This window comes from Pseudomonas sp. M5, assembly GCF_016907075.1.
In the GTDB taxonomy this organism is placed as follows: domain Bacteria; phylum Pseudomonadota; class Gammaproteobacteria; order Pseudomonadales; family Pseudomonadaceae; genus Aquipseudomonas; species Aquipseudomonas putida_E.
Window position 1 is genome coordinate 4,654,694 of the sequence record NZ_JAFBBH010000001.1, and the last position, 55,866, is coordinate 4,710,559.

Here is a 55,866-nt window from a genome sequence, read left to right on the forward strand (position 1 = left end):
GCTCGAAGGTGCGCTTGCGGACCGCTTCGGGCATGCCGACGCCGTTGTCCTCGACCTGGATCTCGGCCCACGGCGGGCTGAGCCGGGTACGCAAGGTGATCCTTCCTGGCTCGCTGGGCTGAGGCCGTTGGTGAATGGCCTGGGCGGCATTCTTCAGCAGGTTCAGCAGCACTTGCTCCAGCTCGTTGGCGGTGCACGGCACCGGCCCCAGGTTGGGGTCGAACTGGCGGACAATGGCCTGGCCCTTGAAATCGAAACCGATGGTCAGGTCGAAGTCGTTACCGGCGATTTCCACGGCCTGGTCGATCAATGCCGGCAGGTCGCAGGGCGCCAGTTGGCGGTTGCTACGGCGGCTGAAACTGAGCATATGAGTGACGATCTTGGCCGCCCGGGCACCGGCCTGCTGAATGCCATCGAGCAGTTGCGGTACCTCGCGGCTTTCCAGGTAGCGATTGACGCTGGGCAGGTCGATGCCCAGCTCGCTGGCTTGCTCCTGGTTGCGCGGCAGCTCCGGCGACAGTCGCCTGCGGATGTTCTGCACGTTGTGCAGGATCGCGCCCAGCGGGTTGTTGATTTCGTGTGCCATGCCGGCGGCCAGGCCACCGACCGAGAGCATCTTTTCCGATTGCACCATCATTTCCTCCAGCGACAGGCGCTGGGTGATGTCGTCGATGCGGATGACCACGCCGCGGCCGCCGCCACCCATCAGTGGATAGAAGGTCAGGGCGTAATGGCGCAGGTCGTCGCCTTTGGCCCAGGTGACCCGCTCGATCTTGGCGACACGGTGTTTTTCCACGGTTTCCTTGAGCTGCGGCAGGAACGGCTTGAGCGGCTCGAAAGCGATGAAGATCGGCTGGTTCAGCGCTTCGTCCAGCGGCGTGCCGGAGAGCACCGTGGCCTCGTGATTCCACTGGGTGACATAAAGCTGCTCGTCGAGGGCGATCAGCGCCGAGGGCATGGAGTCAATGATGCTGTTGAGATAGTTCTGAAAGCCCGTGAGCTTTTTCTCGATCTTGCTGCGCACCTGGACTTCCAGTTCCAGCTTGCGGTTGGTGTGGCGGGTTTCCTCGGCCAGGCCCTGGGCCTGATCGTAAGCGTCCTGGAATTCGTCGCGGGTGCGCTTGAGTTGCTGCTCGCGCGCCTCGATGCGCGAGAGCATGGTGTTGAAAGCGTCGGCGAGGCTGCCGATCTCATCGTCGTTGCCCCTTTTGGCACGCAGCGCGTAGCTTTCTTCACGGGTGACCTGGCGGCTGAGTTCTTCGAGCTGATTGATCGGCTGGGTGATCAGGCGTTTGATCTGCCGGGCGATGACCAGCCATAGCAGGATGCTGAACACCAGGATCGCCAGGCTGGCGCTCAGGGTGCCGGTGTAGAACGCGGTTGGCAGTTCGCTGCTGGCCACCAGCAGCAGGTGCGCGGGCGGGCTGGCATCACGGGGGATACGGATCAGTTGGGTGCTGCGAAATTCCATCAGGCGCCAGCCGTCGATGTTTCGATAGCGCTTGGGCAGGGCCAGCGGGTCGCCATGTTGCAATTGGGCCAACATGCGACCATCGCCACCATAGACCGCCGCAGCGCGCAGCGGCGTATAGCTGTCCAGCTCTTTGAGCAGCGCCGTGGCAGTGTCCTGGGATTCGCCGGCGCGTGCTGCCAGCTGAGGGTTGGCGACCAGGCGGCCGATGGTCTGCAACGCTTGCGGCGCCATGCTTTCCTGGGTGATCCAGTAGGCGGCGCTGATGAACGTCAGGTTGGCCACCAGCAGGATGGTCACCAGCAGTACCAGCAGGGCGGCCAGCAGCTTCTGCCCGACCGGGAGGTTTTCCAGGCGTTGGCGCAAGGTCATGGGCTAGGCAATGTCCGTATCCGGTTGAAAGGGCGCGTCAGGCGCTTGGCAAGCCACGTGCACGCAGGTTATCGACCAGCCGCTGGTGCAGGCGTTCCAGCCCAGGCAGCACCATGCCATGGCGCGCGGCTGAGCGGCAGGCATGGCCAAGCAGGTAATGCACCTCGGTACGCCGGCCTGCGCGCACATCCTGATACATCGAAGAGTAGTTGGCTGACGTGGCGAGGATCACCCGTTGTACTTCTTCGCCCAGATTATCGGCAGCTTCGGGTTGACGACACCGGCCCAGCAGCTCGCCGAGTTCGGCGATCAACCCATCGACTTCGCTCAGGTGCCCCAGCAGCCCGCCGTTCTGGCAGTCATGCAGCACGGTCAGCGGATTGATCGCGCAATTGAGCGCGAGCTTGCGCCACAGGCGGGTAAGTATGTCGACGGTCCATTCAGCCGGGATACCGGCGTCATGGAGCTCGTCGAACCACTCTGGCGCCGCGGGGTTGGCCGGGTCGCCCAGCCAGTTGAAGCCGTGGCCGGCAAAGCGTACCCGCCAGTCGTCCTCGCGGAATGCGCCCTCGGTGCTGGAGGCGAAGATGCAGCGGGCCAGCGGTACCTGATCGGCGACTTCGTCCTGGCTGCCCAGCCCGTTCTGCAGCAGCACGATTTGCGCGCCAGCGGCCAGGCGCGGGGCCAGCCGTGCGATCGCAGGTGCTGCGTCGTAGGCCTTGCAAGCCACCAGCAGGCGGTGCACCGGCCCGTTGGTATCGGCTGTTTCGGCAGGGATCGCGTAATGATTGGCGTGGTCCTGTTCGACCAGCGTCAGGCCGCCAGTCTGTTCATAGGCCAGCAACCGCTGCCGATCGCGCAGAATCAGGCGCACCGCCTTGCCGGCACGTGCCAGTCGGCAAGCCCAGAGGGTGCCGAGGCTACCGGCGCCGAGAATATGCCAGGTGCTGCTCATCTGCGTTTCGCAACCCGTTATAATAAGCCCGCATTTTAACCTTCAAACCCCGACGCGCTCCATCTTCAGACCGAGCGCGCTTTTATTTTATGGAGAACAACCATGCCTTCGTTCGACGTGGTATCGGAACTGGACAAGCACGAAGTGCAGAACGCCGTCGAAAACGCCATCAAGGAGCTCGACCGTCGTTACGACCTCAAGGGCAAGGGCAGCTTCGAGTTCAAGGAAAAGGAACAGACCGTGCTGCTGACTGCCGAGGCTGAGTTCCAGCTCGAAGCGATGATCGAGATCCTGCGCCTGGCGCTGGTCAAGCGCAAGATCGACGTGAAATGCCTGGAAACCCAAGACGCCTACGCCTCGGGCAAGGAAATGAAGCAGGAGGCCAAGTTCCGCGAAGGCATCGACAAAGAGCTGGCCAAGAAGATCGTCGCCCACATCAAGGATGCCAAGCTCAAGGTCCAGGCTGCCATTCAGGGTGAGCAGGTGCGCGTGACCGGCAAGAAGCGTGATGACCTGCAAGAGGCCATTGCTGCCTTGCGTGCCAAAGAGTTCGACATGCCGCTGCAGTTCAACAACTTCCGCGACTGATCCTTGTTGGCAGGAACCCCGATGGCGCAATGATGTCCATGGGGGCCATGGCCGCTGAATTTTTCGCGGCCGGTTTTACCGTGTACTTGCCGTTCGGCATCAGGAGATGAACATGGATTTGAACGCTGAAGTCGATCAGCTGGTCCGCCAATCGCAGACCTGGGTCCCCTTGATCATGGAGTACGGCAGCCGTGTGCTGCTGGCACTGCTGACCCTGGCGGTCGGCTGGTGGATCATCAACAAGGTCAGCGCCCGCCTGGGCAAACTGGTAGGTCTGCGTAACGCCGACCTGGCGCTGCAGGGCTTCATCAGCACCTTGGCCAACATCGTGCTGAAGGTGCTGCTGCTGGTCAGTGTGGCCTCGATGATCGGCATCGAAACCACCTCCTTCGTCGCTGCCATCGGTGCCGCCGGCCTGGCCATCGGCCTGGCCCTGCAGGGTAGCCTGGCGAACTTTGCCGGTGGCGTGCTGATCCTGATGTTCCGCCCGTTCCGCATCGGCGACTGGATCGAGGCGCAGGGTGTGGCGGGCACGGTGGACAGCATTCAGATCTTCCACACTGTGCTGCGCACCGGTGACAACAAGACAGTGATCATGCCTAACGGCAGCCTGTCCAACGGCATCATCACCAACACCAACCGCCAGCCGACGCGCAAGGTGGTGTTCGACGTAGGTGTGGATTACGAGGCCGACCTGCAGAAGGCCCGCAACGTACTGCTGGAGCTTGCGCAGGACCCTCGCGTGTTGCCCGACCCGGCGCCGCAGGCCGTGGTGGCGACCCTGGGTGACAGCTCTATCACCGTATCCTTGCGCCTGTGGACCAAGACCAGCGATTACTGGGATGTGCTGTTCATGCTCAATGAACATGCGCGTGATCGCTTGAAGGCCGAAGGAATCGACATTCCGTTCCCGCAGCGGGTGATTCGTGTGGTCCAGGAGCCTGCCGCGCAGTAACGCTGAGGTTGCAACATAGGGGCCGCTGTGCGGCCCAATCGCCGGCAAGCCGGCTCTAACAGGTATGCACTGCGCCTGATGCTTGCAGTGGGCCTGGAGGAGCCGGCTTGCCGGCGATTGGGGCGCGCAGCGGCCCCTTGTATTTACACTTGTTCACAGCCAAGCCGCGTCATTTCTGGCATATAGCCTGACCCCACCTGCCTCTGCACCGATACCCCACCATGAAACCATTGCTGTACATCACCCCTCTCAGAGCCCTGTTGTTCGGCCTGACCCTGGCCTTGTTCGAACTGCTGACCTACCTGGCCAGCGACGCCGTCATGCCAGCCATGCCGGTGGTGGTCGACCATCTGAACGCCAGCCCCGAATACATCCCGCACGCGTTGAACCTGTACCTGCTCGGTGGTGTGGTGCTGCAGTGGCTGATCGGCCCGCTGGCCGACCGTTATGGTCGTCGTCCACTGCTGCTGGCCGGTTGCGCGCTCTTTGGTGCGGCTTGCCTGGCCACCTTTTGGGTGCAGGACATTGGCCTTTTCAACCTGCTGCGGCTAGTGCAAGGCATCGGCCTGGGCTTTGTGGTGACGGTAAGCTACCCGGCCCTGAACGAAGCGTTCAGCGAGGCCGATGCGGTGCGGATGATGGCGTTGCTGGCCAATATTGCCTTGCTGTCGCCACTGCTCGGCCCGCTGGTGGGTACCCTGATGTTGCAATGGCTGGACTGGCGCTGGCTGTTCGTGGCGTTCGCCGTTGGCGCTGTGTTGGTGTGGGGGCTGCTGTACCGCTTGATGCCCGAGACCTTGGGCGTGGAGCGGCGCGACGGCTCACGCCTGGCGTTCACGCCGATCCACCTGCTGCCGCTACTGGCGGGCTATGGCCAGTTGCTGGCCAACCGGCGTTTCGTCGCCGGCAGCGCGGCATTGGGCCTGGTGGGCCTGCCGCTGATCGGCTGGATCGGCCTGTCACCCGTGTTGCTTATCCATGACGAGGGGCTCAGCACGATGGAATACGCCCTGTGGCAGTTGCCAGTATTCGGTGGGCTGATCCTGGGCAACCTGATCATCAACCGCATCGCTGACCGCTATCCGCTGCCGGCGCTGGTGCGCGGTGCGCTGTGGCCATACCTGGCAGGCTTGTGCCTGATGGTGCTTGCCACCTGGTACTGGCCCACCGTGACCAGCGTGGTGGCGGGCATGTCGCTGTATGCGCTGGGCCTGGGCGTGGCCAATGCGGTGCTGTACCGCATGACACTGTTCTCCAGCGATCAGAGCAAAGGCTTGGTGTCTGCGATGCTGGGGATGATCACCATCGCCTTGCTGGGCTTGGGCGGGGCGCTGATGGCGATGATCGGGGCGGGGGCGAGCTTGATGCACTTTGCCTTGGCGGCAGGTGTAGCGGGGGCGCTGGCGCTCTGGCCGTTGTGGTTTGTGGTCGGTGGCCGGCCTGATGAGGGTGCTGTCGCTCAGTAGCGATTGCCTGGCCCCATCGCCGGCATGCCTGCGATGGGGCGGGTACAGGCCGCGAGTCTCCCTCAGGGCTGCTCGGTTGCCGAGTTCTCCACCGGTGCCTGTTTCCCGCGGCCCGCTTCCTGTCGCCATTGCAAGGCGATCAGGATCAAGGTCGGTACACCCAGCAGGGCGGTGATCAGGAAGAAGTCGTGATAACCGAACTTCTCGACAATCACCCCCGAATAGCCGCCGATCAGGCGTGGCAACAGCAGCATGATCGAGCTGAGCAGGGCATATTGCGTGGCCGAGAACTTCAGGTTGGTCAGGCTCGACAGGTAGGCGACGAATGCCGATGTCGCCAGGCCCGAGCTGAAGTTGTCCAGCGAAATGGTGACCACCAGCATCTGAAGATTTGGCCCCATGTCGGCCAGCATCAGGAACAGGATGTTGGTACCCGCCGAGGCCGCACCGCCGATGAACAGGATCGGCAGTATGCCGAAGCGCACGATCAGCAGCCCACCTGCACCTGCGCCCACCAAGGTCATGATCAGGCCGAAGATCTTGCTGACGCTGGCAATCTGGTCCTTGGTGAAGCCCATGTCGATGTAGAACACGTTCGCCATGACGCCCATCACCGTGTCCGACATCCGATAGGTGGCGATCAGGCCCAGCAGCAGCAGGGCCTGCCAGCGATAGCGGGTGATGAAGTCGTTGACTGGCGTCAGCACTGGCGCCAGGCCGCGACGGCCCATGCTCGACAGGCACGCCCAACTCAGCAGCACATAAAGGATAAGACGCAGGAAGGCGCGGTCTTCGAGCAGCAGGTCCAGTGGTGTGGCATCGCCGAAGATGACGCTGGCCCAGTCGGTGTTGAACAGCTGGGTGAAGCTAGCCGGTACCGACACCAGCAGGATGATCAGCACAAACACCGAGGCCAACTGGTGAATAAGCCCATAGCGCGCTGCCGACAACTGGGTGCGCAATGGTACGGGAGGTTCGCGCATCACCAGCGTGGTGAACAGCGCAGGCAGCATCATCACGCCGAACAGTACGTAAGTGCCGGCCCAGGCCTTGTGCAGGTAGCTGAAACCGGTGGAGCCGAACCATTCGGCAAAGAACAGGGCGCCAGCAGTGGCGAGCAGCGCAGCGATCCGGTAACCGGCCATGTAGCTTGCGGCCAGGGCGGCCTGGCGTTGATCGTCGGCAATCTCCAGGCGATAGGCATCGACAGCGATGTCCTGGGTGGCAGACGCGAACGCGACCAGCACGGCCAAAGCGATGAGCCACGACAGATGTTGCTGAGGGTCACACAGGCTCATGCCCACCAGGCCGATCACCACCAGTGCCTGTGACAGCAACAGCCACGAGCGCCGGCGACCCAGCCCACCCAGCAGCGGCAACCGCCATTGATCGAGCAGCGGCGACCATACCCATTTGAAGGCATAGGCCAGGCCGATCAGGCTGGCATAGCCAATGGTTTCGCGCGCCACGCCAGCTTCGCGCAGCCACACCGACAGGGTCGAAAACACCAGCATGTAGGGCAGACCGGCAGCAAAGCCGAGCAGCAGAAGCACCAGGGTTGACGGGCTGGCATAGGCAGCGAGCGCAGCGCGCCAGGTTTTACGGGGCATGGGCCAACATCTGCCTCAAGTTTGCGAAAACAAAACGCGCACTCTAACCGCTGTGCTCCATTGGGCGCCAGCCATGGCGCATCATATCCACACGATTATTGGCTACATTCACGCCCTCCGCACGCAGCCGCGCCCTTTGTTCATCTCCCGAGGGAGTCCCCAGCGCCAGGCTCAGACGACCGCCGGCACCCAGTACACGGTGCCACGGCAGACGGGTGTCCGCAGGAAGCTGGCCGAGGGTCTTTCCAACCCAACGCGCCGCTCGGCCAAGGCCCGCCAATTCGGCGAGCTGGCCGTAGCTGACCACCTTGCCTGCTGGCACCTGGCCCAGCACTGAATAAAGCGCCGTTCGTCGGGCCTCGGGCGTCTGCAGCGCGTACTCATGTGCCTCAGACATCGCGGCAGCCCTGGCCTGAAGTGAAACCGGACCAGTGGTCACGGCAAATGCGTATTGAACTCAACGCCATAGTGGGGGGTCTTTCCTTGCTCTGGTCGTCCGCATCCGGATAATGCCCGGCTCATTCGTCTAATCGAACCTGTATTTCGCTTATGCATTCTAGATCCTTGCTGTGCCTGTTGACCGCTTCCCTGTGCGCTGCTCCTGCGTTCGCCGACACCGTGTGGATGAAGAACGGTGACCGCTTGAGCGGCAAGATTCGGGTCTTCGATGGTGGCAAGCTGCTGCTGGAAACCCCATACGGTGGTTCTATCTCGCTGGACTGGAAGCAGGTCCAGACCCTGGAGAGCGACCAGGAGCTGCTGGTCAAGCAGGACGCCTACAACGGCGAGCGGGCCAAGTCGTTGAAGGCCGCCGAGCCTGGCAAGGTGACCCTGGCCAACGGTGAGACGCCCAAGACTGTAGAGCTTGCCAGCATCGAGCAGATCATGAAGCCCAAGCCTGTGGTCGAGGACCTGGTCTGGAAAGGCAATATCGATGCCGCGCTGGACTACCAGCGTGCCGAGAACGATACCGACGACTATGACATCGGTTTCAAGACCACGGCCCGTCATGGCCGTTGGCGGCACAACGCCGAAGGCGAGTACAACCGCGAGACCAAGGACGACGTCACCACGACCAACAACTGGAGCGCAGAGTATGCGCTCGATCGCTTCATCACCGAGAAATGGTTCTGGCAGGGGCGTCTTGAGTACAAGCGGGATCACATCGAGGATCTGGCGCGTCAGCGCACCGTGGGTACCGGCCCCGGTTACCAGTTCTGGGATGACGAACTGGGTGCGTTCTCGCTCGGTTCACTGATCAACCGCACCGACTTCGAGTATCAGAATGGCGGCAAGGACAACTTCTATTCGGCGGCGGTGAAGTGGGACTACACCCGTTACCTGATCGGCAAGAATGTCCAGCTGTTCACCAACGGTGAGTTCGCCAAGCCGCTGGGGGGCGTTGCCGACTATTCGCTGGATGCCGAGGTGGGGCTGCGCTACAAAGTGACCGAATGGGCCTCGCTCAATCTCAAGGCAGAAAAAGACATCATCACCGGCACGCGTGAGAGTGATCTGGACAAGACGCGCTATACCGCAGGCTTTGGCGTGACCTGGTAGGGGTCAGCTTCAAGCTGCAAGCTAAAAGCGAGTGGCATGGCGCCTCGCTCCTGCTTTTTCTTGCAGCTTGAAGCTTGAAGCTTGAAGCTTACAGGTAGCTTGCAACCCAGTAGCCACCTGTCGAGGAGTCAGACGTGAGTCAGAAGGCCATCCGCCCCGCCCGGGAACTGCTGCTCAAGGAGTACCGCGGTGTACTCTCGACCCATTCCAAGTCCATGCCTGGCTTCCCTTTCGGTTCTGTGGTGCCTTATTGCCTGGATGCCGAGGGCAACCCGCTGATCCTCATCAGCCGCATCGCCCAGCACACCCACAACCTGCAGAAAGACCCCAAGTGCTCCTTGCTGGTGGGGGAGCGGGAAGCCGAGGACGTGCAGGCCGTTGGCCGCCTGACGATCATGGCCGAGGCGCACAAGCTGGTCGATGAGGCTGCCGTCGACGCCGCTGCCGAGCGCTATTACCGTTACTTCCCCGATGCCGCCAACTATCACAAGGCGCACGATTTCGACTTCTGGGTGCTGCAGCCGGTGCGCCATCGTTACATAGGTGGCTTCGGGGCGATCCACTGGCTCGATCAGGTGACGTTGGCCAACCCCTTCGCCGGCAAGGCGGAGGCCAGCATGATCGAGCACATGAACAGCGATCATGCCAACGCCATCGCCCACTACGTCGAATTGAGCGACCTGCCGCGTAGCGCGCCAGCGCAGATGGTCGGCATCGACAGCGAAGGCATGCACCTGCGCATAGGCCAAGGTATCCATTGGCTGGCTTTCCCAAGCAATTGCAATACGCCGACACAAGTTCGCGAGGCCTTGGTTTTACTGGCGCGCGCCGACCAATGGCCGGCCGCGACAGAAGTCGAAGCTTGAAAAACCGAGCGCACGCATCCATCTGATGGTCTTAAAGGAAGATAGTCTTCCGTCGAGGAATCCTTGATGCGTGTTTTTCTACTGCTGTTTCTGCTTTTCCCTGTGCTGGAGTTGTTCGTCTTCGTCAAGGTCAGCTCAGCCATCGGTTTCTTCCCGGCGCTGCTGTTGATCATCGCAGGTTCCGCCTTGGGTGTGCTGGTGATGCGTGTGGCCGGCCTGGCCACCGCCTTGCGTGCCCGTGAAAGCCTGCAGCGTGGCGAACTGCCCGCCGAGGACATGTTCCAGGGCCTGATGCTGGCGGTGGGCGGTGGCCTCCTGCTGCTCCCGGGCTTCATCAGTGACGTGCTGGGCCTGCTCTGCCTGTTGCCCTTCACCCGCCATCTGGCCGCACGCAAGATGCGACAGCGTGCCGAGGCCCAGGCCATGCGCCAGCGCGCGTTCCAGGACGACCCCTCTCAGGCACAGCCGCGCGACAGCGGCCATCGGCCCAATGTGATCGAAGGCGAATACGAACGTCGCGACAAGTAGACATCCCCGGGGCCGCTTTGCGGCCCCAAGCTTTTCTGCTCGTTGAAAAATTTTCTGCAGCAAGCCTTGTAATTGATCATGCCGGCCTCATGTATGTGGTCACCGCAAGGTTTCTGGTGGCAACGCCAGACAATACACAGGTGGTTCGCCCGTCGCGGGCCACCCCCGGCAACGCCGGACCGCATCAACCCGCCGGTGTCGACACCGGCCGATGAAAACCACAAATTGGGAGAGATCGACAATGAAGCTTCGTCCTCTGCATGACCGCGTAGTCATCCGTCGCAGCGAAGAAGAATCGAAAACCGCTGGCGGTATCGTCCTGCCGGGTTCGGCCGCTGAAAAACCAAACCGTGGCGAAGTTGTCGCCGTCGGCACCGGTCGCATCCTGGACAACGGCGAAGTACGTGCGCTGGCCGTCAAAGTGGGTGACAAAGTGGTTTTCGGCCCTTACTCGGGCAGCAACACCGTGAAAGTCGATGGCGAAGACCTGCTGGTAATGAGCGAGAACGAAATCCTCGCCGTTGTCGAAGGCTGATTTCCCCGACTTCCCGTTACTCCAAAGAATTTCAAGGATTAAACGATCATGGCTGCTAAAGACGTAAAATTCGGCGATTCCGCCCGTAAAAAAATGCTGGTTGGCGTCAACGTTCTGGCTGACGCGGTAAAAGCGACCCTGGGCCCGAAAGGCCGCAACGTGGTCCTGGCCAAGAGCTTCGGCGCGCCGACCATCACCAAGGACGGCGTTTCCGTCGCCAAAGAAATCGAACTCAAAGACGCCTTCGAAAACATGGGCGCCCAACTGGTCAAGGAAGTCGCTTCCAAGGCCAACGATGCTGCCGGTGACGGCACCACCACCGCGACCGTTCTGGCTCAGGCCATCGTCAACGAAGGCCTGAAGGCTGTCGCTGCCGGCATGAACCCGATGGACCTCAAGCGCGGCATCGACAAGGCCACCGCTGCCGTCGTCGCCGAGCTGAAAAACCTGTCCAAGCCATGCGCCGACTCCAAGGCCATCGCTCAGGTTGGCACCATCTCCGCCAACTCCGACAACTCCATCGGCGAAATCATCGCTGAAGCCATGGAAAAAGTCGGCAAAGAAGGCGTGATCACCGTTGAAGAAGGCTCGGGCCTGGAAAACGAACTGTCCGTCGTAGAAGGCATGCAGTTCGACCGCGGCTACCTGTCGCCGTACTTCGTCAACAAGCCGGACACCATGGTTGCCGAGCTGGAAGGCCCGCTGCTGCTGCTGGTCGACAAGAAAATCTCCAACATCCGTGAGCTGCTGCCAGTTCTGGAAGCCGTTGCCAAGGCCGGCCGCCCACTGCTGATCGTTGCTGAAGACGTCGAAGGCGAAGCCCTGGCTACCCTGGTCGTCAACAACATGCGCGGCATCGTCAAGGTTGCTGCAGTCAAGGCACCAGGTTTTGGCGACCGTCGCAAGGCCATGCTGCAGGACATCGCCGTCCTGACCGGCGGCCAGGTCATCTCCGAAGAAATCGGCCTGACCCTGGAAACCACCACCCTGGAGCACCTGGGTAACGCCAAGCGCGTCATCCTGTCCAAGGAAAACACCACCATCATCGACGGTGCTGGTGTGGACGCCGACATCGAAGCACGCGTCAAGCAGATCCGTGCCCAGATCGAAGAGACCTCTTCGGACTACGACCGTGAGAAGCTGCAAGAGCGCCTGGCCAAGCTGGCTGGCGGTGTTGCCGTGATCAAGGTCGGTGCTGGCACCGAAGTTGAAATGAAAGAGAAGAAAGCCCGCGTTGAAGACGCCCTGCACGCTACCCGTGCAGCCGTCGAAGAAGGCGTGGTGCCTGGCGGTGGTGTTGCTCTGGTTCGCGCCCTGGGCGCCATTGTCGACCTCAAAGGTGACAACGAAGACCAGAACGTCGGTATCGCCCTGCTGCGTCGCGCTGTTGAAGCGCCGCTGCGCCAGATCACTGCCAACGCCGGCGACGAGCCAAGCGTTGTGGCCGACAAGGTCAAGCAAGGTTCGGGCAACTACGGCTACAACGCCGCTACCGGCGAATACGGCGACATGATCGAGATGGGTATCCTTGACCCAGCCAAGGTCACCCGTTCGGCCCTGCAAGCAGCTGCTTCGATCGGCGGTCTGATGATCACCACCGAAGCCATGGTTGCCGACCTGCCGGAAGACAAGCCAGCTGGCGGCATGCCAGACATGGGCGGCATGGGCGGTATGGGCGGCATGATGTAAGCCAGCCTCACCCCCTGTAACAGGAAAAGCCCCGGTTCGTGAGAACCGGGGCTTTTTCGTTTGCGTCAACTTCGTTGAATTTCCACCAGCACTGGCACTGTCCGTGCGATGGCCTTAAGCTGCGCCTGCCGCGCACCATAGCGAAGCGCCGCACAGGAGAACCCGATGCGCATTCTTTTGGTTGAAGACAACCGCGATATCCTTGCCAACCTGGCTGATTATCTGGGCATGAAGGGCTATACCGTCGACTGCGCCCAGGACGGCCTGTCAGGTCTGCACCTGGCTGCCACCGAGCACTACGACCTGATCGTGCTCGATATCATGCTGCCTGGAATCGACGGTTACACCCTGTGCAAGCGCCTGCGCGAGGATGCCCGTCGCGATACGCCGGTGATCATGCTGACCGCCCGCGACCAACTTGACGACCGCCTGCAGGGCTTCCGCTCCGGCGCCGACGATTACCTGCTCAAACCGTTCGCCCTGTCCGAACTCGCTGCGCGCATCGAAGCCGTGCTGCGCCGCGCCCAGGGCGGCGGGCGACGTACCCTGCAGGTTGCCGACCTGAGTTACGACCTGGACACCCTCGAAGTCACTCGCCAGGGGCGCTTGCTCAAGCTCAACCCTGTCGGCCTCAAGCTGCTCGCGGTGCTGATGCAGAAAAGCCCCCACGTGTTGCGCCGCGAGGTACTGGAAGAGGCGCTGTGGGGTGATGATTGCCCCGACAGCGACAGCTTGCGCAGCCATGTACACCAGCTGCGCCAAGTAATCGACAAACCGTTCGAAAAGCCGTTGCTGCATACCGTCCATGGCGTCGGCTATCGCCTCGCCGAGGGTCGCGATGGAGTTTAAGCAAAGCCTGGCGCAGCGCATCATCATCGCGTTTGCGCTGATGAGCGCGCTGGTGGCTGGGGCGTTCGCCTTCGGTATCGTCGCCACTGTCCACCTGGTTGAAGAGCGCTTGATCTCCTCGGTGCTGGGCGGCGACCTGCAGCGCCTGTTGCGCATGGACAGCATCAGTGACTGGAGCCATCGGCCGCGCCCTGACCAGCTGTTCTACTTCAGCGGTGGGCGCGATGACTTCGAGCTACCAAGAGACTTGCGCCACCTCGATGCAGGCTTTCATGAGGTATTTCGCGACCAGCTTTCCTACCACGCAATGGTGGAAATCGTAGACGGCCGACGTTATGTATTGCTGCAGGACCAAAGCGATTTCGAAGAGCGCGAGCGGGTACTGTTCGCCGTCGTCATGGTGGGCTTCGTGCTCAGCCTGGTACTGGCGGTGTTCCTCGGCTGGCTGCTGGCACGGCGAGTGATGGCACCGGTGATCCGCCTGGCGCGGCAAGTACGCCATCGTGATCAGCTTCTTGGCCTGGCACCGCCCTTGGCACCCGATTACGCAGCCGATGAAGTTGGCCAGCTAGCGGTGGCATTCGACGATACCCTTGGCCGTTTGCGCGATGCACTGACCCGCGAGCGTCTGTTCACCAGTGATGTCAGCCACGAATTGCGCACGCCGCTGATGGTGCTGGCCACCTCCTGCGAGCTGTTGATCGAAAACCCCAATCTGGATAGCCGCTCACGTAGCCAGGTCGAACGCATCGCCCGGGCCACCGAAGAAATGCGCGAGTTGGTCAAAACCTTCCTGATGCTCGCCCGTGCCCAGCGCGACCAAGGTGCCGTGGCCTCCCAGGCGACGCTGCGCGAGGTGGCCGACGATCTGATAGGCGTATGGCGCGACACCATCGAGCAGAAAGGGCTGACGCTGTACTTCGATGGCCGCGTCAGTGCAGGCCCGCTGCTGTACAACGCGACGTTCCTGCAATCGGTGATGGGCAACCTGTTGCGCAACGCTGCGCACTACACCGACAGTGGTTACATCCGCCTGAGTCTTGAAGCCAATGGGTTCAGCGTCGAGGACAGCGGGGTCGGCATTCCGGAGGAGCAGCGCGAGGCGATGTTCAAACCGTTCGTGCGTGGTGATGAGCGACGCGGCGAAGGTCTGGGGCTTGGCTTATCGCTGGTACAACGGATCTGTGACGACCAGGGTTGGCGCGTTACGCTGACTTCTACCGCCCCCCATGGTTGCCGTTTTCAGGTGGACTTGAGCCAAGGCGCTGAAAAGTCCGATCCGTTGAAGCTTTGCGAGTAAATTACTGGGCTATATTCCTTTAGGGATAACACTTTTTTCACATTGGCATGACCTGTTTCCTACGCAGTGTTACTTAAGGTACATGCAATGGAGCCAGGAGATGCCCAATGCGTAGCCCGATCAAACTCGAATTTTCCAAGAAGTACGACCAGCAACATGCTCGGGAGTATTTCCTCAAGCACCAGGATGGTCTGGCACGTCGCCTTTCCCACAAGCGCGATGAGCAATTGGCCCGTCGAGCCTTGGCGCTGGCCGGAGAACCGGGGTTGGTGCTGGATCTGCCTTGCGGCGCGGGCCGTTTCTGGCCACTGCTGGCAGAAAAACCCAACAGGGTAATCATTGGTGCCGACAATTCCGAGGCGATGATCGAGACTGCCTGTGCCGCACAACCGCCAGAGGTGGTAGCGCGGGTACGCCCTTTGCAAACGTCAGCGTTCGCCATCGACTTGCCGGACAACTCGGTCGACAGCATTTTTTGCATGCGCTTGTTTCACCACATCGGTGAGGCAGCCCACAGAAAAACGATTCTTTCGGAGTTTCAAAGGGTTAGCCGTGACAGCGTAATCCTGTCATTGTGGGTGGACGGAAACTTCAAGGCCTGGCGGCGTCAAAAGCTCGAGCAACGGCGCAGTGCCAAAGCCGAGCCGGGCAGTTACCAGAATCGTTTCGTGTTACCGGCAGAGACAGTCGAAGAAGAATTCAAGGCCGCCGGCTTCAGGATCCAGGAACGCCTCGATTTCCTGCCGTTCTATGCCATGTGGCGGGTCTATGTATTACGTAAGGGGTAGTGTTTGATGGCTGTAGCCCAGAGCGGGGAGTCACGCTTCGATTATTACTGGCGTCAGCAGGGCGAATGGGTCGAGGAACCCAACCAGCGCCGCGGTGGTGAAAGTGGCGTGCAACGCCTCAACGATGCCGATGGCAAGTTGCTGTATGCCAAGCGCCAGGTCGGGCACATCTACCGCAGCCTGTTGCACCCCTTCGGCAGGCCGACGGTGCTGCGTGAGCTCGACGCGCTGAACAGCTTCGAGCAACTGGGCGTGCGTGTCCCGCGCATCGTATTTTGTGGGGCCGAGCGCGATGCCGACCACCAATGGCGTGCGCTGCTGGTCAGCGAAGCGCTCGATGGTTTCATCGAACTCGATGCCTGGCATGCCCAAGGTGCGCGCGAGCACTACCCGCAAGTGGTACATGAACGCATGCTCAAGGAGTTGGCTGACAACCTGGCCCGCATGCACCTGGGCCACTGGCAGCATGGCTGCCTGTATGGCAAGCACGTATTCGTCAAAGTGATCGGCGAGGGCGAACAGGCCCGTGTTGAAGTGGCATTGCTCGATCTGGAGAAGTGCCGCCGCCGTATCAGCTGCCAGCGCGCTGCGGGCAATGACCTGCGTCAGTTGCGCCGCCATTCGTCGCTCAATGACGCGGAATGGCAATCGTTGCTCTACTTTTACCAGATGGCGTTTGGCAGCGCTGTCAAAGGGTTAGGGCAATGAAACTAGAAATCGCTCGAGCATTGTTTCTGATAGCGGGTCTGGCTGTGACCACCGTGGCGGTAGCGGCGTGGGAAGAGCCACGGCCCAGAGTGTTCAGCAAGGCTGAACAGGCAGAACAATGCGCGTTGCCCAGGGACGTGAAGCAGCAGGTCCAGGCCCAGCCGGACCAGGATTTGCTGTTGCTTCTGTTCGGGCTGCGGCAGGGCTTGCGGCCTGCAGGCTGACCTGCTTTGAGCACAAGAGGCCCCGCTATTGCGGGGCCTTTGCTTTCTGTAGTTGGCCCGCTCAGGCAACGACAGGTTCCGTCGCCGCTGTCTTGTGCGCCAACAGGGTGTAAATGCACGGCAGCACAAACAAGGTAAACAACGTCCCGATCGACATCCCCGTCGCAATCACCGTACCGATGTCAAAGCGGCTCACTGCCCCGGCCCCGGTCGCCAGAATCAGCGGCACCATGCCAAATACCATTGCGGCGGTGGTCATCAGTACCGGGCGTAGACGAATGGCCGCAGCTTCCTCGATCGCCTCCCTTGCGCTCAGCCCTTTTTCCTCACGCAACTGGTTGGCGAACTCGACGATCAGGATACCGTGCTTGCTGATCAGCCCGATCAGCGTCACCAACCCGACCTGGGTATAGATGTTCATGCTGGAAACACCCAGGAATAGCGGCAACAGCGCCCCGCAGATCGACAGCGGTACCGTCACCAGAATCACCAGCGGGTCGCGGAAGCTTTCAAACTGTGCCGCCAGTACCAGGAAGATGATCGCCAACGCCAGGCCGAAGGTCACCCACAGCGCGCTGCCTTCCTGTATGTACTGCCGTGCCGCGCCGGCATAGTCGAAGGAGAACCCTTCCGGCGCCTGCTCGGCAGCAATATCCCGCACTGTCTGCAAGGCTTCGCCGATGCTGACCAAAGGCACGCCCTGGATGATTGCCGAGTTCAGTTGCTGGAACTGGTTGAGCTGGCGTGGACGCGCTCGGTCGCTAAGGGTGATCAGTGTGGACAGTGGCAGCAGTTGGCCCTGGTCGTTCTTGACGTAATAGCTGTTGAGCCAGCCGGCGTTGTCGCGGTAGGGCCGTTCGACCTGGGCGATGACTTTGTAGCTGCGGCCTTCGAGGGTGAAACGGTTGATTTCCCCCTCGCCCAGCAAGGTCGCCAAGGTGCCGCCAAGGACGTCCATGGATACACCCATCTGCGCAGCCTTGGCGCGGTCGATGTCGACTACCACCTCGGGCTTGTCGAACGCCAGGTCGATGTCGAGGAAGGCAAATTTGCCTGATGCCTGGGCGCGTTCCTTGACCCGTTGGGCAACCTCCAGCAGCGCCGGGTAATCACCTGCGGTATTGATGACGAACTGGAACGGCAAGCCTTCGCCGGTCCCCGGCAGTGACGGCAGGTTGAAGCCGAAGATCTGCAGGCCGCTGATGTTGTCGAGTTTGGCCTGTACCAGGGGCAGCAACTCCATTTGCGTGCGGTCGCGCTCGTTCCAGGGCTTGAGCAGGAAACCGCCGATGCCGCTCTGCACGCCGTTGAATCCGTTGATCTGGAACGACGAGTAGTATTCGGGGAAGGCCTTGAACAGTGGGGTGAACTGGTCGGTGTAGGCATTGAGGTAGTCGAGGTTGGCTGGTTGTGGCGAGCTGCTGATCATGAAGATGACCCCCTGATCCTCGTTCGGTGCCAGCTCGTTCTGGGTGAACTTGAGCAGCACCGGGATCAGGCACAGGATGATCACGGCGAACACCAGCACCACCGGGCGGCTGTCCAGGGTGGTGTGCAGCAGGCGCTGGTAGCGGCCCTTGATCCGCTCGAACAGCACGTCAAGGCGATGGGCCAGGCCGCTTGCATTCTGCTCACGCCGCAATAGCAGGGCACACATCATCGGCGACAGGGTCAGGGCGACGACGCCCGAGATGATCACCGCCCCTGCCAGGGTCAGGGCGAACTCCTTGAACAAGGCGCCGGTGAGCCCGGTCAGGAAGCCGATCGGTGCGTATACCGCCGCCAGGGTGATGGTCATCGACACCACTGGCATGGCGATTTCCCGCGCACCTTCCAGCGCGGCGTCCACCGGTGACTTGCCTTCTTCCATGTGCCGGTGGATGTTTTCCACCACGACGATGGCATCGTCCACCACCAGGCCGATGGCCAGCACCATTGCCAGCAGGGTCAGCAGGTTGAGCGAATAGCCCATCATCTGCATGAAGAACAGCACCCCGATCATCGACAGTGGGATGGTCACCACCGGGATCAGTACCGAGCGCAGCGCGCCGAGGAATAAAAACACCACCACGATGACGATCAGCACCGCTTCGCCAAGGGTCTTGACCACTTCGTCGATCGAGGCCTGGATGAACAGCGTGGCGTCATAGGCAATCGACCCCTTGAGCGCGGACGGCAACTGGCTTTGCAGCTCCGGCATGATGCGGCGTACTTCCTTGATCACCTCCAGCGGGTTGGCGGCCGGGGTGGCCTTGATGCCGATGTAGACCGAAGGAGTGCCATCGAACGAGCTGACCGTGTCGTAATTTTCCGCGCCCATCTCGACCCGTGCCACATCGCCGAGCAATACACGGCTGTCGCCGGAGGTCTTGAGCGGCAATGCGGCAAAAGCCTCGGCCGACTTCAGTTCGGTGTTGGCATTGATGCTGGTGACCACGTATTCGCCCTTCACCTCACCAGCGGCGGCGAGAAAGTTGTAACGGCGTACGGCGCTGGTCACGTCGGTGGCGGCAAGGCCGAACGCTGCCAGTTTGACCGGGTCGATCCAGATGCGCATGGCGAACACCTGGTTGCCGAGGATCTCTGCCTCGGCCATGCCCGGCAAGGTTGCAAGTTTCGGCTGGATGACCCGTGACAGGTAGTCGGTGATCTGCGGGTTGCTCATTTCCTTGCTGTAAAAGCTGATGTACATCAGCGCCGAGGCATCTGCGGCTTCTTTGCTCAGTACCGGGTCTTCTGCGTCTTGCGGCAACTGGTTGCGCACTTCGTTGGCCTTGGCCAGCAACTCGGTGAACAGGCGGTCGCTGTCGGCGCCGATGCGCGCATAGATGGAGATGATCGAGAAGTTCTGCCGGCTCACCGAGGTCATGTAGTCGATGCCTTCGGCGCTGGCCAGGCTCTGCTGCAGCGGTTGGGTGATGTAGCCCTGAATGGTTTCTGCGTTGGCGCCGGGGTAGGCCGTGGTCACCGTGATCAGGGCGTTTTCCATCTGCGGGTACTGGCGGATCTGCAGCTTGTTCCAGGCCTGGAAACCCAGCAGCAGGATCAGCAGGCTGACCACGCTGGCCAGCACCGGGCGGCGGATGAACGGGTCGGTGAACGCCATGCCTGCCTCCTTATCAGTCCGCGCGTGGGGCGCCTTGTTCGGGTTCGAGCGCTGCGTCCTGGCCGATGCGGATCGCCGCGCCAGGGCTCAGCTTGAGCTGGCCGGCGGTGACCACCTGTTCGCCCGCTGCGAGCCCTTTGCTGACCACCACCACGCCGTCGCGCCGCTCGCCGGTCTGCACGCTGCGCTGTTCGGCGCTGAGCTGCGGCCGGCCACTGTCGTCCCGCTCGGGATTACCGTCCTTGTCTTTCTTCGGCGTGGCGACATACACGGAATTGCCATACAGCGTGTAGGTGATGGCGCTTTCGGGCACTACCACCTGTGGGCGCGGGTCAGGCAGCAGCACCAGCAGGTTGGCGAACATGCCCGGCAGCAGCTTGCCATCCGGGTTGGCCATTGTCGCGCGCACCAGCAGGTTGCGCGTGCTCTCTTCAACCTTGGGGTTGATGGCGCTGAGGCTGGCAGGGAAAGTCTGGCCAGGGTAGGCCGCCACCTGCACCTGTACCTGCTGGCCGAGGCTCAGCTGTGGCAGTGCCTGCTCCGGTACATTGAAGTCGACGTAAAGGCTGGAGAGGTCCTGCAGGGTAGCGATCACAGAGCCGGCCGCCAGGTAGTCACCCACATCCACCTGGCGGATGCCGATCGTACCGCTGAACGGGGCACTGATGCTCTTCTTGGTTTTTGCGGCCTTGAGCTGGTCGACAACCGCCTGGTTGCGCCGGTATTGGGCAGTGAGGCGATCATATTCGCCGCGGGAGATGGCCGAATCACCCACCAGCTGGCTGCCGCGGCCGAAGTCCACTTTGGCCAACCCCAGGTCGGCCTGGGCAGTCCCCAGCAGGGCGGTTTCCTGATCGTCATTGAGCTTGAGCAGCAGTTGCCCGGCCTTGACCTTCTGACCGGAGTCGAAGTGCAGGGATTGAACGATGCCTTCCACCTCCAGGCTCAGCTCGACACCCTGCAGGGCCTTGAGGCTGCCGACGGCGGGCAGGCGCTGCTGCCACTGGCGCTGCTCGGCCATGGCCACCGCCACGGTGATGGGAGGCTTGGGGGCAGTGAACACCTGGATCTGCCGGTAGATCGAGAAGGCCTTGTAGCCCCCCAGGGCCAGCACGATCAGCAGAACGACGGCCAACATGATGAGCATGCGGCGGCGCAGCATAAGTCCGTTTCCTTGGATGCGAGGTTGTTATTGGTTTTGACACGACAACGGGCGGTCCTGCCCACGTGCGGATGGGGGAAGTATTGACTGTTTTTCGATTGAGGGGAAATGGATTGCGCCCCCGTAGGGGCGCGCAGGCCTGATCAGGCCAGGTGCAGGTGGTTGTCCCAGAAACCGGAAGGCAAATCCATCGGCTGGCCGATCAATTCCTGCTTGCGGCAATCATAGAACCGGCAACGCCCCTGCCCGGACGTCACGACAAAACCATCCTTCACCGCGCCAACCCCGGCACAGTCCGGCATCGGCGCATCCAGCCTGACTGCGCCACTGTCCAGGTCCCAGACGAACAGGCGGTTGGCCCGCGGCGCCGTCAGTGCCACCAGGCGCAGGTCGCTGTGGATGGCGACGCTGGCAGTGTACTGGGCCATGGCTTGCAGCTGGCGCTCTGGCACCGGGAAGGCCTTGAACGGCTCGCCTGGGCGCTTGATTGCCAGCAGCTCGGCGGTTTCATCGGCATCGCCCATGAACTGCTGGCAGGCGGCGATGGTGCCATCGCTGCCCACTGCCAGGTGGCGCACGCTGTTCATTTGCTGGGCCAGGGTTTCCTTGCTCAGCAACGTGCCGTCGCGCTGCATCAGTACCAGGCTCGGCTCCATGGCATTGAGGTTCATCTCGACCCGGCTTTCGGCCTCGGTGCGGATACCGCCATTGGCCACGACCAGAGTCTCGCCATCGGGCAGCCATGCCACTTCATGCGGGCCGATGCCGTGGGTGGGGATCTCGCCGGTGTGAACCAGGCGTTCACCCTCGAAGCGGTACACGCCCAGTACGCCACGCCCTGGATCGGTGGTGTCGTTCTCGGTGGCATACAGCCATTCGCCGCCTTTATGAATCACGGCGTGGCCGTAAAAGTGCCGGTCAGGCTGCGACGAGACGGTCTGCAACAAGCGCCCGTCGCGCAGGTCGATCAGGTAGCTTTCGGTACCGGGACGGCGCGCGACGAACAGGGCGATCGGCAGCTCTGGATGGTTGATGATGGCATGGCAACGCTGGGCCACCTGGGTGCTGAACACCCGGGTGCCGTCCAGGCGGAACCCGACGGCATAGTGCTTGCCGTCGCCATCGTCACGCGCCGACAGCAGCAAAGGATCGCTGCCTTTGTTGCGCATCAGGCTCCAGCCCCCCAAGGTCAGGGCGCTGAGCAGAACGCTACCGATTTTGAGTGCCTGGCGTCGCAGCATGATCAGTCACCGTCGTTGGCATTGAAGCCCAGCTGGATGTTCAACGCCTTGGCCAGTTCGCCTTCGTGCAGGCGGTGAACGACGTTGAGGCTGTCGTAGATCTGGTTGAGGCGCTGCATGCCATCTTCGTCAGCCAGCAACTCGCCCAAGGTCTTCTGGTTATCGGTCAGCAGTTTGACCGAGGTGGCGTAGGCGTCGTCGATCTTTTGCGCCAGGGCTTTCTGGTCGCTGCCCAGCAAGCCGCGCAGGCCTTGGTTGTCGACCCCGACCCAGACCGCCTGGGCGGCCTTGAGGCTGGCTTCCAGGCTTTTCAGCGAGGCGTGGCTGCGCCAGGCTTCGGCCTGCAGTGGCTGCGCAATGCCTTTGCTCTGGCGGCCCATCGGTGCGCCGAGCTTCTTCTTCAGGGTATCCAGCGCAGTCACCTGCGCACGCAGCAGGTCGGCGATCGCCTCGTGCGAGTCGGCATAGCGCTGGTTGGGGAACTTGGTCATCTGCGAGAGCATGCCGTCGGTGCTGTTCCAGCCTTTGAGGATCTCTTCAGCCAAGGCCTTCTGGTGCTCACCGATGGCGACCAGCAGCGGGCAGTATCGGGCTTTCTGTTCGGCGGTGGCGACATCCGGCTTGCTGTCGAACAGGATGTATTCGTAGGCCGACAGGCCGCGCACCACGACGCTGGACTTGCCCAGGGTCTGGGCGTCGATCGGCTTGTCGCCATTGACCAGTTGCTCGACCTGGCGACCGACCAGGTTCTTCTTGTCGGGCCAGAACTGCACCTGCCAGGCGCGGTTGCCCTCGGCCAGCGGGCCGACCAGCAGTGGCTGCAGCTCGGCCCAGGCTTTTTGCGCGTTGAGGAAATCGGCGCGAGCGCTGTCCAGGCTCTCTTTGCCTTCGCAGTAGGCCAAGGCACTGGCGGCCAGCTGGCGGTCGGCTTCGACCCAGCGGCTGTAGGTGGGCAGGATCACCTGCTTGGCGATGGCGGCGGAGGTCACGGCCTGCGGGTCTTGCGGTGAACAGGCACCGAGGGCGAGTGCGGCGAGGCTGGTGAACAACAGTTTGGGTCGGAACATGCCCGGCTCCTTGCGCTTTTAAAGTGAGTTCAGGAAAGCCAGCAGCGCAGCGCGCTGCTCGGCATTGAAAGTCAGAACATGGTCGCGCGCTGCCTGCGCTTCGCCGCCGTGCCAGAGCACGGCCTCGAGCAGGTTGCGGGCGCGGCCGTCATGCAGGTACTGGGTGTGGCCACTGACCGCTGGACTCAGGCCGATGCCCCACAGCGGCGGGGTTCGCCAGTCTTGGCCGTTCGCGGCAAATTCGGTGCGATCGTCGGCAAGGCCCGGGCCCATGTCGTGCAGCAGCAGGTCGCTGTAGGGGCGGATCACTTGCCCGGCCAGCTCTGGCTCGGGGGCGTCGGCGGCAGTGGTGAACTGCGGGGTGTGGCATCCCTGGCAGCCGGCCTGATAGAACAGGTTCTTGCCGGCCAGCACTTGCGGGGCGCCGACATCGCGCCGGGCTGGCACGCCCAGGTTGCGGGTGTAAAAGGTGACCAGGCGCAGGATGTTGTCGCTGACTTCCTTTTCGCCGTCGGTGCCGTCGCCATTGGGGGCTGCAAGGCAATCGCGCTGCGCCGGGGTGCAGTCGTCCCGGGGCTGCAGGCTGCTGGTCAAACCCATGTCACCGGCAAAGGCGTGCACGTTCTGCTGGTTGACGTTCGGTTGCCCGGCCTTCCAGCCAAAGCGACCGACCACGGTCTTGCTCTGGGCGTCGTCCCAAACCCGGTTGGCCCGGCCGCGAATACCGTCTCGGTTGCGATCGTCGGGGTCTTCGTTGGCCAGAATCTGAGCTTCGGGGATGGCTTCGAGCAGACCCAGGCCGATCATGGGCGGTGCCACGCGTGCAGAGAACCGGGTGTCAGGGTGCATCGGCCCATAGCCGAGCTGGGTGATTTGCAGGGTAGGGCGACGCAGTTCGACCTGATGGCCGTCGTTGAAGCTGACGGTCTGGTTGTCGTAAGTCACGCGCACCTTGCCTTCCGGGGCCACACCAGGGTTGGCCATGTCCTGCAATTGGGTGCCATAGACAGGCTCCGGGACCACGCCCAGGCGCTCGATTTCTTTTGCCAGGTAAGGCTGGTCGGGGATCGACAGGCGCACCAGCATCGACACCGCGTTGCTGTCGCCAGGCTCTGGCGGATGGCCACGGCCGTCGCGTACGTGGCAGTTCTGGCAGGCGTTGGTGTTGAACAGTGGGCCCAGGCCATCGCGTGCAGTGGTGGTGGACGGGGCGATCACCCAGGGGTTGCGGAAGAAACTGTTGCCTACGGCAAAGTCCAGGCGGCGCTCGGGCGACAGGTTGGCCGAGGGCAGGGAAAAGGCATTGCGGTCGTTGCGCTGGACAGTCGCCTGGCCACCGGACAGCGCTTCGCCAGGCTCTGCCTGAGTGAAACGCGGGGCGTCGTCACAGGCGGCAAGGGCGAGGGCCAGCAGCGGAGGGGAGAGTCGGGACAGCGACAAGGACATGCAAAATCCTGGGCGTAGGCGAAAAACCGGCGTGCAAGCTTAGCAGGCTGAGAATGTTTGAATAAGAGGAATTTGCAATTGCTGGATGAAACTGCTGTCAGTTTTGGCGCTGCCGCAGGCAAGCCAGCCCCCACAGGCACCGCGCAGAACTCAAGAACTGCGCGCCCCGGTGGAAGCTGGCTTGCCGGCGACGGGCTGCGTAGCAGCCCTACTAACGCTAACTGACTGGCGTTAGCCTTTTTTGCCTGCCAATGCCGAATCAGAACTCGTGATCGGCAGTGTCCGGGTTCAGGTTGGCAATGCCCAGCTTGCCTGCAGCCTGCTCGATCGCACCGGTCTGCTTGACCAGGGAGGCAATGGCATCACGCACGACCTGGTTGCCGGCAGCGTTGTCGGCTGCGATCAGTTGGTCGTAATGCTCGCCTTTGAGCGCGTGGTCGACAATGACCTGAAGCTTCGCCTCGGTCGCTTCCAGGTCGGCCTTGAGGGTAGCGTCGGCAGCCGGGTCGGCCTTGGCCACCAGCGACGACAGGCTCGGGCCGGTCAGCTTGGTACCGTCGGCTCGGGTGTACTCGCCCAGGTAGACGTTGCGGATGCCCTTGGCGTCGTAGAAGTGCGAGTAGTGGGTGTTGTCGCTGAAACAGTCCTGTTCGTCTTCCGGCGAGTTGGCTTCCAGTGAGACCTTCATGCGTTCGCCAGCCAGTTCGCCCAGGGACAGGCTGCCCATGCCGAACAGCATCTTGCGCAGGCCGTCGGTGGCAGGCTCGGCTTCCAGCGTGGCGCGGTAGTTGTCGGCGACGTTCGGGGCCCAGTTGCCGACCATTTCTTCGAGGTCCTTGACCAGCAGCTCGGTGACCGACTTCAGGTAGGCGCGGCGACGCTCGTTGTGGCCGCCGGTGGCGCCTTTACCTTCGAGGTAGTCCGAAGCAGGGCGGTTGCCTGCGCCTGGGCCGGTACCGTTGAGGTCCTGGCCCCAGAGCAGGAATTCGATGGCGTGGTAGCCAGTGGCGACGTTGGCTTCGGAGCCGCCCAGTTCGTTCAAACTGGCCAGCTTCTCAGGGGTGATGTCCTTGACATCGACCTTCTCCTCACCGACCTGGATTTCGGTGTTGGCAATGATGTTAGAGCTGGCAGCCGGGTTGCCCAGCGCATGTTCGTAGCTCTTGTCGACGTAGTCGATCAGGCCTTCGTCAAGCGGCCAGGCGTTCACCTGGCCTTCCCAGTCGTCGATGATCGTGTTGCCGAAGCGGAAGGCTTCGCTCTGCAGGTACGGTACGCGCGCTGCAGCCCAGGCTTCTTTGGCAGCTTTGAGGGTGTCGTCGTTGGGGTTGGCGAGGAATGCATCGATGGCTGTTTGCAGGGACTTGGCCGTGCTCAGCGAGTCGCTGTAAACGGCGTAGACCATCTCGGTGTAATGCTTGACCACGGCCTTGCCGGCCGCTTCGTCGACAGCAGCCGGTGCTGCGGCGGCGGTGCTCGCGGCGGCAGGTGCCGCAGCTTGCGGGGCGGCGGCCTTCTCGTCCTTGCTTTCACCGCAACCGGCGAGAGCGATGGCGATGGCCAGCAGACTGGCGGAGGCCAGAGGCATACGAATCATTGTTGGTTTCCCTGCGTCGTGTGGTTGGACAGTGCGCCGTGGCACGTAAAACTACAACATCATGCGAAAGATTTGCATTTGCTGTAAAGGGGTGGGGCGCAATTATGTAAATGCCGGTTAAGGCCTGGAACCAACAGGGGCAGGGGTTATAACGCAGAAACCTGATTGCGCTGGGCCTGGCGCAGGAAGCTGGTCAGCTCGCGCGCTGACAGTGGCTTGCTGTAGTGATAGCCCTGACCTTCGTGGCAGCCTTGGGCGATGATGTAGGCTTCCTGCTCGGACGTCTCCACGCCCTCGGCGATCACCTGCATGCCCAGGCTTTTGCCCAACTGGATGATTGCCCGAACGATGGTGGCATCGTCATCGTCGTCCAGCAGGTCCTGGACGAAGCTCTTGTCGATCTTGATCTTGTCCAGTGGCAGCGACTTGAGGTAGCTGAGCGACGAGTAACCGGTGCCGAAGTCGTCGATGGCGATCATCGCACCGGAGCGGCGCAGGCTGAGCAGGTGCTGGGCGGCGGTGCTGATGTCTTCCATCAGGCCGGTCTCGGTCACTTCCAGTTCCAGGCTGCGCGGTGGCAGACGGTAAGCCTGCAGCAGATTGTTGACCACGCGCGGAAGTTCGTTGTGATGCAGTTGCACGGTGGACAGGTTGACTGCCATGCGCAGTTCGCTGAAGCCCAGATCGTGCCATTCGCGCAGTTGCCTGCAGGCCTGGTCGAGTACCCACTCGCCGATGGTGATGATGTTGCCGTTCTGTTCGGCCAGCGGGATGAACTGGTCCGGCGGGACCATGCCAAGTTCAGGATGCTGCCAGCGCAGCAAGGCTTCGACGCCGACCACGCGGTGATCGCGGTAGCTGATCTGCGGCTGGTAGACAAGGAACAACTGGTTGCGCGACAGCGCCTCGCGCAGGTCCTTTTCCAATTCACGGCGTCGACGCATCTCGCTGTCGACGCTGGCGATGTAGAACTGGTAGCGGTTGCGCGAGCGGGCCTTGGCCAAGGTCATGGTCTGCTCGGCCTTTTGCAGCAGCTTCTCGGTGCTGTCGCCGTCTTCGGGGAACAGGGTGATGCCGATGGTGGCGCGCAGGCGAATCTGCTGGTGATCCAGGTCGAACGGTGCTTCCAGGTCATCGAGGATGCTCTGCGCCAGTTCTGCGGCCTCGTAGGGCTGTTCGATAGTGGCCTGCACCAGGGCGAACTGGTCGCCACCCAGGCGTGCCAGCGCCCCCAGGCGGCCACTGTGGGCGCGCAGGCGGTCCGCCAGGGCGAGCAGCAACTGGTCGCCGACCTGATAGCTGAACTGCTCGTTTATGCCTTTGAAGTCGTCCAGGCCCACGCACAGTACGGCGACGCGATGCTGCAGGCGGGCGCCGTCTATAAGGATCTTGTCGAGCTGTGCCTGTAGCTGCTGGCGGTTCGGCAGGCCGGTCAGGAAGTCGTATTGGGCCATGCGTTGCAGGCTGTTTTCGGCTTCGTGGCGCAGATGGGTATTGCGCTCGATCGAGGCCAGCAGCTGGTTGGCGGTGTTGACCCAGATGCCCAGTTCGTTTTTTTCATGGCCTTTGAGCAGCGGAATCTGGTGCTGGCTGGGGCGGTCAGGGTTGATCTGGGTGAGGTGCTCGATGATTTTCGACAGCGGTTTGGTCAGCAGCCAGTGGTAGACCAGGTACAGCACCAGGCCCATGGCCAGGGCGCGCAGCACGCCGGAAATGAAGATGATGATGGCGTTGAGCAGGAAGCCTTCACCGTAGGCGGCAGTGTCCAGGGTGATACTCAGGTCACCGTAGTACTCGCTGTAGGGGCCGCGGCCGACCAACTGAGTGGTGTAGGTGCGTTCCTGGCCAAGGAGCAGGTCGGTCAACCAGCGTACGGGAGAGTCCTGCAGCGGGCGGGACTTTTCGGCGAGCATGGTTTCATTGGGGTGGCCGATGGAAGCCTGGCGTACAGACTCGTCCTGGAACAGGCCTTCCATGACCTGCATGCCCATTTCCCGATCAAGGCTGTAGACCGCCTGGGTCGAGGGATCGCGAAACATGTCGAGGATGCGCTGGGCGTCGCTGTCGACGGTCTGACGGGTCTTGTAGGTGTCATAGACGATCTGCGCGCAGCTAAGAACGACACCGACCGCCAGCGCCGAAAGGAGCACGACCCTGAGCAACTTGACCGATAAGCTGTTCCGCAATTCCAGCTTCAATGGGGGTTTCCTTAATCCATGCGCATGACATCATTTTGCCATTAACCTTGGCGATACACTATCGGCCGGTGGAGCTGCCCTGAGCAGTGTATCGGTTGCCTGACCCTGCAACTTGAGTGCGCTGTAGCGAACTTTCAGACGTTTGATGTTAGCGCGCTCTGCGGGGGGAGCAAGAGCCGCCGGGAAAACTGTTCGTTGGGAGCCTGTGATGCCGGCACCGGCCATAAAAAAACCCGGCGCATGGCCGGGTTTTCAGTTCAAGGCGCAAGATCAGGCCTTGAAGGTCTTGCCTTCGAACTGCTCGGCAACGAAGGCCCAGTTGACCAGGTTCCAGAATGCTTCTACGTACTTCGGACGCAGGTTGCGGTAGTCGATGTAGTAGGCGTGTTCCCAGACGTCGCAGGTCAGCAGCGGGGTGTCGCCGCTGGTCAGCGGGCAGCCGGCACCGATGGTGCTGGCCAGGGCCAGGGAGCCGTCGGCCTTCTTGACCAGCCAGCCCCAGCCGGAACCGAAGGTGCCAACCGAAGTCTTGGTGAACTCCTCCTTGAACTTGTCGAAGGAACCGAATGCGGCGTTGATGGCTTCAGCCAGCGCACCGGTAGGCTGGCCACCACCGTTTGGCGACAGGCAGTTCCAGTAGAAGGTGTGGTTCCAGACTTGAGCGGCGTTGTTGAAGATGCCGCCCGAAGAGCTCTTGACGATCTCTTCCAGGGTCTTGCCTTCGAATTCGGTGCCTGGGACCAGGTTGTTCAGGTTCACGACGTAGGTGTTGTGGTGCTTGTCGTGGTGATACTCCAGGGTTTCCTTGGAGATGTGCGGCTGCAGGGCATCGTGGGCGTACGGCAGCGGCGGCAATTCAAAAGCCATGGTGGATCTCCTGATTCAGGTCTAGTTCGCGGTTTGCGCAAGGCCGATCACGGGCGGCCCTATGTGCGTCGGCGAGTTTGTACTCTTTGCGACGCAAGGGCTGGATCATAGCACCAGCCCCGCCGCATAACCACGCAACAAAGATAGGGAATAGAGGTTCCAGAGCGGTTGCCTGCCGCCGACGGGTGGCGCTCCGTTGCAAGCTTGCAGCTCAAGCAAAGATCAGCTGCGCCGCCACGGCGAACATCATCACGGCCACCATCAGGTCGAGCATCCGCCAGGTGGCCGGGCGGGCCAGCCAGGGCGCCAGCCATGCAGCACCGATCGCCAAAGTCGAGAACCATAGCAGCGAAGCGCTGGCGGCCCCTGCCACATAGGCGCCCGGCACGGTCTGCTGTGCGCCCAGCGAGCCGATCAGCAACACGGTGTCCAGGTACACATGGGGGTTCAGGAGGGTAACGGCCAGTGCACTGAGCAGCACCGCACGCCGCGAGCGCATGCCTTGGCCTTGCTGATGCTGCAGGCTCTGTTTGGAGCATGCACTGCGCAGGGCCTTGGCGCCGTACCAGAGCAGAAACACCGCGCCACCCCAGCGTGCAATCGCCAGCAGCGTCGGATTATGCGCCAGCACCGTGGCCAGGCCGAATACACCGGCGGCTACCAGCAGGGCGTCGCAGACGATGCACAGTGCTGCCACCGGCAGGTGATGTTCACGGCGCAGGCTCTGCGCCAGGACGAAGGCGTTCTGTGCGCCAATGGCCATGATCAGGCCGAAGGCCACCAGCATGCCGTTCAGATAGCTTTGCCACATGGCAGATACTCCAGAGAAGATGCTGGCTATTGTGCGGATCCCCCCTGTATAAGAAAAACAAATAGTGCTGATCCGTCATTAGGAAAATCGATGTTCGACTACAAGCTGCTTGCCGCGCTCGCGGCGGTGATCGAGCAAGGTGGTTTCGAACGTGCAGCGCAGGTGCTGGGGCTGTCGCAATCGGCTATCTCACAGCGCATCAAGCTGCTCGAGGCGCGGGTTGGTCAGCCGGTGCTGGTGCGCGCCGCGCCACCGAGCCCGACCGAGGTCGGGCGACAGTTGCTCAACCATGTGCAGCAGGTGCGGCTGCTCGAACGTGACCTGCAGCGCCAGGTACCGGCACTCGATGAAGAGGGCATGCCAGAGCGTCTGCGCATTGCGCTCAACGCTGATAGCCTGGCGACCTGGTGGGCAGCTGCGGTGGGTTCGTTTTGCGCCGAGCAGCAGGTACTCACCGACCTTGTGGTGGAAGACCAGGAGGTTGGCCTGAAGCGCATGCGTGCCGGGGAGGTGGCGGCCTGCCTGTGCGGCAGTGAGCGGCCGGTGGCCGGCGCCCGCAGCATGCCGCTGGGTGCCATGCGCTACCGGGCGCTGGCCAGCCCGGCATTCATGGCGCGCTATTTCCCAATGGGTTTCGAGGCCCGGCGCCTGGCCCGCACGCCGGCGATCGTGTACGGCCCGGACGATTTTCTGCAGCACCGATACCTCGCTTCTCTCGGTATCGAAGATGGCTTCCTGCACCACCTTTGCCCGTCGTCCGAAGGCTTCCTGCGCATGACCGAAGCTGGCCTGGGCTGGGGCCTGGTGCCTGAGTTGCAGGCCCGTGAGCAGTTGAGTAGTGGGCGACTGGTGGAAATTTGTGCCGATACCCCCATCGATGTGCCGCTGTACTGGCATCATTGGCGCAACGGCGGGCAACTGCTCGCGCAACTGACCGAACACCTGCGGCACACGGCACAGCATTGGCTGGTGCCCTTGTAGTGGCGGCTGGCGTCTGTTGCATCTGAAATCTGAGGCGGAGTGTTACATGCGAATTCTGGTCACTGGCGCGAGCGGCTTCATCGGCGGGCGCTTTGCGCGCTTCGCCCTGGAGCAAGGCCTGGATGTGCGGGTCAGCGGCCGGCGCGCCGAGGGCGTCGAGCACCTGGTCAAGCGCGGTGCGCAGTTCATCCCCGGCGACCTCGGTGACGCCGAACTGGCCCGGCGCCTGTGCCAGGGCGTCGAGGCGGTGGTGCATTGCGCGGGGGCGGTTGGCACCTGGGGGCGCTATCAGGATTTTTACCAGGGCAATGTGGTGGTCACCGAGAACGTGGTCGAGGGCTGCTTGAAGGAGCATGTCCGTCGCCTGGTACACCTGTCGTCGCCGTCGATCTACTTCAATGGCCGTTCGCGCCTGGATATCCGCGAAGACCAGGTGCCGCGCCGCTTTCACCATCATTACGCGCAGACCAAATACCTTGCTGAACAAAAGGTCTTCGGCGCCCAGGAGTTCGGGCTCGAAGTTCTGGCCCTGCGCCCGCGCTTTGTAACCGGAGCCGGTGATGCCAGTATTTTCCCGCGGCTGATGCAGATGCAGCGCAAGGGCCGTGTGGCGATCATCGGCAACGGCCTGAACAAAGTCGATTTCACCAGCGTGCACAATCTCAATGAGGCACTGCTTGGCGCGCTGTTCGCCGATGATCGCGCGTTAGGGCAGGCCTACAACATCAGTAATGGTCAACCGTTGCCATTGTGGGATGTGGTCAATTACGTGATGCGCCAGATGCAGTTGCCCCAGGTGACCCGTTATCGCGCCTACGGCCTGGCCTACAGCATGGCGGCGCTGAACGAGGCCGCTTGCATGCTCTGGCCCGGGCGACCCCAGCCCACCCTCACGCGCCTGGGGATGCAAGTGATGAGCCGCGATTTCACCCTGGATATCAGCCGCGCCCGGCAGTACCTGGACTATCAGCCCAAGGTCAGCCTGTGGACGGCGCTGGATGAATTTTGCGCGTGGTGGAAGCACCAGCCCCTTGGCCAGTGAACCAGGCGCCAGGATGATGGTCATCAGTGCGCCGCGTGAGCGGTTTATACTCATGTCTCTTTGCTACTACCGCGGTTGAAACTATCCATGCGTAACGATGCCCACGACGATTTTGATGATGTGCCAACCCTGCGTGCCGGCACCCCGGATGACGACGAACTGTTGCCGGCGCGTGTGTCGCGCAACCGCCAGAAGGCCACCAGGCCCGCCAGTACCGGCCCACTGTGGGCGTTGCTGGGGGCTTCGTTCATCGCGCTGGCCGGGCTCGGCTGGTGGAGCTTTCAGCAGATCTCGCTGATGGAGCAGCAACTGGTGGCCACTCAGGAAAGCTTTGCGCGCATCAGCGAGGAAGCGGCGGGGCGCTTGCAGGCGATCAGTGGCAAGGTCGCTGCCACCGAGAGCTCTACCAGCACCGGCAGTGAGGCGCTCAAGCTGCAGATCCGCCAACTGCAGGCCAGCCTGGCCGAGCAGGGCAAGCAACAGCAGGGGGTGGCCGGGCAGACGGGTGACCTGGGCAAGCGTCTGGAGCAGGTGCTGGCCGATACCCGCGAGCAGCAAAAGGCGGTAACTGAGCTGCAAACCCAGTTACAGGCGCAGTTGAAGGCGGTGAATGCCGAGCTGGCGGCGTTGAAGTCAGGCCAGGTGGATGGCGGCAAGCTCGATGGGCAGCTCAAGAGCCTTAGCGAGGAGGTGGCCGCACTGAAGAAGCAGGGCAACCCGAAAGCGGCGATCGAGAGCCTGGAGCAGGACGTGCTGGTATTGAAGAGCCAGGTGGACAATCGCCCGGCTGCGGCGCCAGCAAGTGGCGCTTCGGTGCAGGAGTTCGATGCGTTTCGTGGGCAGACCACGCGTAACTTCAACACCTTGCAGAGCCAGATTCAGAACCTGCAGCAGCAGATCAATGCTCGGCCTTAGGGCCTTAGGGGAGGGCTTCGCCCTCCTTTCGCGACACAAGGCCGCTCCTACACGAAATTGAGCGGTCGACTGTCGGGGCGGCCTTGTGTCGCGAAGGGCCGCAAAGCGGCCCCGGCGATCTGACTTACAGCCGCGGGTAATCGATGTACCCCACCGGCCCTTTTGCATAGAAGGTCTCCGGGTGCGCCTGGTTAAGCGGCGCATCGGCTGCCAGCCGTGCCGGCAGGTCCGGGTTGGCAATGAACGGCACGCCAAATGCCACCGCATCCGCCTTGCCACTGGCCAACGCGGCATTGGCACTGGCCTTGTCGAACCGCTCGTTGACGATGTAAGGGCCACCGAACGCTGCTTTGATCAGCGGGCCGATACTGTCATCGGCTTCTTTCTCCCGAGAGCAGATGAAGGCGATACCCCGCTTGCCCAGTTCCCGCGCTACATAGGTGAAGGTCTCGGCGCGGTCGGCATCACCCATGTCATGGGAGTCTGCGCGCGGTGCAAGGTGCACGCCGACACGGCCTGCGCCCCACACGCCGATGGCGGCGTCTGTCACCTCCAGCAGCAGGCGGGCACGGTTTTCCAGTGAACCACCGTAGCGGTCGGTGCGCTGGTTGGTGCTGCTCTGCAGGAACTGGTCGAGCAGATAGCCGTTGGCACCGTGAATTTCCACGCCATCGAAACCGGCAGCCTTGGCGTTCTCTGCGCCACTGCGGTAAGCCTCGACGATGTCGGCGATTTCTTCGCTTTCCAAGGCCCGTGGGGTCGGGTATTCGGTGATCGGGCGCACCAGGCTGACATGGCCCTTGGGCTGGATGGCGCTGGGAGCCACCGGCAGTTCACCGTTCAAATAGCTGGGGTGGGAAATGCGGCCAACATGCCACAACTGCAGGAATATACGACCGCCTGCGCCGTGCACGGCCTTGGTCACGTTGTTCCAGCCGCGTACCTGCTGGTCGTTCCAGATGCCTGGCGTATCAGGGTAGCCGACGCCCATGGCAGAGACCGAGGTCGCTTCACTGAGGATCAGCCCGGCGCTGGCGCGCTGCACGTAGTACTCGGCCATCAGCGCGTTGGGCACCCGGCCTTCGTCGGCGCGGCAGCGGGTGAGCGGCGCCATGATGATGCGGTTGGGCAGTTGCACATCGCCCAGTGTGATCGGATCGAAAAGCGTGGTCATAACGGGTTACCTACCTTGTCAAAGCGCTTGGCGCAGTTGTTCGAGGAACGCCTGGATGGTGGCTTCGTCGCGTTTGAAAAAATGCCACTGGCCGATCTTCTGGCTGCTGATCAGGCCTGCGCGCTGCAACGTTGCCAGGTGGGCAGAAACGGTCGACTGCGACAGGCCGCAGCGTTGATCGATCTGGCCGGCACAGACACCGTGCTCGGTGCTGTGGTGCTGGGCGGGAAAGTGCGCTGCCGGGTCTTTCAGCCAGTTGAGGATTTCTCGCCGGACCGGGTGGGCCAGGGCTTTTATTATGTCGTCGAGATCGAGAGGCATGGTGTGGGGCTCGTGGTGTAGCGGTATATCGCGATATGACGAAATATAAATCGGTATTTCGCGATATAGAAATATGAAGTGGTTCTGAGCTGAGCGCGAATCGTTATATCGCGTTATAACGATATACGGATGCGCAGTGCTAAACTGCGCCCATGAATTACCTCGCACACCTGCACCTGGGCGGCCCGGCGCCGCAACAACTGCTTGGCAGCCTGTACGGCGATTTCGTCAAAGGCTCGCTGGAGGGGCGCTTTGCGCCGACGCTGGAGGCTGCCATTCGGCTGCATCGGCACATCGACAGCTACACCGATCAGCACCCGTTGGTATTGGCGGCGCTGGCGCGGTTCCCCCGGGAGCGGCGCCGCTATGCCGGGATCATTGTGGATGTGTTCTTCGACCATTGCCTGGCGCAACACTGGGGCGACTATGCCGAACAGCCGCTGGAGCAGTTTACCGGTGCGTTCTATCGCGTGTTGCTGGCCGAGCCCGAGTTGCCAGGGCGGCTGGCGCGCATTGCGCCCTTGATGGCAGCAGATGACTGGCTGGGGGCGTATGGCGATTTTTCCACCCTGGAGCAGGTGTTCAACGGCATTGGGCGACGCTTGTCCCGGCCTGAGGGCATGATGGGCGTGATGGCGGAGCTTGAGCGGTTGTACGAGCCGTTGCTGGCTGATTTCCGTGAGTTCTATCCACAGTTGCAGACGTTTGCCGCCGCACAGAGGTCTGGCCGATAGCGGTGTACTGCCAATCAGGCATCAAGCAGCACGGGCCTGCCGGCGCGCTGCCACCTCGACTTCGCCAACCCCGAACAACGCCATCTGGATAGCCTGTTGCGCCTGAAATGCCAACGCCGCGCGTTCTTTGTCCACGCTGCTGATCGGCTGCAACAGGTGGATGCACACCTCACCCCGCGGCTCGGCGAACAGCCGCATCAGGTGTGACACGAGGTCATCATCACCGATGAACGGCGCAACCAGGTCAGCCTCGCCGTTGCGCAGGTACTCAATGGCAACAGGCTGCACCGCCACACCCTGATCGATGGCGCCTGCCAGCAAACGCCCATGGAAGGTGCGCAACTGGCGCCCGTCGGTGGTGGTGCCCTCGGGGAAGATCAACAGCGGCCTGGCGTCGCCCAGTTGTGCGCTGATCTGTTCACGCAAGCGCTGGCTATCGCCGCCGCCGCGGCGGATGAACAATGTGCCGGCTTTCTCCGCCAGCCAGCCAGCCACGGGCCAGTGGCGGACTTCGGCCTTGGACAGAAACGACAGCGGCAGCAGCATGCCGAGCAGCGGGATATCGGTCCAGGACACGTGGTTGCTGACCCACAACATCGGCCGTTTGGGCAGTTCACCGATTACCCGCACGTCGAAGGGCAGGGCAGCGACCAGGCGTTTCATGAACAGGCAGGTCCAGCGCTGGCGGCGCTCGATGGAGGCCTTCATGCCCATGCGTTCACCGATGGCGATCACGCTGGCCATGAGCATGCCGAAAAGCAGTACCAGCAACAGCCTTGCGAGGCGGGCGAACACCCGCAGTTTGGGCATCAGACCGCTGCCTTGAAGTGGCGGGCGTAACGTGGGCAGAGGTCATCACGCTTGAGCAGGATGAACACGTCGGCCACCTGGAAGTCCTCATCCCAACAGGGTTCACCGCAGATCTTCGCACCCAGGCGCATGTAGGCCTTCAGCAGCGGCGGCATTTCGGCGATGACGTTGTTCGGCAGGGCCAGGGTGGGCAGCGGGTTCTTTGGCTCCGCACGCAGGTGTTCGTTGCACAGGTAACGCTCACGCAGGCGTTGCATGATGGCATGGGCCTGAACCCCGCCATCCTGCATGGGGATGCTCGCGCAGCCCATCAGGTAGCTGTAGCGGCCTTCATTGAGCACTTCGGCCAGCTCACCCCAGAGCACAGCGATGGTGCCGCCGTTGCGGTAGCCGGGGTCGACGCAGGTGCGGCCCAGTTCGAGGATTGGGCCTTGCAGTTGCAGCAGGCCATGCAGGCTGAATTCTTCTTCGCTGTAGAAGCGCCCCAGGCTGCTGGCGGCCTGATGGTCGAGCAGGCGGGTGGTGGCGACCAGTTCGCCGGTGTTCAGGTCGCGTACACCGATGTGCCGGCAATGTACGTCGTAGTCATCCATGTCCAGGCCCAGTTCAGCGCCCTTGAGCCTGGCCTTGAATTCTGCGCTGAACACTTTGTAGCGCAGGGCCTGTGCTTCCTGCAGGGCCGCGGCGCCGACCAGGCGTTCGGCTTGCAGACGGCGTTCAGTGCTGTTGTCGCCAGAGCGAGCTGTCCGAGTCATTGCGAGTCTCCCTAAGCCAGCCATGAAGGGTTGCGGCCGGTCGGCTTTGTTGTGCAAAGTCAGCCTAGGTAGGCGCGGTGTCACCCCTGTGAACCTTTGGTGATGCTTGCGTGACACCCCCTGACAAGCGAGGAGCGTCCGATGGCCTGGTTGCAACGACTCAACGATCCGTTCCGCCAGCCTATGGCCGGTACTTTGGGTGAGGCATATGCCGCGCAGCTCGAGCGCCTCGGTGGGTGCACGCCGTTCGAGCTGGCGGTGCTGGGTGGGCGCGCCATGGCCACACCCGGCCTGGCGTTTCTCATTGGCTACCAGGCCGCCTTGCGCATGCTGTGGCCTAGCGCCCCGGCCAGTCTCGGCGCGTTATGCGCCACCGAGCGGCGTAGCGTGCGCCCTGCGGACATGCAGACGCGCCTGGAGGGTTTACGCCTGACCGGCAGCAAGGACTTCGTGACCGCCGGGCTTGACGCCGAATGGCTGCTGGTGGCGGCGCGCAGCGAAGGGCAGGGTGAAGCACCGCGCCTGAGCCTGGGAGTGGTTTATCCGGGTGAGCCAGGAGTGACCCTGGAGGCGTTGCCGACCCTGCCTTTGATGCCTGAGGTCGGCCACGGGCGCCTGCAACTGCACCAGGCTGCCTGCGAGTTGTTGGCAGGTGATGGTTGGGATGCGTACGTCAAACCGTTTCGCTCGCTGGAAGATTTGTACGTACTGGCGGCGATGGTTGCCTGGTTGTATGGCGTAGCGCAGGAATGCGACTGGCAACAGGAGCTGCGGTTGCGCCTGATTGCCTTGTTGGCCGGCTGTGCCGAGGCCAGCCGCCAGTGCGCCGACAGTGTTGGCTGCCATTTGTTGTTGGCGGGCTTGTTTGCGCAGTTTCAGGCACTGAAAGGGGCCATCGACAAAGCGCTGTCGGCCGGGCCGGCGCAATGGGCGCAGCTGTGGCAGCGTGATCAGGGGGTGATGGCGCTGGCGACGGCTGCTCGGGAAAAGCGCCTGGCCAAGGCTTGGGAGGCTGCCGGATTGTCATGAACGCCTGCCAGGATCGCCTGATCCGTTGAAAACCCGGGTCGCCTTGCGGCCCCAAGAGGCGTTTATGTTGAGGGCAGGGTTGTTGATCCTGGCGGTGGCGGTCGGTTCGGCCAGGGCAGAGGACTGGCCCCTACCGGATTGGCAGGCCGACATCACGGCCATCGACTGGCAGGCTGTCGACAGCTATGCCTTCCCTGAACGCGACGCCACCAAGCGCCGCGGCATTCGCAGCGACGCCCTGCTGATCATCCGTGACGGCCGTATCCTGCACGAACGGTATGCCGCACCTACCACCGCGAAAACCGCCCACCTGACCTGGTCGGTGAGCAAAAGCGTGCTGGCGACAGTGCTGGGCGTGGCCCAAGGTGAGGGGCGTTTTCAACTGCAGGACCCTGCGGCCCGCTTTTACCCGCCCATGCAGGCACACCCCGACGTGCGTCTGGCCGATCTGTTGCATTGGGCCAGTGGCCTGGCCTGGCAGGAAGACTACGAATACGCACCGCTGAAATCCTCGGTAGTGGCCATGCTCTACACGCGCGGGCGCCATGACATGGCGGCTTATACCGCTTCAAGGCCCGTCGCCGAAAAGCCCGGGCAGCGATTCATTTATTCGAGTGGCGACAGCAATGTCCTGGCCGCCGCATTGCGCGGCATGCTCAAGGGCAGTGCTTACCCTGACTACCCCTGGCAGGCGCTGTTCACCCCTCTGGGCATTCACAGCGCCGTTTGGGAACGCGATGGCAGTGGCACCTTCGTTGGCTCTTCCTACCTCTACCTCAGTGCCCGCGACCTGGCGCGCATCGGCCTGTTGATGCAGCGTGAAGGACGCTGGGGTGGCCGCCAGTTGCTGCCGGCAAGCTGGGTTGCTTTCAACCGTACCCTGTTCAGCCAGGCCACACCGCTGCCCGGCGAAGCCAACCCGGGTGGCCACTGGTGGCTCAACCAGCCACTGCCGGGCAGTGCTTCACCTTGGCCTGACGCGCCGGCAGACACCTATGCCGCCCTCGGCCACTGGGGCCAGGCCCTTTACATACTGCCGACCCACAAGCTGGTCATCGTCCGCTACGCCGACGACCGTGATGGTAGTTACCACCATAACGAACTGCTCAAGCGTGTGCTGGCAGCGCTGGCCAAGGAGGGTGCATGAAGCGCCTGCTGGGGCTGGTGATGGTTGCCTTGTTGGGCTGGGCCTGGCTGGAACGCCAGGCATTGGCGGATTTCCCCGGTATTCTTTCGGCTTATTCGGCCAAGGAATATTGCTCCTGCCGTTTTGTCATGGGCTTGGACCCCGCGTATTGCCGGGGTTATGTCGCGCAGTGGTTGCCGTTGAGCATGCTGGAGGAGGACAGCCAGCAGCGTCTGGTTGTCGCAGCGGGCCTGGGCCAGCGCAATCAGGCGGCATGGCAGGGGGCGCAGGCTGGCTGCCGCTTGCTGCCATGAAGACGGCCGGGTAAGGTTGGCGGTCTGGTTTCACGAGATCTGTCATGTTCAAGCTGCCCCGTCTTCTACCCGCACTGTTGCTGGCTCTGTGCCTGCCCGCCCACGCCAATTGGCACCTCGATGGTGAATCCTCACGCCTTTCATTCGTCACCGGCAAGGACGGCGATACGGCCGAGGTCCATCGTTTTCTGGTACTGCATGGCACCGTCGACCGCAAGGGCGCAGCCGGGCTGCGTATCGAGATGGACTCGGTGAGCAGTGGTATCCCGCTACGGGACGAGCGCATGCGTGACGACCTGTTCGAGGTCGGCCGCTTTGCCGAAGCGACGGTCAAGGCCCAACTCGACCTGCGGCCGATAAACGACCTGGCCGACGGCGCGCAGGTCGAATTGCGCCTGCCACTGACCGTTACGCTGCATGGCCAGTCGCACAGCTACAACGCCTTGTTGCTGGCAACCCGCCTCGATGCGCGGCGCTTTCAGGTGGTGACCCTCGAACCGTTGATACTGCACGCCCACGACTTCGGCCTGCTGCCCGGCCTGGAAACCTTGCGCAAGTTCGCCAAGCTCAAATCCATCAACCCGACGGTACCGGTCAATGCGGTGCTGATTTTCAACGCCCGCTGACATGCCGGGGCCGGTCTTTCCCTGGCGCGATGGCAACCAGTTCGAACTGCTGATCGACGGCCCCGAATTCTTTCCACGCATGCTCCAGGCGATCGAGGGTGCTCAAGCCCAGGTCGATCTTGAGCTGTACCTGGTCGAGGCTGGTGCCTGCGCCGAGGCGGTGGTCCAGGCACTGGAGCAGGCGGCCCGGCGCGGTGTACGCGTGCGTTGCCTGTTCGACGACTACGGCTCGCTGGCTTTCAATGCTGCTTTGCGCCAACGCCTGCTGGATGCCGGTGTGTACCTGCGCTGGTACAACCGCCTGCGCTGGCGCCGCGGCCTGCGCAACCTGTATCGCGACCATCGCAAGCTGCTGCTGGTTGACGAGCGCTTGGCGGTGGTCGGTGGTACCGGTGTCACCGATGAGTTCTGGACGCCGGGTGAAGCGACCAGCGAGTGGCATGAGGTGATGGTGCAGATGCGCGGCCCGGTGGTCAGCGATTGGCAGCTACTGTTCAACCGCCAGTGGCAGGCCAACAACCGCCGTACGGCCTGGCGCCCCGCTGAAGGCTTCGGCCTGCCGCGCCTGCCCAAGGTGCCGGTGCAGGGCCAGGGCATGGGCCGGGTGGCCTATGCCGACGCCCGCCAGCACCGTGACATCCTGCATTCGCTGGTGCGTGCGCTCAACAGCGGTAAACAGCGGGTCTGGCTGGCCACACCTTACTTTTTGCCTACCTGGAGCGTGCGCCGCTCGCTGCGCCGGGCGGCAGGCAAGGGTGTCGATGTGCGCCTGCTGCTCACCGGCCCGCGGACCGATCACCCCTCGGTACGCTACGCCGGTCATCGTTACTACCCTCGTTTATTACGCGCGGGGGTACGTATCTACGAATACCAGCCGTGCTTCCTGCACCTGAAGATGGCGCTGGTGGATGATTGGGTCAGCGTCGGCTCGTGCAACTTCGATCACTGGAACCTGCGCTTCAACCTGGAGGCCAACGTCGAGGCATTGGACCCGCCGCTGACGGCCGCCGTGGTCGCCAGCTTCGAGCGCGACTTCAGCCTGAGTGACGAGGTCGATCTTGACCACTGGCACGCCCGGCCGTTGTGGCGCCGCGTGAAGCAGCGGGTGTGGGGCTGGCTCGACCGCCTTGTGGTCAACCTGCTCGACCGTCGCGACTGAAGCAGACTATCGTGCAGTGGTTGTTCCCCAAACTACCGAAGGAGTGGATGCGATGACTGCGAAGAAGATTCTCATGCTGGTGGGCGACTACGTCGAGGACTACGAGGCGATGGTGCCTTTCCAGGCCTTGAGCATGGTGGGCCACACGGTGCATGCGGTGTGCCCGGAAAAAATCGCGGGCCAGACGGTGCGCACGGCGATCCACGATTTTGAAGGCGAGCAGACCTACAGCGAGAAGCCAGGCCACAACTTTGCCCTGAACCATGACTTCGTCCAGGTCCGTGCCGAAAGCTACGATGCCTTGCTGATCCCCGGTGGGCGAGCCCCGGAGTATCTACGCCTGGATGAGCGCGTGTTGGCGTTGGTCAAAGCTTTCGACCAAGCCGGCAAGCCGATTGCGGCGGTTTGCCATGGTGCGCAGTTGCTGGCGGCGGCCGGCGTGCTGGAAGGGCGTGAGTGCAGTGCGTATCCGGCGTGTGCGCCGGAGGTACGTCTGGCAGGGGGGAAGTTCATCGACATCGCCGTGGACCAGGCTCACGTAGATGGCAACCTGGTGACGGCTCCTGCGTGGCCGGCGCACCCGGCATGGCTTGCGGCCTTCCTCAAGGTGCTGGGGACGCGTATCAGTTGAGCGAGTCAAGGAAAGCTGGGGTGCACCGGCATTGAAAGCTGCGTAGTGGGCATTTACCCGTTCGGTAGCGGTCCTGGAACAGTTCCTGTCGTGTGGGGAAAAGGTGGGGCATTGGTACGGATGTTAGGGTTTCCCCTCAAGCCCGGCTTAGCCGAGCGCGTCACCCACCTCGACAGAACGACCGCCAAGCATGGAAATACGCCTGTTGCACGGTGCCGCTATTGCGCCTTACATCGATGACCTCGCTCGCCTGCGCCTGACTGTGTTGCGCGAGTTCCCCTATCTGTATGACGGCACAGTAGAGTTTGAGGCCGAGCACATGGCAGCCTATGCCCGCTCCGGCCGCAGCCTGGTAGTGCTGGCCCTGGACGATGGGCGTGTGGTTGGCGCCTCGACCGGCCTGCCACTGGTGGACGTTGCGCCCAAGTTTCAGCAGCCGTTCCTGGCGCAGGGGCGCGACCCTGCCAGCGTGTACTATTTCGGCGAATCGCTGGTGCTGCCCGAATACCGTGGCCAAGGCCTGGGTGTGCGCTTCTTCATCGAGCGTGAATCCTACGCGCACAAGCTGGCCGAATTCGACTACTGCGCATTCTGCACCGTCGAGCGCCCTGGCATGCACCCCAGACGGCCTGCCAACTACAAGCCATTGCACGGTTTCTGGCGAAACCGGGGCTTCCTGCATGACCCATCCCTGCGCACTCATTACGCTTGGCGCGATTTGGGCGAACAGGAAAGCAGCAACAAGATCATGTCATTCTGGCTCAAGGAACTACCCATATGATCCGCGTGGCGGGCTGCCAGTGAACCATAGGGGTGCATGAACGATCGGGGCTGCAAAGCAGCCCCGATACCGCTTACTTGACTTCTACCGCCAGGCTTTCGGCGATCTTGCTCTGCCACAGCGCAGGGCCGGTGATGTGCACCGACTCACCGTTGCTGTCCACCGCGACGGTGACTGGCATGTCTTTGACTTCGAACTCGTAGATCGCTTCCATGCCCAGTTCGGCGAAGGCCAGAACCTTGGACTTGCGAATCGCCTGGGCCACCAGGTAGGCAGCGCCGCCGACGGCCATCAGGTAAACGGCCTTGTTGTCCTTGATCGCTTCGATGGCGGTCGGGCCACGCTCGGACTTGCCGATCATGCCCAGCAGGCCGGTCTGTTCAAGGATCTGGCGGGTGAACTTGTCCATCCGGGTGGCGGTGGTCGGGCCAGCCGGGCCTACCACTTCGTCACCGACGGGGTCGACCGGGCCGACGTAGTAGATGAAGCGGCCTTTGAGGTCAACCGGCAGCGCTTCGCCACGGTTGAGCATCTCGACCATGCGCTTGTGCGCGGCATCGCGGCCGGTGAGCATCTTGCCGTTGAGCAGGATGGTCTCGCCCGGCTTCCAGCTGGCCACTTCTTCCGGGGTGATGTCGTCGAGGTTGACGCGGCGGGCGCTCGGGCCGGCTTCCCAGACGATTTCCGGGTAGGCGTCCAGCGACGGGGCTTCAAGCTCGGCCGGGCCGGAGCCGTCGAGCACGAAATGCGCGTGACGGGTGGCGGCGCAGTTGGGGATCATGCACACCGGCAGGGATGCGGCGTGGGTCGGGTAGTCCATGATCTTGACATCGAGCACGGTGGTCAGGCCACCCAGGCCCTGGGCGCCGATGCCCAGCTGGTTGACCTTCTCAAACAGCTCCAGGCGGATCTCTTCGAGGCGGTTCTGCGGGCCACGGGCTTTGAGTTCATGGATGTCGATGGACTCCATCAACACTTCCTTGGCCATGACTGCGGCTTTTTCGGCGGTACCGCCGATGCCGATACCGAGCATGCCAGGCGGGCACCAGCCGGCACCCATGGTCGGGACGGTCTTCAGGACCCAGTCGACGATCGAGTCGGACGGGTTGAGCATGGCCATCTTCGACTTGTTTTCCGAGCCGCCGCCTTTGGCTGCCACATCGACTTCGACCTTGTCGCCAGGGACGATCGAGTAGTGGATGACGGCTGGAGTGTTGTCCTTGGTGTTCTTGCGGGCACCGGCCGGGTCGGCCAGGATCGAAGCGCGCAGAACGTTTTCAGGCAGGTTGTAGGCGCGACGCACACCTTCGTTGATCATGTCGTCGACGCTCAGGGTGGCGCCGTCCCAGCGCACGTCCATGCCGACGCGCACGAATACGGTGACGATACCGGTATCCTGGCAGATCGGCCGGTGGCCGGTGGCGCACATGCGCGAGTTGATCAGGATCTGGGCGATGGAGTCGCGCGCGGCAGGCGACTCTTCACGCAGGTAGGCCTCGTGCATCGCCTGGATGAAATCGACGGGGTGGTAGTACGAAATGAATTGCAGGGCGTCGGCGACGCTCTGAATCAGGTCGTCTTGCTTGATCACGGTCATGCAGCGCGCTCCTCTTAAAGACGGGAACATTCGTAAAGGCCTTCCGACACTGCACACCTGCGTGTCGAAACGCCTGGCAAGGCGTCGACAGGTCAGGCCGACGCAAAAAGGCGCGGCAGTATAGCGCGCCTGTGCCTGCGAAACACCTGCGTGTGGTCTGGACCATGGTCTGCAGGCGACGGGCATCCTTTTTGCTGCCGATGCCGGCTTGCCTTAGAGTGGCGATGTATAGCCGGAGAAGTGATGACCATGCCTGAACTCTGTGTGGGCGAGCGCCGCTGGACGGTGCCCACCGGCAGCAATCTGCTCGATGCCCTGAACGACGCGGGGCTGAATGTGCCTTACAGCTGCCGTGCAGGTAGCTGTCACGCCTGCCTGGTGCATTGCCTGGACGGGCAACCCGCCGATGCACGGCCCGAGGCCCTGGCGCTGGAAAAACACGCACAGGGCTGGCGGTTGGCATGCCAGTGCCGGGTGATTGACGACCTGCGCGTAGCGGTGTTCGACCCCCTGCAGGACGGCATCTCTGCACAGGTCTGTGCGCTGGACTGGTTCGGTGATGTGCTGCGCTTGCGCCTGCGGCCGGAGCGGGCATTGCGTTATCAGGCCGGTCAGCATGTGGTGCTGTGGAACGGTGCGGTGGCCCGGCCCTATTCATTGGCAAGCCTGCCGGGCGAAGATGACTTCCTTGAGTTCCATATCGACTGCCAGCGCCCGGGCGCCTTTTGCGACAAGGCCCGTGGTTTGCAAGTTGGCGATACGCTGCGCCTGGGGGAACTGCGCGGTGGGGCGCTGCATTACGACCTGGACTGGCAGGGGCGGGCGCTATGGTTGCTGGCAGCAGGTACCGGGCTTGCGCCATTGTGGGGCATCTTGCGCGAGGCGGTGCGGCAGGGGCATCGGGGGGAGATCAGGGTGATGCATGTGGCGCATGATGACGCCGGGCATTACCTGGCTGAGCCGTTGATGCAGATCGAAGGCGTGATTGTCGAGCGGGTACTGGCGGATCAGCTGGATGCAGCGCTGGCGACATTGCGGCCATCATCGCGGCAGACCATTGCGCTGGTGTGTGGCTCGCCGGGAAGTGTGGAGCGGTTCGCGCGGCGGCTGTTCATTGCGGGGATACCGAGGAATCAGGTATTTGCCGATGTGTTCGTCGAGCATGCCTGAAGACGGTGTGCAGTGATTGAACCGGCGCCGCAGAGCGGCGCCGGTTGAGGCAGATCAGCCGACCAGCGGATCACCGACATGCAGGATCTTCATGCCGTTGGTACCACCGATGGTGTGGTAGCTGTCACCCTTGGTCAGGATCACCCAGTCACCTTGCGCCACCAGGCCACGCTTGAGCAGTTCGTCGACCGCCGCCTGGCTGACCTTGTCGGCCGGCAGCGAAGCCGGGTCGAACGCGATCGGGTAGACGCCGCGGAACATCGACGCGCGCGCCTGGGTAGCGCGGTGCGGCGACAGTGCGTAAATCGGCACGTGCGAGCGCAGGCGCGACATGATCAGCGGGGTGTAGCCACTCTCGGTGAGGGCGATGATCGCCTTGACGCCGGGGAAGTGGTTGGCGGTGTACATGGCCGCCAGGGCGATACTCTCGTCGCAGCGCTCGAAGGTGGTGTGCAGGCGGTGGCTGGACTTCTGGCTGGTCGGGTGCTTTTCAGCGCCCAGGCAGATGCGCGCCATGGCCTGTACCGCTTCGATCGGGTAGGAACCGGCGGCGCTTTCGGCCGACAGCATCACCGCATCGGTGTTGTCCAGCACGGCGTTGGCCACGTCGGACACTTCGGCGCGGGTCGGCATCGGGTTCTGGATCATCGACTCCATCATCTGGGTCGCCACGATCACCGCCTTGTTGTTGCGGCGTGCGTGCTGGATGATCTTCTTCTGGATGGCGATCAGCTCGGCGTCGCCGATTTCCACGCCCAGGTCGCCACGGGCAACCATCACGGCATCGGAGGCGGCGATCAGCTTGTCGAGGGTTTCGTCGTCGGCAACGGCTTCGGCACGCTCGATCTTGGCCACCAGCCAGGCGCTGCCGCCGGACTCGTCGCGCAGCTTGCGGGCATATTCCATGTCGCTGGCGTCACGCGGGAAGGACACGGCCAGGTAGTCCAGGTCCATTTCCGCGGCCAGCTTGATGTCGGCCTTGTCTTTTTCGGTCAGGGCCGGCGCGGTCAGGCCGCCACCTTTGCGGTTGATGCCTTTGTGGTCCGACAGCGGGCCACCGATGATCACCACGCAGTGCAGTGCATCTGCGGTAGCGGTCTCGACGCGCATGACCACACGGCCGTCGTCGAGCAGCAGTTCGTCACCAACGCCGCAGTCCTTGACCAGGTCGGGATAGTCGATACCGACGATGTCCTGGTTGCCTTCGGTCAGCGGGTGGGCGGTGGAGAAGGTGAACTTGTCACCGATCTTCAGTTCGATGCGCTTGTTGCTGAACTTGGCGATGCGGATCTTCGGACCCTGCAGGTCGCCCAGCAATGCGACATGGCGGCCGTTCTTGGCAGCGATTTCACGGATCAGGCGGGCGCGCGCCTTGTGCTCGTCCGGGGTGCCGTGGGAAAAGTTCAGGCGTGCCACGTCCAGGCCGGCGAGGATCAGTTGTTCGATCACTTGCGGCGAATTGCTGGCGGGGCCGAGGGTGGCGACGATTTTGGTACGGCGGATGGTCATGCACAGACTCCTATAGTGAAGCGCAGCGAAAGGCTACTCCTGAATCGCCCTGTAGTCATTGTTCCGTTGCACTACCTGCAGGCGGGTACGATAGGGCAGCTGCAAGCTGCAAGTTGCAAGCTGAAGAAATATACCGGCACGCCGATATACTCTTTATTAAAGGAGATCCCCATGCGAGCCCTGATCGTTTTTGCCCTGGCGGCCAGCGCCGTCGGCTGTACCCGCTGGTCCATGGACCACCATCTGAACAACGCCTATCGTGCGTACGACCGAGGCGATTGCCAGCGGGTCATGCTCGAGCTGTCACAGGTCGACCGTACCAGCCGCGCGCGGCCGTTCATCCATCCGGAAGTGTCGTTGCTGCGGGGTCAGTGCCTGGAGCGCCAGAAGCTTTTCGTGGACGCAGCACAAACCTACGAATACCTGATCCAGCAGTATCCGCGCAACGAGTATGCCTACCGGGCCAAGGCGCGACTGCAGACTCTGGAGAAGCTGGGCCACTACCGCGCTGGCGAGGGTGCGATGGCCAGCCCGGTGAATACCTCTCCTTGGCGTTAACACCAAGGTATCGTTTATTTCACGGGATTTGCCGCGTGCGCTGCGTTAACCTGTAACTCAGTTGTTACAACAACCGCCAGTACCTCGTATTCCTGGCATCGGGTACGGACTGCAATTGTGACCATGTTCAATCAGCGTCATATCGAACGCCATCAGTTACCTTGCGTACTGAAGGTCTTCAACCGCTTTACCGATCAGCCGATCGGGCAGCTGGGCAATGCCTCGGAAGATGGCTTGATGTTGATCAGCCAGTTACCGGTGCTGGTAGGGCCGGATTTCGAGTTGCAGTTGCGCCTGCCGCTGCCCGGTGGCGGCTTTCAGTTCATCAACCTGACCGCCAGTTGCCTGTGGTGCCGTGAGGACCAGACGCCTGGCCATTACGATTCGGGCTTCATGCTGCTGCAGGCACCACGCGAATACGACGAATTCGTGCGCTCGTTGCGCGACTATTTCAGTTTCCACCCGGCCAACGCTTCCGTCTGAGGCCATGTCCGCTAGAATCGGGGCGACCTTTGATCAGGACGTCCCCGTGACCTCTAGCATTTTCTGGCACGACTACGAAACCACCGGTATCAACCCGCGCTGCGACAGGCCGTTGCAGGTGGCCGGAGTGCGCACCGACTTCGAGCTCAATGAGATCGACGAGCCGATCAGTCTTTATTGCCGCCCCAGCGACGATATCCTGCCGCACCCGGCGGCCTGCCTGGTGACGGGTATCACCCCGCAGCAACTGGCCAGCCAAGGCCTGTGCGAAGCCGAGTTCATGACGCGGGTGCACGCGCAACTGGCCCTCCCGGGGACCTGCGGCGCCGGTTACAACACCTTGCGCTTCGACGACGAGGTTACCCGCTACAGCCTGTACCGCAACTTCTTCGACCCCTATGCCCGGGAGTGGCAGGGCGGCAATAGCCGCTGGGACTTGATCGATGTGGTACGCACTGCTTATGCCCTTCGCCCTGAAGGCATCGTCTGGCCGCAACAGGACGGGCGCACCAGCCTGCGTCTTGAACTGCTCAGCAAGGCCAATGGCATCGAGCATGGGCATGCACACGAGGCACTTTCCGACGTGCGGGCCACCATCGCACTGGCGCGTCTGATCCGGCACAAGCAACCCAAGTTGTATGAGTGGCTGTTCCAGTTGCGCAGCAAGCACAAAGTGATGGAGCAAATCCGTCTGCTGCAGCCGTTGGTGCATATATCGGGGCGGTTCTCGGCGGCGCGCAATTATCTGGGGGTGGTCTTGCCTTTGGCCTGGCACCCACGTAATCGCAACGCGCTGATTGTGTGCGACCTGCAACAGGAAACCCTACCCTTATTAAGGGAAAGTGCCGAGGTGCTTCGTGAACGTTTGTACACGCGTCGTGAGGAATTGTCTGACGGGCAATTACCCATACCGCTGAAGTTGGTGCAGATCAATCGCTGCCCGGTAGTGGCGCCGCTCTCGGTATTGCGCGCGGCCGATCAGCAACGGCTCGGTATCGATTTGGCGCTCGTGCAATCACGCGCTGAAGAGTTGGCCAATCAACAGAATGCTTGGCAACACAAGCTGGAACACATTTACGGCAAGGACGACTTTGTTCCGAGTGACGATCCGGAACAGCAATTGTATGAAGGGTTTCTCGGCGACCGCGACCGCCGGCTGTGCGAACAAGTAAGAACGCTGGACCCTGCACAGTTGGGGCAAGGCCACTGGATGTTCGATGACCCGCGCATGCCTGAGTTGTTGTTCCGGTATCGGGCGCGCAACTTCCCGGAAACCTTGAATAGCGAAGAGCGGCAACGCTGGTATGGTTTCTGCCAGCAGCGGCTGAGCGATCCGCATTGGGGTGCACCCAACACGCTGGGTGACTTCGAGCAGGCGCGCCAAAGCGCCTGGGCCAACGCGGACGAGGCCGGGCGTCAGGTGCTGGATGCCTGGCAGGCGCATGCCCGACAACTGGCGGAGCAGTTTGCCATCAGTGTTTGAGTGGTTTTATACAAGCAAACAAAAACGCCGGCATCGTGCCGGCGTTTTTGTTTTTAGCAGTACAGCGATCGAGCGGACAATCAGTCCAGCAGGGTCGCCCAGCTTTCAACCACATCGCCACCCCATTTGGCTTTCCACTCTTTCAGGGTTTTGTGGTTGCCGCCTTTGGTTTCGATCACTTCACCATTGTGCGGGTTTTTGTATTGCTTGACCTTGCGCGCACGTTTGGTGGCGGTGGTCTTGACGGCGCCACGTGGCCCTTTGCTCAGTTTCGACTCCGGGTCGAGCAGGGCAATGACGTCGCGCAGCGATTTGGAGTATTCGCCCATCAGGGTGCGCAGTTTGCCTTCGAACTCCAGTTCTTTTTTCAGCTTGTCATCCTGCGACAGGTTGGCCAGGCGGGCCTGAAGTTCCTTGATGGCTTCTTCGGTGGCGCGGTATTCGTTGATCAGGGACATGGAGTGTTCCTTAATGCGTGTTCGGAAATGTGTGGAGCAATAATAGACAGGCGAAACTCTCAAGTAAACCTATTAATCAGTTCCTCAACTGTTTATGTCGCTGTGACAAAATATCTCAAGGTTAAAAAAATATTTACATAAGGCCCCGCAATTCGTCATGTTTCACCCTCGCTGTTGCAGCGTGCCGCAGCTTGCGTGTAAGCGAGGAGGCGGGCGGCGGTGGGGTGCAATGATTACTGCGTTTTTCCGGGCGGGCCGCTAGAATGAGCGCCTTTGCGAAGTTCTGGAGTCTTATTCATGCGCACCTATCGTCTGGTGATCGCTTGCCCCGACCGTGTTGGTATCGTGGCGAAAGTCAGTAATTTCCTGGCTTTGTACAATGGCTGGATCAACGAAGCGAGCCACCACTCCGATGAGCAGAGTGGCTGGTTCTTCATGCGCCATGAAATCCGCGCCGAATCGCTGCCATTTGGTATCGAGGCCTTCCGTGAAGCCTTCTCGCCGATCGCCGAAGAGTTTTCCATGGCCTGGCGCATTACTGACTCGGCTCAGAAAAAGCGCGTGGTGCTGATGGCGAGCCGCGAATCCCACTGCCTGGCTGACCTGTTGCACCGCTGGCACACCGATGAACTGGATTGCGAGATCCCCTGCGTGATTTCCAACCACAACGACCTGCGCAGCATGGTCGAGTGGCACGGCATCCCGTTCTTCCATGTACCGGTCGACCCGAAAGACAAGGCGCCTGCGTTTGCTGAAGTGTCGCGCCTGGTTCAGGAACATGCGGCCGATGTGGTGGTGCTGGCGCGTTACATGCAAATCCTGCCACCGCAGTTGTGCCAGGATTACGCCGAAAAAGTCATCAACATCCACCACAGCTTCCTGCCGTCGTTCGTCGGTGCCAAGCCTTACCACCAGGCCGCCCTGCGTGGGGTGAAGCTGATCGGTGCTACTTGCCACTACGTGACTGAAGAGCTGGACGCAGGCCCGATCATCGAGCAGGACGTGGTACGTGTGAGCCATGCCGACAGCATCGAGGACATGGTCCGCTTCGGCCGCGACGTCGAGAAGATGGTGCTTGCCCGTGGCCTGCGCTATCACTTGGAAGACCGCGTGCTGGTGCACGGCAACAAGACTGTCGTGTTCGACTGATACGGGCTTTGGGGCTGCAACGCAGCCCCAGCTATGCAGGGGATGCAACATGACAAGCTCACGCAACAAACCCACCGCATCAGCACCGCCCACCCTCGGTGAAGGCTGCCTTGCCCGCTATGACCCCGATGCCCTGAGCGAACAGGACGGCACCGATTTTCCCGGTGCCGCCGAGCTCTGGCGCCAGCTCAACCCGTCTGACGCCGCCAGCGCTCCAGTAGCGGGCGCGCCAGCAGGCAGACGAACACCGGCCCCCCGGCCAGCAGGTAAAAATAGTAAGTGACCGCACGCCAGATCAGGATCGCTGCGGCAGCGGTGGAGCTGCCCACCAGAGGCGTCAACAGGCTTGCCGATGTCAGCTCGGCGGCCCCGGCTCCGCCCGGCAGCAGGCTGAATTGCCCGGCACTGAGCGAGAGCATCTGCACCAGAAAACTCGGGATCCACGACAACTCCACGCCCAAGCCTTGCAACACCAGGTACAGCACGCTGTAGCGCAGGCTCCAGTGCGCGCAGGTGAGGGTGAACACAAGCACCAACGTGCTTTTGGGAAGCTGCCAGGTCTGCGCCAAGGCATCGATGAAATGCAACAGCTTGCGTGCCCAGCGCCGTTTGCGCGCCGGCGCCATCCCCATGCGCTGCAAAAGCCGCCCGTTGAGGCGCATCACCGTCCGTCGGTAACGTAGCAGCGCCACTATTGCCGCCAGTGCCGAGCACAGCAACAGCGCGCTGCCCAGCAACATGCTCTGCTGGCTGCGGCCAAGGCTGTGGAACAGTGCGTAACCGGCTATTGCCAACATGGCACAGAAGAAGAACAGCAGGTCGTTCAACTGATCCATGGCAAACACCGCGCCGCTGCGTGCCGGGCCGATACGGTCGCGGGCCAGCAGCGCCATGAGTGTCAGCGGCCCACCACTGCCGCCTGGGGTGGTGCAAATGGCGAATTCGGTGGCCATCACCACGCCGAGGCTGCGTACGTGCCCAAGCTTTGCTCCCTGCTGGCCAAGCAGCAGGCGCAGCCGCACGGCATTGATCACCCAGCACAGCAGGATCATGCCCAGCAGGGTCAGCATCAAGCCGGGGTCGAAGGCCTTGAGCCGGGGCAGCAGTTCGCTTCCCCCCAGCAGGGCCGGTATCACCATGGCCGTCACCAAAGCCATGGCCAGCCAGCCCAGACGGTTCATCCGTTTGCCTGGCGCTGTAGCCAGGCCGACTTGGTCAGGGGGGCGCGGCCTTGCATCAGCAGCTTGTCCAGCGTTCGCAGCCAGTAATCTCGTGAGGAGCGGTGGCGCATGTCCACCGGATGCAGCCCAAGGCGCAGGGTTTGCGCGTTGCGCCAGCGCCTGCATTGCCAGTCACAGACCACTCGCGACACGCTGCGGCGCCAGGTGCTGCGGGCACTCCAGACCAGGCCGGGGGCATTGAACGCAGTGAAGTCCGGCAAGCGATACAAGTGCTGTGGTGTGCTGGTGTAGCGCAACGGCAGTTGGCTCAGGGCCTGGCGGGTGCCTTGGCTCATCAGCCAGGCCGGGGCGACGAAGCCTGCGACGGGCCAGCCTTGCCGGGCGAAGACTTCAAGGCCGGCCTCCAGGCGTTGCATGGCCTGCGCCTGGTTCAAGGCATAGAATTCACCCTCATGGGTGTACAGGCGGCGCATGAAGTACTCACGCAGGCTGCTTGGCGATGGCCCATCGTCGGCGTGGTACAAGCCATGCAACGCCAGTTCATCGCCGCGCGCCAGGCGCCGTTCGAGCAGGCGGCAGAATGCTGGGGAGCCTGCCAGCGGGTTGCGGTGATGGAAGTTCGGCACTACCAGCCAGGTCATGGGCACATGGCCCATTTCGTCGACCGCCTGAACGAAGGGCTGGTAGTCCGGCCAGGTCTCAGGCGCGATATCGTGCAGCACGAGCATCAGGCTGCCCGGCGCGGTGCTGGCCTCAAGCATGGGCGCGTACCTGTGGTTGATGGCCAAGCACCGCTTGATAGTGCTGCAGCAGGCCGGCGACGACATTGTCCCACGAATAATGTTGCTCAACGTGGCTGCGGGCCTGGGCCCCGAGCTTGCGCACGCCGGCTTCGAACACCTCACGCACTGCAGTGGCCATGGCCTGCCCATCGTTTGCCCGGCACAGGCGCCCACACTGCTCATTGACGATCTCGCCGAAGGCCCCGGCGTGCACGGCCACCACGGGAGTGGCGCTGGCCATTGCTTCAAGGATGACCAGGCCGAAGGTTTCCTGGTCGCCGGCATGCACCAACAGGTCGGCGCTGGCCACCAGCCTGGCGACGTCCTGCGGCGCGCAGAATCGATTGATCACGCTGACGTTGTCAGGGACGTTGGCTGGCATGTTCGAGCCCACCAGCAACAGGTGGTAAGGGCGGCCAAGACGCTGTATGCAATCGAGCAGTACGGGCAGGTTTTTTTCCCGCGAGCCACGGCCAGCGAAGACCAGCAGGCGACTGGTATCGGGTATGCCTAGTTCGGCGCGCAGTTGCGGGTCACGGTGTTGCGGGTTGAACGTGGCCAGATCGACGCCCAGGCGCTGCACATGGACATCGCGCACACCCAGGCGGCGAAGCTTGTCGGCCATCACCTGGCTGGGCGCCAGCACTCGGTCGAAATTGCCGTACAGCTTGCTGACATAGGCTTCTACATTTGGCATGAACCAGTTGCCCATGCGGTTGCTGACCAGCAGCGGCAAGTCGGAGTGATAGAAACCGATCACGGGTACATCCAGCTGACGCCGCGCCTCGAGGGCCGCCCAGGCGGTCAGGTAGGGGTCACCCACCTCGATGAGGTCGGGCTTGAGGCCGCGCAGCACATTGCACCAGGGGGCCAGCCGCACTGGGAAGCGGTAGCCTTTGCCGAAGGGCAGGGGCGGAGCCGGAACTTGATAGATGCCGTCTTCCTGGCGAGCGCTGGCTCCGGGAATCAACAGGCTGTGGCGTACGCCGTCAATGGCGTCGAGACGGTGGTGTTTGGCATCAAGATAAGTGCGTACGCCGCCGCTGGCCGGGGCGTAGAACATGGTGATGTCAGCGATGTGCACGATCAGCATCCCTCCGGGATCGACTTTTGGTCCGTCATCGGGCTGTAACAGGCCGGGGATGACGCGCCTAAGGTTGACCTACCTGAAGGATAGTTTGTTCGGTTGGGTTGGGTGGGAGCTGCAAGCTGCAAGCAAGAGGCGGCGCCAAATCCGCTTTTACTTGCAGCTTGCCGCTTGGCGCTAGATGCGGAAGCTGCCTACCAGGTGCTTGAGGCGGGAGGCCTGCTGCTCCAGGTCCGAGCACGCCCGCAGGGTGGCCTGCAGGTTCTCGACCCCTTCCTGGTTGAGCATGTTGATCTCATTGATGTCCATGTTGATCGAGTCGACCACGGCTGTCTGCTCCTCGGTTGCAGTGGCCACCGACTGGTTCATGCCGTCGATTTCACCGATGCGCACGGTGACGCTGTCCAGGCGCTCACCGGCCTGGTTGGCGATCGCCATGCTGTCCTGGCTGTGGCGCTGGCTCTGGCCCATGGTATCGACCGACTCGCGGGCACCGACCTGCAGCTCCTCGATCATCGCCTGTACCTGTTGCGCCGACTCCTGGGTGCGGTGCGCCAGGTTGCGTACTTCGTCGGCGACCACGGCAAAACCACGCCCGGCTTCTCCAGCCCGTGCGGCTTCGATGGCGGCGTTCAGCGCCAGCAGGTTGGTCTGTTGGGAAATACTGGTGATCACCTCAAGGATCTGGCCGATGTTCACCGTCTTGCTGTTGAGCGTTTCGATGTGCGCGCTGGAGGTGACGATCAGGTCCGACAGGCGATTCATCGCCTCGATATTGCGCGTCACGACTTGCTGGCCCTCTTCGGCCAACAGGCGTGCAGAGCTTGCATGTTGCGAGGCCTGGGCGGCATTGCCGGCGATTTCCTGGGCGGCGGCGCCCAGTTCGTTGATGGCCGCGGCAACGCTGTTGGTGCGGTTGGACTGCTCGTCCGAGTTGGTCATCGACGAGTTGGAGGCGCTGATCACGCGCAGGGCCACTTCGTTGACCTGCTCGGTGGCCGAGGACACCTCGCGGATCGAGCCGTGGATGCGCTCGACGAAGCGGTTGAAGGCGGTGCCGAGGATGCCGAACTCATCATGGTTGTGGATTTTCAGGCGTTTGGTCAGGTCGCCTTCACCTTCGGCGATGTCTTCCATGGCGCGGGTCATGGTGAGCAAGGGTTGCATCAGCACGCGGATCAGCAGGCCCAGCAAGCCAATGATGATCACGACCGCCACCGCCGTGGCGATCACGGCCGACGTACGGAAGTTGCTGAGCATGGCAAAGGCTTTGTCCTTGTCCACCGACAGGCCGATGTACCAGTTGGCCGATGGCAGGCCCTTGATCGGGGTGAAGGTCAGCAGGCGGGTCTGGCCATCGGCCTCGATTTCGGTGAGCTCGCCGGTCAGTTTCGGCGTGTGCTGCGGGAACAGGTCCGACAGCGATTTCATGACCAGTGCCTTGTCCGGGTGCACCAGAATCTTGCCTTGGTCGTTGACCAGGAAGGCATAGCCCATGCCGCCGAAATTCAGCGAGTTGATGATCTGCACCAGGCCGTCCAGGGCCAGGTCGCCACCGACCACGCCGACACCCGCGGACACTTTGCTGAGGATGCCGATGACCATCTGGTTGGTGGTCATGTCGATGTAGGGCTCGGTGAGGATGGCGCCCGGGGCGCTCATGCCATCCTTGTACCAGGGGCGGGTGCGTGGGTCGTAGCCATCAGGCATCTTCGAGTCGGGTCGCACGCTGAAGCCACCGTCGACCTTGCCCAGGTAGACGGTCAGGAAGCTTGACGTCAGGGCGCTCTGGCCCATCAGCGTTTCTGCGCTGGCAGGTTGCTGGGCGATGTTCTGCGCCAGGTTTTCAACCAGTTTTATACGGCCTTCGAACAGGTTGCGAATGTTGTTCGAAGTGGATGTGCCCATTTCAGCCAGATAATTCTCCAGGTTTTCACGGATGGCATTACGCTGGAGATAGTCGTTGTAGAGGGTGAACAGGCTGAAGGCGAGTATCACGATCAGTGATGCGGCCAAAAGAATCTTGTGGCTGAAACGAAGGCTTTTGTTCAT

The 55,866-nt window shown here is 62.3% G+C and carries 53 protein-coding genes (1 of these 53 running past the window's edge); 29 read left to right on the forward strand and 24 right to left on the reverse strand.

Translation table 11 applies throughout. The features are described from left to right. On the reverse strand, window positions 1-1,843 hold the 5' portion of the coding sequence (locus tag JOE27_RS21190; protein ID WP_115273647.1) for an ATP-binding protein. It extends 188 nt beyond the left edge of the window; the window shows 1,843 of its 2,031 coding nt (coding positions 1-1,843); it begins with the start codon at window positions 1,841-1,843; the stop codon falls past the left edge of the window. Between the two features lie 37 nt (window positions 1,844-1,880). After that, entirely contained in the window at window positions 1,881-2,798 is a 918-nt protein-coding gene (locus JOE27_RS21195; RefSeq protein WP_204919844.1) for a putative 2-dehydropantoate 2-reductase, read from the reverse strand. Window positions 2,799-2,900: 102 nt separating this feature from the next. On the opposite strand from JOE27_RS21195, the gene JOE27_RS21200 reads away from it, so the two are divergent. The 3 genes from JOE27_RS21200 to JOE27_RS21210 all read left to right on the forward strand — a co-directional run bounded on the left by JOE27_RS21200 (window position 2,901) and on the right by JOE27_RS21210 (window position 5,807). Further along, a complete protein-coding gene (locus JOE27_RS21200) occupies window positions 2,901-3,386 on the forward strand; it encodes a YajQ family cyclic di-GMP-binding protein (RefSeq protein WP_046784865.1) in 486 nt (161 codons plus the stop codon). A 112-nt stretch (window positions 3,387-3,498) separates the two neighbouring features. Continuing rightward, window positions 3,499-4,341, forward strand: coding sequence for a mechanosensitive ion channel family protein (locus JOE27_RS21205; RefSeq protein ID WP_115273649.1), 843 nt, complete (start codon window positions 3,499-3,501; stop codon window positions 4,339-4,341). A gap of 221 nt (window positions 4,342-4,562) precedes the next feature. Further along, window positions 4,563-5,807, forward strand: coding sequence for an MFS transporter (locus JOE27_RS21210; RefSeq protein WP_046784867.1), 1,245 nt, complete (start codon window positions 4,563-4,565; stop codon window positions 5,805-5,807). A 62-nt stretch (window positions 5,808-5,869) separates the two neighbouring features. Here JOE27_RS21210 and JOE27_RS21215 read toward each other — a convergent pair whose 3' ends face one another. Together JOE27_RS21215 and JOE27_RS21220 are read right to left on the reverse strand one after the other, a co-directional pair. Then, entirely contained in the window at window positions 5,870-7,417 is a 1,548-nt protein-coding gene (locus JOE27_RS21215) for an AmpG family muropeptide MFS transporter (protein WP_039603670.1), read from the reverse strand. Window positions 7,418-7,460: 43 nt separating this feature from the next. Next, the gene (locus JOE27_RS21220) at window positions 7,461-7,814 is read right to left on the reverse strand and encodes an MGMT family protein (protein ID WP_080952075.1); all 354 of its coding nucleotides are present in this window, start codon (window positions 7,812-7,814) and stop codon (window positions 7,461-7,463) included. 152 nt (window positions 7,815-7,966) lie between these two features. Between JOE27_RS21220 and JOE27_RS21225 the strand changes: the two genes are divergently transcribed. The 10 genes from JOE27_RS21225 to JOE27_RS21270 all read left to right on the forward strand — a co-directional run bounded on the left by JOE27_RS21225 (window position 7,967) and on the right by JOE27_RS21270 (window position 16,464). Next, window positions 7,967-8,977 carry a DUF481 domain-containing protein gene (locus tag JOE27_RS21225; protein ID WP_046784869.1) on the forward strand — a complete coding sequence of 337 codons (1,011 nt, stop codon included), beginning with the start codon at window positions 7,967-7,969 and terminating at the stop codon, window positions 8,975-8,977. 134 nt (window positions 8,978-9,111) lie between these two features. Continuing rightward, window positions 9,112-9,843, forward strand: coding sequence for a DUF2470 domain-containing protein (locus JOE27_RS21230; protein ID WP_119688324.1), 732 nt, complete (start codon window positions 9,112-9,114; stop codon window positions 9,841-9,843). A 66-nt stretch (window positions 9,844-9,909) separates the two neighbouring features. Next, a complete protein-coding gene (locus JOE27_RS21235) occupies window positions 9,910-10,371 on the forward strand; it encodes an FxsA family protein (RefSeq protein WP_046784871.1) in 462 nt (153 codons plus the stop codon). 241 nt (window positions 10,372-10,612) lie between these two features. Next, complete coding sequence (locus JOE27_RS21240; protein WP_009395550.1) at window positions 10,613-10,906, forward strand: co-chaperone GroES; 294 nt, start codon at window positions 10,613-10,615, stop codon at window positions 10,904-10,906. Between the two features lie 48 nt (window positions 10,907-10,954). Beyond that, a complete protein-coding gene (groL, locus tag JOE27_RS21245; protein ID WP_046784872.1) occupies window positions 10,955-12,595 on the forward strand; it encodes a chaperonin GroEL in 1,641 nt (546 codons plus the stop codon). Between the two features lie 165 nt (window positions 12,596-12,760). Continuing rightward, window positions 12,761-13,444 carry a two-component system response regulator ColR gene (gene colR / locus JOE27_RS21250; protein ID WP_003255215.1) on the forward strand — a complete coding sequence of 228 codons (684 nt, stop codon included), beginning with the start codon at window positions 12,761-12,763 and terminating at the stop codon, window positions 13,442-13,444. Then, window positions 13,434-14,744 carry a HAMP domain-containing sensor histidine kinase gene (locus JOE27_RS21255; RefSeq protein WP_204919846.1) on the forward strand — a complete coding sequence of 437 codons (1,311 nt, stop codon included), beginning with the start codon at window positions 13,434-13,436 and terminating at the stop codon, window positions 14,742-14,744. The genes colR and JOE27_RS21255 overlap by 11 nt, the downstream gene beginning before the upstream one ends. Before the next feature lie 107 nt (window positions 14,745-14,851). Beyond that, window positions 14,852-15,532 carry a class I SAM-dependent methyltransferase gene (locus JOE27_RS21260; RefSeq protein WP_115273653.1) on the forward strand — a complete coding sequence of 227 codons (681 nt, stop codon included), beginning with the start codon at window positions 14,852-14,854 and terminating at the stop codon, window positions 15,530-15,532. 6 nt (window positions 15,533-15,538) lie between these two features. Further along, a complete protein-coding gene (locus JOE27_RS21265; protein ID WP_046784875.1) occupies window positions 15,539-16,240 on the forward strand; it encodes a lipopolysaccharide kinase InaA family protein in 702 nt (233 codons plus the stop codon). Beyond that, the gene (locus JOE27_RS21270) at window positions 16,237-16,464 is read left to right on the forward strand and encodes a hypothetical protein (RefSeq protein WP_046784876.1); all 228 of its coding nucleotides are present in this window, start codon (window positions 16,237-16,239) and stop codon (window positions 16,462-16,464) included. The genes JOE27_RS21265 and JOE27_RS21270 overlap by 4 nt, the downstream gene beginning before the upstream one ends. 61 nt (window positions 16,465-16,525) lie before the next feature. Here the strand turns inward: JOE27_RS21270 and JOE27_RS21275 are convergent, their stop codons facing one another. From JOE27_RS21275 to JOE27_RS21315, 9 genes are all read right to left on the reverse strand, one after another. Continuing rightward, window positions 16,526-19,570 (reverse strand): multidrug efflux RND transporter permease subunit, encoded by a 3,045-nt coding sequence (locus JOE27_RS21275; protein ID WP_046784877.1) that lies wholly within the window; start codon window positions 19,568-19,570, stop codon window positions 16,526-16,528. 13 nt (window positions 19,571-19,583) lie between these two features. Next, entirely contained in the window at window positions 19,584-20,732 is a 1,149-nt protein-coding gene (locus JOE27_RS21280) for an efflux RND transporter periplasmic adaptor subunit (RefSeq protein WP_204919848.1), read from the reverse strand. Between the two features lie 143 nt (window positions 20,733-20,875). Then, the gene (locus JOE27_RS21285; protein ID WP_046784879.1) at window positions 20,876-21,973 is read right to left on the reverse strand and encodes a DUF1513 domain-containing protein; all 1,098 of its coding nucleotides are present in this window, start codon (window positions 21,971-21,973) and stop codon (window positions 20,876-20,878) included. A 2-nt stretch (window positions 21,974-21,975) separates the two neighbouring features. Continuing rightward, window positions 21,976-23,040 (reverse strand): imelysin family protein, encoded by a 1,065-nt coding sequence (locus tag JOE27_RS21290; RefSeq protein ID WP_046784880.1) that lies wholly within the window; start codon window positions 23,038-23,040, stop codon window positions 21,976-21,978. An 18-nt stretch (window positions 23,041-23,058) separates the two neighbouring features. Continuing rightward, window positions 23,059-24,486, reverse strand: a complete 1,428-nt coding sequence (locus JOE27_RS21295; protein ID WP_196997540.1) for a di-heme oxidoredictase family protein — start codon at window positions 24,484-24,486, stop codon at window positions 23,059-23,061. A 259-nt stretch (window positions 24,487-24,745) separates the two neighbouring features. Further along, a complete protein-coding gene (locus tag JOE27_RS21300) occupies window positions 24,746-26,083 on the reverse strand; it encodes an imelysin family protein (RefSeq protein ID WP_046784882.1) in 1,338 nt (445 codons plus the stop codon). Window positions 26,084-26,229: 146 nt separating this feature from the next. Next, the gene (locus JOE27_RS21305; protein ID WP_046784883.1) at window positions 26,230-28,281 is read right to left on the reverse strand and encodes a GGDEF domain-containing phosphodiesterase; all 2,052 of its coding nucleotides are present in this window, start codon (window positions 28,279-28,281) and stop codon (window positions 26,230-26,232) included. Window positions 28,282-28,551: 270 nt separating this feature from the next. Then, entirely contained in the window at window positions 28,552-29,148 is a 597-nt protein-coding gene (locus tag JOE27_RS21310) for a Fe-Mn family superoxide dismutase (protein WP_012312902.1), read from the reverse strand. 211 nt (window positions 29,149-29,359) lie between these two features. Beyond that, on the reverse strand, window positions 29,360-29,959 hold the full coding sequence (locus JOE27_RS21315) for a LysE/ArgO family amino acid transporter (protein ID WP_046784884.1): 600 nt from the start codon (window positions 29,957-29,959) through the stop codon (window positions 29,360-29,362). A 90-nt stretch (window positions 29,960-30,049) separates the two neighbouring features. Between JOE27_RS21315 and JOE27_RS21320 the strand changes: the two genes are divergently transcribed. The 3 genes from JOE27_RS21320 (at window position 30,050) to JOE27_RS21330 (ending at window position 32,897) form a co-directional block, all read left to right on the forward strand. Further along, a complete protein-coding gene (locus tag JOE27_RS21320) occupies window positions 30,050-30,940 on the forward strand; it encodes a LysR family transcriptional regulator ArgP (protein WP_046784885.1) in 891 nt (296 codons plus the stop codon). A gap of 46 nt (window positions 30,941-30,986) precedes the next feature. Then, window positions 30,987-31,982, forward strand: coding sequence for an NAD(P)-dependent oxidoreductase (locus tag JOE27_RS21325; protein WP_119688328.1), 996 nt, complete (start codon window positions 30,987-30,989; stop codon window positions 31,980-31,982). Window positions 31,983-32,069: 87 nt separating this feature from the next. Continuing rightward, window positions 32,070-32,897: an ATPase gene (locus JOE27_RS21330; RefSeq protein WP_046784887.1), complete on the forward strand. Its 828-nt coding sequence runs from the start codon at window positions 32,070-32,072 to the stop codon at window positions 32,895-32,897. Between the two features lie 124 nt (window positions 32,898-33,021). Here the strand turns inward: JOE27_RS21330 and JOE27_RS21335 are convergent, their stop codons facing one another. Next, window positions 33,022-34,071: an alkene reductase gene (locus JOE27_RS21335; protein ID WP_046784888.1), complete on the reverse strand. Its 1,050-nt coding sequence runs from the start codon at window positions 34,069-34,071 to the stop codon at window positions 33,022-33,024. Between the two features lie 18 nt (window positions 34,072-34,089). Then, window positions 34,090-34,392 (reverse strand): helix-turn-helix transcriptional regulator, encoded by a 303-nt coding sequence (locus JOE27_RS21340; RefSeq protein ID WP_046784889.1) that lies wholly within the window; start codon window positions 34,390-34,392, stop codon window positions 34,090-34,092. Window positions 34,393-34,544: 152 nt separating this feature from the next. Here JOE27_RS21340 and JOE27_RS21345 point away from each other — a divergent pair, with 152 nt between their 5' ends. After that, complete coding sequence (locus JOE27_RS21345) at window positions 34,545-35,126, forward strand: ACP phosphodiesterase (RefSeq protein WP_115273660.1); 582 nt, start codon at window positions 34,545-34,547, stop codon at window positions 35,124-35,126. A gap of 21 nt (window positions 35,127-35,147) precedes the next feature. On the opposite strand, the gene JOE27_RS21350 is transcribed toward JOE27_RS21345, so the two are convergent. Beyond that, entirely contained in the window at window positions 35,148-35,936 is a 789-nt protein-coding gene (locus JOE27_RS21350; protein WP_174142077.1) for a lysophospholipid acyltransferase family protein, read from the reverse strand. Beyond that, window positions 35,936-36,691 (reverse strand): L-ornithine N(alpha)-acyltransferase, encoded by a 756-nt coding sequence (olsB, locus tag JOE27_RS21355; protein WP_174142076.1) that lies wholly within the window; start codon window positions 36,689-36,691, stop codon window positions 35,936-35,938. Before olsB ends, JOE27_RS21350 begins: the two co-directional genes overlap by 1 nt. Before the next feature lie 141 nt (window positions 36,692-36,832). On the opposite strand from olsB, the gene JOE27_RS21360 reads away from it, so the two are divergent. From JOE27_RS21360 to JOE27_RS21390, 7 genes are all read left to right on the forward strand, one after another. Then, entirely contained in the window at window positions 36,833-37,720 is an 888-nt protein-coding gene (locus JOE27_RS21360; RefSeq protein WP_174142075.1) for an acyl-CoA dehydrogenase, read from the forward strand. A 64-nt stretch (window positions 37,721-37,784) separates the two neighbouring features. Then, window positions 37,785-38,867 carry a serine hydrolase gene (locus JOE27_RS21365; RefSeq protein ID WP_174142074.1) on the forward strand — a complete coding sequence of 361 codons (1,083 nt, stop codon included), beginning with the start codon at window positions 37,785-37,787 and terminating at the stop codon, window positions 38,865-38,867. Beyond that, entirely contained in the window at window positions 38,864-39,160 is a 297-nt protein-coding gene (locus tag JOE27_RS21370) for a hypothetical protein (protein ID WP_046784895.1), read from the forward strand. Before JOE27_RS21365 ends, JOE27_RS21370 begins: the two co-directional genes overlap by 4 nt. Window positions 39,161-39,204: 44 nt before the next feature. Then, complete coding sequence (locus JOE27_RS21375) at window positions 39,205-39,786, forward strand: YceI family protein (RefSeq protein ID WP_046784896.1); 582 nt, start codon at window positions 39,205-39,207, stop codon at window positions 39,784-39,786. A 1-nt stretch (window position 39,787) separates the two neighbouring features. Then, the gene (locus JOE27_RS21380) at window positions 39,788-40,945 is read left to right on the forward strand and encodes a phosphatidylserine/phosphatidylglycerophosphate/cardiolipin synthase family protein (protein ID WP_119688332.1); all 1,158 of its coding nucleotides are present in this window, start codon (window positions 39,788-39,790) and stop codon (window positions 40,943-40,945) included. A 52-nt stretch (window positions 40,946-40,997) separates the two neighbouring features. Further along, entirely contained in the window at window positions 40,998-41,576 is a 579-nt protein-coding gene (locus JOE27_RS21385) for a DJ-1/PfpI family protein (protein WP_012312917.1), read from the forward strand. A 190-nt stretch (window positions 41,577-41,766) separates the two neighbouring features. Continuing rightward, on the forward strand, window positions 41,767-42,357 hold the full coding sequence (locus tag JOE27_RS21390) for a GNAT family N-acetyltransferase (RefSeq protein ID WP_115273664.1): 591 nt from the start codon (window positions 41,767-41,769) through the stop codon (window positions 42,355-42,357). Between the two features lie 73 nt (window positions 42,358-42,430). Here the strand turns inward: JOE27_RS21390 and JOE27_RS21395 are convergent, their stop codons facing one another. After that, on the reverse strand, window positions 42,431-43,954 hold the full coding sequence (locus JOE27_RS21395; protein WP_016488901.1) for a fumarate hydratase: 1,524 nt from the start codon (window positions 43,952-43,954) through the stop codon (window positions 42,431-42,433). Between the two features lie 249 nt (window positions 43,955-44,203). On the opposite strand from JOE27_RS21395, the gene JOE27_RS21400 reads away from it, so the two are divergent. Beyond that, the gene (locus JOE27_RS21400; protein WP_204920651.1) at window positions 44,204-45,124 is read left to right on the forward strand and encodes an iron-sulfur-binding ferredoxin reductase; all 921 of its coding nucleotides are present in this window, start codon (window positions 44,204-44,206) and stop codon (window positions 45,122-45,124) included. 54 nt (window positions 45,125-45,178) lie between these two features. On the opposite strand, the gene pyk is transcribed toward JOE27_RS21400, so the two are convergent. Then, window positions 45,179-46,633, reverse strand: coding sequence for a pyruvate kinase (gene pyk / locus JOE27_RS21405; protein WP_039604343.1), 1,455 nt, complete (start codon window positions 46,631-46,633; stop codon window positions 45,179-45,181). Between the two features lie 171 nt (window positions 46,634-46,804). Here pyk and JOE27_RS21410 point away from each other — a divergent pair, with 171 nt between their 5' ends. From JOE27_RS21410 to sbcB, 3 genes are all read left to right on the forward strand, one after another. Continuing rightward, a complete protein-coding gene (locus JOE27_RS21410; RefSeq protein WP_046784899.1) occupies window positions 46,805-47,191 on the forward strand; it encodes a hypothetical protein in 387 nt (128 codons plus the stop codon). 123 nt (window positions 47,192-47,314) lie between these two features. Continuing rightward, complete coding sequence (locus tag JOE27_RS21415) at window positions 47,315-47,674, forward strand: PilZ domain-containing protein (RefSeq protein ID WP_115275478.1); 360 nt, start codon at window positions 47,315-47,317, stop codon at window positions 47,672-47,674. 46 nt (window positions 47,675-47,720) lie between these two features. Beyond that, window positions 47,721-49,157, forward strand: a complete 1,437-nt coding sequence (gene sbcB / locus JOE27_RS21420; protein ID WP_046784900.1) for an exodeoxyribonuclease I — start codon at window positions 47,721-47,723, stop codon at window positions 49,155-49,157. Window positions 49,158-49,237: 80 nt separating this feature from the next. Here the strand turns inward: sbcB and mvaT are convergent, their stop codons facing one another. After that, a complete protein-coding gene (gene mvaT, locus JOE27_RS21425; protein ID WP_012312927.1) occupies window positions 49,238-49,615 on the reverse strand; it encodes a histone-like nucleoid-structuring protein MvaT in 378 nt (125 codons plus the stop codon). A 297-nt stretch (window positions 49,616-49,912) separates the two neighbouring features. Here mvaT and purU point away from each other — a divergent pair, with 297 nt between their 5' ends. Beyond that, complete coding sequence (purU, locus tag JOE27_RS21430) at window positions 49,913-50,764, forward strand: formyltetrahydrofolate deformylase (RefSeq protein ID WP_012312928.1); 852 nt, start codon at window positions 49,913-49,915, stop codon at window positions 50,762-50,764. A gap of 188 nt (window positions 50,765-50,952) precedes the next feature. On the opposite strand, the gene JOE27_RS21435 is transcribed toward purU, so the two are convergent. The 4 genes from JOE27_RS21435 to JOE27_RS21450 form a co-directional block, all read right to left on the reverse strand. Next, entirely contained in the window at window positions 50,953-51,945 is a 993-nt protein-coding gene (locus tag JOE27_RS21435) for a lysylphosphatidylglycerol synthase transmembrane domain-containing protein (RefSeq protein WP_115273667.1), read from the reverse strand. Continuing rightward, on the reverse strand, window positions 51,942-52,706 hold the full coding sequence (locus JOE27_RS21440) for a DUF2334 domain-containing protein (protein ID WP_115273668.1): 765 nt from the start codon (window positions 52,704-52,706) through the stop codon (window positions 51,942-51,944). The genes JOE27_RS21435 and JOE27_RS21440 overlap by 4 nt, the downstream gene beginning before the upstream one ends. Further along, entirely contained in the window at window positions 52,699-53,820 is a 1,122-nt protein-coding gene (locus JOE27_RS21445) for a glycosyltransferase family 1 protein (protein WP_046784903.1), read from the reverse strand. Before JOE27_RS21445 ends, JOE27_RS21440 begins: the two co-directional genes overlap by 8 nt. A gap of 171 nt (window positions 53,821-53,991) precedes the next feature. Further along, on the reverse strand, window positions 53,992-55,866 hold the full coding sequence (locus JOE27_RS21450; RefSeq protein ID WP_115273670.1) for a methyl-accepting chemotaxis protein: 1,875 nt from the start codon (window positions 55,864-55,866) through the stop codon (window positions 53,992-53,994).

Excerpts from the sequence above, each read along its gene's own strand:
- JOE27_RS21275 (WP_046784877.1), bottom strand. The coding sequence starts at position 19,570 with ATGGCGTTCACCGACCCGTTCATCCGCCGCCCGGTGCTGGCCAGCGTG.
- JOE27_RS21200 (WP_046784865.1), top strand. The coding sequence starts at position 2,901 with ATGCCTTCGTTCGACGTGGTATCGGAACTGGACAAGCACGAAGTGCAG.
- JOE27_RS21285 (WP_046784879.1), bottom strand. The coding sequence starts at position 21,973 with ATGCTGCGACGCCAGGCACTCAAAATCGGTAGCGTTCTGCTCAGCGCC.
- JOE27_RS21385 (WP_012312917.1), top strand. The coding sequence starts at position 40,998 with ATGACTGCGAAGAAGATTCTCATGCTGGTGGGCGACTACGTCGAGGAC.
- JOE27_RS21335 (WP_046784888.1), bottom strand. The coding sequence starts at position 34,071 with ATGACCACGCTTTTCGATCCGATCACACTGGGCGATGTGCAACTGCCC.
- purU (WP_012312928.1), top strand. The coding sequence starts at position 49,913 with ATGCGCACCTATCGTCTGGTGATCGCTTGCCCCGACCGTGTTGGTATC.
- JOE27_RS21280 (WP_204919848.1), bottom strand. The coding sequence starts at position 20,732 with ATGCTGCGCCGCCGCATGCTCATCATGTTGGCCGTCGTTCTGCTGATC.
- JOE27_RS21195 (WP_204919844.1), bottom strand. The coding sequence starts at position 2,798 with ATGAGCAGCACCTGGCATATTCTCGGCGCCGGTAGCCTCGGCACCCTC.
- JOE27_RS21450 (WP_115273670.1), bottom strand. The coding sequence starts at position 55,866 with ATGAACAAAAGCCTTCGTTTCAGCCACAAGATTCTTTTGGCCGCATCA.
- JOE27_RS21260 (WP_115273653.1), top strand. The coding sequence starts at position 14,852 with ATGCGTAGCCCGATCAAACTCGAATTTTCCAAGAAGTACGACCAGCAA.
- JOE27_RS21330 (WP_046784887.1), top strand. The coding sequence starts at position 32,070 with ATGCGTAACGATGCCCACGACGATTTTGATGATGTGCCAACCCTGCGT.
- colR (WP_003255215.1), top strand. The coding sequence starts at position 12,761 with ATGCGCATTCTTTTGGTTGAAGACAACCGCGATATCCTTGCCAACCTG.
- JOE27_RS21375 (WP_046784896.1), top strand. The coding sequence starts at position 39,205 with ATGTTCAAGCTGCCCCGTCTTCTACCCGCACTGTTGCTGGCTCTGTGC.
- olsB (WP_174142076.1), bottom strand. The coding sequence starts at position 36,691 with ATGACTCGGACAGCTCGCTCTGGCGACAACAGCACTGAACGCCGTCTG.
- JOE27_RS21440 (WP_115273668.1), bottom strand. The coding sequence starts at position 52,706 with ATGCTTGAGGCCAGCACCGCGCCGGGCAGCCTGATGCTCGTGCTGCAC.
- JOE27_RS21310 (WP_012312902.1), bottom strand. The coding sequence starts at position 29,148 with ATGGCTTTTGAATTGCCGCCGCTGCCGTACGCCCACGATGCCCTGCAG.
- JOE27_RS21415 (WP_115275478.1), top strand. The coding sequence starts at position 47,315 with ATGTTCAATCAGCGTCATATCGAACGCCATCAGTTACCTTGCGTACTG.
- pyk (WP_039604343.1), bottom strand. The coding sequence starts at position 46,633 with ATGACCATCCGCCGTACCAAAATCGTCGCCACCCTCGGCCCCGCCAGC.
- JOE27_RS21350 (WP_174142077.1), bottom strand. The coding sequence starts at position 35,936 with ATGCCCAAACTGCGGGTGTTCGCCCGCCTCGCAAGGCTGTTGCTGGTA.
- JOE27_RS21435 (WP_115273667.1), bottom strand. The coding sequence starts at position 51,945 with ATGAACCGTCTGGGCTGGCTGGCCATGGCTTTGGTGACGGCCATGGTG.
- JOE27_RS21295 (WP_196997540.1), bottom strand. The coding sequence starts at position 24,486 with ATGTCCTTGTCGCTGTCCCGACTCTCCCCTCCGCTGCTGGCCCTCGCC.
- JOE27_RS21315 (WP_046784884.1), bottom strand. The coding sequence starts at position 29,959 with ATGTGGCAAAGCTATCTGAACGGCATGCTGGTGGCCTTCGGCCTGATC.
- JOE27_RS21345 (WP_115273660.1), top strand. The coding sequence starts at position 34,545 with ATGAATTACCTCGCACACCTGCACCTGGGCGGCCCGGCGCCGCAACAA.
- JOE27_RS21290 (WP_046784880.1), bottom strand. The coding sequence starts at position 23,040 with ATGTTCCGACCCAAACTGTTGTTCACCAGCCTCGCCGCACTCGCCCTC.
- JOE27_RS21445 (WP_046784903.1), bottom strand. The coding sequence starts at position 53,820 with ATGCTGATCGTGCACATCGCTGACATCACCATGTTCTACGCCCCGGCC.
- JOE27_RS21325 (WP_119688328.1), top strand. The coding sequence starts at position 30,987 with ATGCGAATTCTGGTCACTGGCGCGAGCGGCTTCATCGGCGGGCGCTTT.
- JOE27_RS21340 (WP_046784889.1), bottom strand. The coding sequence starts at position 34,392 with ATGCCTCTCGATCTCGACGACATAATAAAAGCCCTGGCCCACCCGGTC.
- groL (WP_046784872.1), top strand. The coding sequence starts at position 10,955 with ATGGCTGCTAAAGACGTAAAATTCGGCGATTCCGCCCGTAAAAAAATG.
- JOE27_RS21270 (WP_046784876.1), top strand. The coding sequence starts at position 16,237 with ATGAAACTAGAAATCGCTCGAGCATTGTTTCTGATAGCGGGTCTGGCT.
- JOE27_RS21240 (WP_009395550.1), top strand. The coding sequence starts at position 10,613 with ATGAAGCTTCGTCCTCTGCATGACCGCGTAGTCATCCGTCGCAGCGAA.
- JOE27_RS21300 (WP_046784882.1), bottom strand. The coding sequence starts at position 26,083 with ATGATTCGTATGCCTCTGGCCTCCGCCAGTCTGCTGGCCATCGCCATC.
- JOE27_RS21320 (WP_046784885.1), top strand. The coding sequence starts at position 30,050 with ATGTTCGACTACAAGCTGCTTGCCGCGCTCGCGGCGGTGATCGAGCAA.
- JOE27_RS21215 (WP_039603670.1), bottom strand. The coding sequence starts at position 7,417 with ATGCCCCGTAAAACCTGGCGCGCTGCGCTCGCTGCCTATGCCAGCCCG.
- JOE27_RS21395 (WP_016488901.1), bottom strand. The coding sequence starts at position 43,954 with ATGACCGTGATCAAGCAAGACGACCTGATTCAGAGCGTCGCCGACGCC.
- mvaT (WP_012312927.1), bottom strand. The coding sequence starts at position 49,615 with ATGTCCCTGATCAACGAATACCGCGCCACCGAAGAAGCCATCAAGGAA.
- JOE27_RS21370 (WP_046784895.1), top strand. The coding sequence starts at position 38,864 with ATGAAGCGCCTGCTGGGGCTGGTGATGGTTGCCTTGTTGGGCTGGGCC.
- JOE27_RS21210 (WP_046784867.1), top strand. The coding sequence starts at position 4,563 with ATGAAACCATTGCTGTACATCACCCCTCTCAGAGCCCTGTTGTTCGGC.
- JOE27_RS21225 (WP_046784869.1), top strand. The coding sequence starts at position 7,967 with ATGCATTCTAGATCCTTGCTGTGCCTGTTGACCGCTTCCCTGTGCGCT.
- JOE27_RS21235 (WP_046784871.1), top strand. The coding sequence starts at position 9,910 with ATGCGTGTTTTTCTACTGCTGTTTCTGCTTTTCCCTGTGCTGGAGTTG.
- JOE27_RS21220 (WP_080952075.1), bottom strand. The coding sequence starts at position 7,814 with ATGTCTGAGGCACATGAGTACGCGCTGCAGACGCCCGAGGCCCGACGA.
- JOE27_RS21380 (WP_119688332.1), top strand. The coding sequence starts at position 39,788 with ATGCCGGGGCCGGTCTTTCCCTGGCGCGATGGCAACCAGTTCGAACTG.
- JOE27_RS21400 (WP_204920651.1), top strand. The coding sequence starts at position 44,204 with ATGCCTGAACTCTGTGTGGGCGAGCGCCGCTGGACGGTGCCCACCGGC.
- JOE27_RS21390 (WP_115273664.1), top strand. The coding sequence starts at position 41,767 with ATGGAAATACGCCTGTTGCACGGTGCCGCTATTGCGCCTTACATCGAT.
- JOE27_RS21255 (WP_204919846.1), top strand. The coding sequence starts at position 13,434 with ATGGAGTTTAAGCAAAGCCTGGCGCAGCGCATCATCATCGCGTTTGCG.
- JOE27_RS21205 (WP_115273649.1), top strand. The coding sequence starts at position 3,499 with ATGGATTTGAACGCTGAAGTCGATCAGCTGGTCCGCCAATCGCAGACC.
- JOE27_RS21265 (WP_046784875.1), top strand. The coding sequence starts at position 15,539 with ATGGCTGTAGCCCAGAGCGGGGAGTCACGCTTCGATTATTACTGGCGT.
- JOE27_RS21360 (WP_174142075.1), top strand. The coding sequence starts at position 36,833 with ATGGCCTGGTTGCAACGACTCAACGATCCGTTCCGCCAGCCTATGGCC.
- JOE27_RS21365 (WP_174142074.1), top strand. The coding sequence starts at position 37,785 with ATGTTGAGGGCAGGGTTGTTGATCCTGGCGGTGGCGGTCGGTTCGGCC.
- JOE27_RS21410 (WP_046784899.1), top strand. The coding sequence starts at position 46,805 with ATGCGAGCCCTGATCGTTTTTGCCCTGGCGGCCAGCGCCGTCGGCTGT.